The following is a 57,671-nucleotide window of genomic DNA, read 5'->3' as shown; positions in this document are numbered from 1 at the left end:
GCGGCGGGAAAAACAACGCGCCGGCGCAAGCTGTGGGAAATCCCGCACAAATTTCACTGTCCGGTGATCGGCACCTGCTTCGACGTTGCCGAACTGCGGGCATTGATGAAAAAGCTGATGCACATTCCCCACGGAACAAGCGATTTTGTCCTGCACACCACGGCCGTGGGCAACAGCGAGAGCCGGACGCCACTAGCCGAATTGCTGCAAAAACAGCTGGAAAAACGCTATCCGCAAACCGTGCGTCGCTTTGCCACCGCCCGTGACACCAACAGCCTGCGCCTCTTGTGGCGTGAAGCCACAGCAGCGGGCAGCGGCATTCCCGGTGCGCTCTGGGCAACGTGGACGCACCCGGCCTGCGATGCGCCGCTAGAGCATGAAGTCTATGCAGACATCCACATGATCCAGCACCAGATCGGCAGCGGCGCCCGTGCCGATATAAAAATGCTGAACAAGCTGCGCACAGAAAACCAAGATCTGCGCCAGCAACTCGACAAGGCCCGGCAGGAAACTTCCTCACTACGGCAGGAGCGAGCCAAAGATGAGCGGCAACTTAACCAGCACATCATCGACCTGCGGTCCGAACTAAGCGGGCGCGATGCCGCTATCGCCCATCTGCAGCAGCAGCTTGAGCAACTGCACGCACAACTACCCGAACTCAGAGAGCGCCAGCAGCTCCTGCAGCGCGCCAGTGCGGCCGAAGCCCGCAACCTGCTGCTGAGCGCACGGGCCAACAGCCTCGAAGCCGAAATCGGGCGCCAGAGCCAGCGCCTGCAACACACCGAGGAAATCCTCAATGATTACCTTATGGCCGACGCCGCAGCCACCGAGTGTTCCGTCACCAACCTGAGCAAAGGCTTGGCCGGCAAATGCGTGCTCTGTGTCGGCGGCCGGACCGGTGCGATAGACGCCTACCGGCAACGAGTCGAGCACTATGGCGGACATTTCATCCACCACGACGGTGGTGTCGAAGAAAGTCTGCACCGCATCGATGGCGCCTTGTCCGGCGCTGATCTGGTCATCTGCCAGGCTGGCTGCATCAGCCACAATGCCTACTGGCGCATCAAGGACCAGTGCAAGCGCACCGGCAAGCCTTGTCGCTTCGTCCGCAACGCCGGACTGTCCAGTTTCGAACGCGTCATCAGCGATGCCTGCGCCGAGATAACCTGATTTCCCTGAATGCCACAGCCCTTCTACCCAGAACCCCTTTCCCATTTCCCTCACACGATCCCCGGAGTAGCCACCTCATGAAATTTGCCTCAACCGCTGCACTCGCACTGACCACCCTGGCCGCCACGCTAACCCCGGCAGGCGCCGAAGAAAACGTGCTCAACATCTATTCCGCTCGCCATTACCAGACCGATGAAGCGCTCTATGCCGATTTCACCAAGCAGACCGGCATCCGGATCAAGCGCATCGAGGCCAAGGAAGACGAGTTGCTTGAGCGCATCCGCAACGAAGGCGCCAACAGCCCGGCCGACGTGCTGCTGACGGTGGATGCCTCGCGCCTGGCCAAGGCGCGCAACATGGGCCTGTTTGCACCGCTCAAGTCAGCCGTACTGGAAAAACGCATTCCGACCCACCTGCGCACTGACGAATGGGCAGCGTTCTCGTTGCGCGCCCGCGTCATCGTCTATAACAAGACGCGCATCCAGCCTGCCGATGTGCAGAACTACGCCGATCTGGCCGACCCGAAGCTGAAGGGGCAATTCTGCTCACGTTCAGGTTCCCACCCCTACAACCTGTCCCTGCTCGCCTCGGTCATTGCCCATGAGGGCGAGGCCAAAGCGGAAGCGATGGCACGCGGCATGGTCGCCAACTTCGCCCGCACCCCGAAAGGTGGCGACACCGACCAGATCCGCGCCGTGGCGGCCGGTGAATGCGGCGTCACCATTTCCAACAGCTATTACGTCGCCCGCCTGATGCGCTCGGACAAGCCGGCCGACCAGGAAACCGTGGCCCAGATCGGCATCATCTGGCCGAACCAGAAAACCACCGGCACCCACGTCAATGTCTCCGGCGGTGGCATTCTGAAACACGCCCCGAACAAGGCAGCGGCGCAGAAATTCCTGGAATACCTGGCCTCCGATTCTGCCCAGCGCTACTTTGCCGACGGCAACAATGAATGGCCGGTTGTCACCTCGGTGAAGATCGACAATCCGGCGCTCAACCGTCTCGGCAAGTTCAAGGCCGACACCCTGCCGGTGAACAGCCTGGCGATGTACCAGGCCAAGGCGCAGATGATCTTTGATCGCAACGGTTTCCGCTGATTCTCCGTCAGGCAGATAATAAAAAGCGTGTCGTCCGGACCGGGCGGCACGCTTTTTTACTGAGTAACCCCCGCCTGCTGCAGCCGAACTACTCCTGCCGGCTGAGCAACCAACGCTCAAAATCGTCCACCGGCAAAGGCGTGCTGTACAAATAGCCCTGCATCACCTGGCACCCACGCTCGGCCAGGAAACCCTTCTGCTCTACCGTTTCAACACCTTCTGCTACAACGTCCATCCCTAGTTCCCGCGCCATCGACAGGGTGGCGGTGGCAATGGCTGCATCTTCGGTGTTATGCGGCAGTTCCTGCACGAAGGCACGATCCAGCTTCAGGCGGCGGATCGGCAGACGTTTCAGATACGACAAGCTGGAGTAACCCGTGCCGAAGTCATCCAACGCCAGCAAGATGCCCATTTCCCCGAGCGCCCGCATGCGGGTCAGTAATGCGTCGTTGGGCTGCATGAGCGCACTTTCGGTCAGTTCCAGTTCCAGTGCATGCGCCTGGGCGCCACTCTCGCGCAGTGCCTGTGCCACCTGCTCGACAAAATCAGGCTGAGCAAACTGCAGGGCGGAAATATTCACGGCAATCGTCAGCTCCCACCCTCTTTCCTGCCAGCAGGCCAACTGCTGGCAGGCGGTGCGCAACACCCAGTTCCCCAACGGCACGATCAGACCATTTTCCTCGGCCAGGGGAATGAACTGGACAGGAGGCAGCAATCCCAATTCGGGGTGCTGCCAGCGGACCAGCGCCTCGCAACCCAGGACCCGACCATCCGCTGCGGCAATCTGCGGCTGATAATGCAGACGTAACTCCTCCCGTTCCAGCGCCCGGTGCAAGGCATTGCGCAGCATCAGATGTTCCAGCGCCAGCACGTCCATATCGGCCCGGAAATAGCAGTACGTGTTGCGCCCCTGGCTCTTGGCGCTGTACATCGCGGTATCGGCGTGCTTGAGCAAGGCACTGGCATCGCGGCCATCCTCGGGATAAATGGCAATACCGACGCTGGTGGACACCATCAACTCGTGACCATCGATCATGAGCGGCGCCCGTAGCAGTTCAATCAACTTGCGGGCGACGATTGCGGCATCTTCAGTACGTTCAAGATCGACCAGCAGAACGACAAACTCGTCTCCTCCCAGGCGGGCGAAGAAGTCGGATTCACGCAAGCCCTCGCGTAAAAGCCGCGCCACAGTGGCAAGCAGATGGTCGCCAACCTGATGCCCCAAAGTGTCATTGATGCTCTTGAAGTGGTCGAGGTCGAGGAACAACACCGCCAACTTACCTTGGCCACGCGAAGCCTTGCGCAGCTCACGCTGGATGCGCTCATTCCACTGGGCGCGATTGGGTAGCCCGGTAAGCACATCGTAATGTGCGAGAAAGGCAATGTGCTCTTCGGCCGCCCGCGCCGCCGTCACATCCTGCGCCGTACCACGCAAACGCAAGGTTTCACCATCGTCGGCCAACGTACTTTCCAGCCGGAAATGCAATACGGTGGATGCCACCCCGCCATAGTCCAGGCGAGCGTCGAGTGTCAACAACCCGGGTGCCTGCAACAGTTCTGCGCGCGCGCATTCCAGCGCCGTACGGTCTTCCTCTGCAAGCCGCTCAAGCAGGGAAGAAAACGGCAACACGGAGGGAGGCCCCAAGTGCATCAACTCACACAACCCCTGCGAGCAGTGACACATTTGCCCGCCTGGAGGCATTTCCCAACTCCCCATCAGGGAAATCCGCTGCGCCTGATTCAACTCTTCCTGCTGCAAGGCCATCCGCCGGCCCGCCGCCGCCAGCTGGCGGGTACGGGCGTCGACCAGGTGCTCCACCCGGAGCGCACGCGCACTCATCAACAACACGAACACCACCAGCAAACTGGTACAGAAAGCGGCCACCCAGAGAATCAACCAGCCGCCCCAATCGCGCAGGGAAAACAGATAGCTCGGGGTCGCCACAATTTGCAAGCGCGATTGTCGACCCGCAAAGTCAAGCTCTTCCTGCCAGCGCAGGGCTTTCGCCTGCCAGCCCGGGCTAGCGCAGTCCGCCGGACCATAGAGACGCTGCGGCATCGAGTCGCCCTGATCACTGAGACAGAGCAACAACCCCGACGGCAAACGCCCATCGAGTACTGCATTGATGGCATCGCCCATGCGAAACACACCGGAGATCACCCCCAGCGGCCGCACCTGATCATCCTTGAACACCGCTTGATAAACCGCAATACTGCGCTGCGCCCCGGCATCCTGCACCAAATTGAAAGGCGCCGTGGCAATCGCCCGCCGCTCGCTCTGGCTACGTCTGGCTGCCTGCCCGGTCCCGGAGTGCACCAGAATATCCAGGCCAACTACGCTCAGATTGTTTTCCCGCGGCTCGACATAGAGGATGGGCAAATACTCCGGACGCTGCGCCAGCGTGTAAGTGATCCGCCCCACCTCGTCGCGCCCCAGAATCCTGAATGCCCGCCCTGATTCAGCCGCCGCCTGTGCCTCGAAACTTGCCCGCGCCGAATCCTGCACCAATGGACTCCAACCGAAATTCTGTGTCCCGGGATGCCGCTCCAGCAAAGGCAAGGCAAATGTCCGCCACACCTGCTGCGTGAGCCGGGGATGCACACTGGCCAGACGCTCCAGGGCAAGCATCAGATCGAGCTGCGTATCCAGTCGCTTGCTCAGCAAATGGCTGATCTGCTGGGCATCGCGCTCGAGGTTACGCTGCAGTCGATCATGCTCCCAACCGCGCGCGACATAAAAAACCAGCATCAATATCAGCAGGGCAAACCCGAGCGGCAAGGCAACGCTCAAACGGCGCTTGCGCCAGGCTTCGGCCGGACGACCCAAAAAAACCAGCAGCAGCGGCGTGGCAATCAATATGCCAATAAAATCGCCGGTCCACCAGTTGATGGCGGTAAACACAAGTGTCTGCGCGGGCACAATGCCCTGCAGCAGCAGTAGCCCCACCCCCAGCATGGGGCTGAACAAACCGGCAATCGGCGCGACCAGGAACACAAAGCGCAACACGCTTTTCTGATCACGCAGCGGGTTATGCTGCCCGAGAATTTTTCTGATCAGGTAATAGCCGGCGACCGCCTGTACCACCGCCCCCGCTGCCGCAATCAGGATAAACGCCCAGACCAGTTGCTCCGAATCGCTACGCAACATTGCCGCTGCGTGCACCACCGTGGCCCCGGCAAAGATCCCCGGCAGACTGTGCAAGCCGTACCGCCACACGCCAAACAAGGCAATCCCGGCACTGGGAAAGAGCGGCGTGACATAACCGGGAGGAATTGCAAACTGCAACATCAGAACGCCGACCAGAGCGTAAGCCAGCGCAAGCTTCAGGTTGAGTCGCAATTGGAAGGACACGGCAGATGACACTCAGGAAAAACGTGCCTAATTATAAGCACCAAGCGGCACCCGCCCGCGACAATCTGTCGCACCTGACAGCCCATTCAACAGCTGTTGTTATGCAACAAATCACCGATAATCCGCGCATGCAGTTCGTCACGCCTTCTCCACAGGAATACTCGCTCCATCTTGGCCGCTTACGCTTGGCGCGTCTGATCACGCTCGCCTGTCTGGCCGTGTGTGTCCTGATCACGCCTACGCTGCTCGCCATCGAGCTACCACAGATCTATCTGCTGAGCGTCCTCTTTCTAGCCGCCAGTCTGACCCTGGTCAGCTCTCTGGCCAGCCGTCGGCAAGACGGGACAGATCGCGGCAGCAGCGCCGCTGAACTCTGCAGCCAACTGCTGTTCGATCTCGCCACCTTGAGCGCCGTGCTCTACCTTAGCGGTGGCGCCACCAACCCATTGATTTCCCTACTTTTACCACCAATTGCTTTCGCTGCCCTGGCGCTCCCCGGAATGCAGGTCGCCCTGATCGGCATCGCTGCCATCGCCGCTTATTCGCTGCTGATGCTGTTTTACCTGCCCCTGCCGATTGCCGATGTCGCACGCGCCACGCAACTGCATCTGATCGGTATGTGGCTGACCTTTGTCGTCTCGGCCGGCCTGATCGGCTGGATCGTGCTGCGGATGAGCCAGCGTATCCGCATGCGCGATGCAGAGCTGGCGGCCACCCGCGAACAGGCGCTGCGCGATGAGCGCGTCACCGCCATCGGCACACTGGCCGCCGGTGCAGCCCATGAACTCGGCACACCACTCGCCACCATGGCGCTGGTCGTCGGCGAACTTGAGCAAGATCAGCGCCTGCCCACCGAGACCCGTGCGGATGCCACGCTGCTGCGGCAGCAAATCGGGCTGTGCAAGAACATCATCAGCAATCTGTCGCGCCGCGCGGGCGCCGAGCGCCTGGAAAACATCGAGCGGCAGGCAGCGGACCGCTGGCTCGATCAGTTGCGCCAGCACTGGCACAGCCTGTGCCCACAAACCACGAGCCAGCTGAACATCATCAGTCTGGGCAACGCGCCGGAACTGGCTGCCGACCCGCGCCTGGAACAGGCGCTGCTGAACCTGCTCAATAATGCCGCCCAGGCCAGCGACACGCCGATTGAAATCCGCCTGAGTTGGGATGCCAGCCGGATCAGCATCGAAGTCCTCGACCGTGGCCCCGGTTTTCCTCCGGAAGTGCTTGATCTTTGCGGCCGTCACGCCCTGCCCGCGCACGCCAGCGGCTGTGGCATCGGGCTCTTGCTGACCTGCTCCGCCATCAACCAGCTCGGTGGTGAATTGCACCTCTCACAGCGGGACGGCGGCGGCGCTGCAGCCCGCATCGACCTTCCCCGTCTGTCTGCCTGCTGACCCCGATGAGTACTCCCATTCTCGTCATTGATGATGACCCCACCTTCAACGCCATCCTGGTGCGCACCCTGAATCGTCGTGGCCTGCATGCGCTGGGCGCCGAAACCATCGATGCCGCGGAACAGCTGATTACTGAAATCCGCCCGCAGCGCGTCATCCTCGATCTCAATCTGGCGGGCAATTCCGGCCTCAACCTGATTCCACAATTGCTTGCTGCCAATACACACTGCCGCATCGTCATCCTGACCGGTTACGGCAGCATCGCCACCGCAGTCGAAGCCATCAAGCGCGGCGCCACCCAGTACTTCACGAAACCGGTCGACCTCGATGCCATTCTGGCTGCGTTCACCAATACGCAGCCAAATGAAACCGTGACGCCGCCCGACGAACCTTTGTCGGTCGACCGACTAGAATGGGAGCATATCCAGCGTGTGCTCACCGAGAACGAAGGCAACATTTCAGCCACCGCCCGTGCCCTCAAGATGCACCGCCGCACCCTGCAGCGCAAGCTGTCCAAACACCCCGTACGGCAATAAGGGCCGGCAGCGCCGCCAGCCACACCGGAAAAATCGCGTAAAATTGCGCGTTTTCCTGCAGCACACGGCTTCATCATGTCCCCAAACACAATCCAGATGGTGGGTGCAGCGCTTTTTGCGATTGCCATCATCCACACTTTCTCCACCAAATATTTCGAGCAACTGGCGCATCGCAAGCCTGCCCATTCCGGTTTGTGGCACCTGCTGGGCGAGGTGGAAGTCGTGTTCGGCATCTGGGCCACCGTACTGATCATCGCCATGATGCTGCTGGAGGGGCGCGATTTCGCGGTGGACTACCTCGACAGCCGCAACTACACCGAACCGCTATTCGTCTTCGTCATCATGGTCATTGCCGCCAGCAAGCCGGTGCTGCGCATCAGCACCACCGTGATCGACATGATTGCCCGTTACGCACCGCTTCCCGGCGCCGTATCGACCTACTTCACCATCATGGCCGTAGTGCCGCTGGTGGGGTCGTTGATCACCGAACCCGCCGCCATGACGCTGGCTGCGCTGCTGCTGCGCGACCGTTTTTATCAGCACAACCTGTCGCGCAAGCTGATGTACGGCACACTCGGTACGTTGTTCGTCAACATCTCGATCGGCGGCACGCTGACCAATTTTGCCGCGCCGCCAGTGCTGATGGTCGCCAGCACCTGGCAATGGGACAGCTGGTTCATGCTCAGCCATTTCGGCTGGAAAGCGGCCACCGCCACGGTCATCAACGCCACCATCGTCACCCTGCTGTTCCAGAACGAGTTGCGCACCTTACCCGAGGGTGAGGTGGAAAGCGCAGACAGAATTCCGTTACTGGTGACCGGCCTGCACCTTTTGCTGCTGCTGATTGTGGTGGTATTTGCTCATCACCCCCCGATCTTCGTCGGTGCCTTCCTGTTCTTCATGGGCATTGCCTCGGCTTACCCGGGTTTCCAGGAGCGCCTGATCCTGCGGGAAGGCTTGCTGGTTGCCTTCTTCCTCGCCGGACTGGTGGTCTTGGGGGGGCAGCAGGCCTGGTGGCTGCAACCGCTGCTGCAAGACATGGATGCCACCACAGTCTATTTTGGTGCCACGGCGCTCACCGCCATTACCGACAATGCGGCCCTGACCTATCTCGGTTCTCTGGTCGAGGGCCTCTCCGACGAGTTCAAATATGCGCTCGTGGCGGGCGCAGTCACTGGCGGCGGCCTCACCGTCATTGCCAATGCCCCCAACCCGGCAGGTTTCTCCATCCTGCGCCGGCATTTCAATGACGGCGCTGTAAACCCGCTGGGCCTGCTGGTTTCCGCCCTACCCCCCACGTTGGTCGCCATTTTTGCTTTCCAGCTACTGTAATCACCCTCAACCTGGTCCGACAGTATTGACAGCAATTCTCATTTTGAAGAATAATGCGAACAGTTCGCATTTCTTCAAAATGAGTCGACCATGTACGTTTGCGTATGCCATGCCGTCACCGACCGACAAATCCGGGAAGCCGCCCAGAGCGGCGCACGTAGCCTGAAAGATCTGCGTCGCGATCTGGGCGTCACGCGCGACTGCGCCCGTTGTGCCTCATGCGCCCACAATTGCCTGAAAGAAGCACACGGCATGTCGGCCAAACCAGGGAAAGTTGCACGCCACGCAGCCTGACCGGTACCCGGTCACTAACACCACATTACAAACGCCGCAGCAGTAACACATCACCCCGCAGCATCCACGCGGCAATTACGCGATTTTTTTGAAATCCACACAGCCGGCCTGCAACAGCACGGCCAGTATTTCCGCCAGGCCTTCCCGCGTACAGCAGACCTTCAGGGCCGCCCCCTCGTGCAGGGACCCGGAACCACCTTCACTACTGCACTCCTCGGCACTGACCGTAGCGGAAAAACAACGTAGCACGCGCAGCAACAGCGCACGCTCCTCTACGCCGCCGGGGAAAGAGACGGACAACACGCAGTGCTCAGTACCGGACGTGGTGCCGCACATGGGCTGCTGCGTCCCTGGAATAAATTCAGCTGGCGTCGAAGCCAGCATCTTCGATCGCGGCGCACAACGCAGCGCGATCAATCTGTGCCGGATCGAACTCAACATCCGCACTCGCCTTCTCCAGCGACACCTCGGCAGCACACACCCCCGGCAAAGCCGCCAGGACGCTGCTGATATTTTTGACGCAGCCTTCGCAACTCATGCCCTCAATCCTGATTTCCGTCGTTTGCATCATCTACTCCTTGCGCATTCATTGTCCCGGCCGCCAGCGCCGCAGCATGAGCGAACTCGTGACCACCGACACCGAACTCAGTGCCATCGCTGCTCCGGCAAATACCGGATTAAGGTAGCCAAGGGCAGCCAGCGGAATACCAACCACATTGTAGATGAAGGCAAAGAAGAGGTTCTGCCGAATTTTCCCCAGCGTCGCTGCCGACAGGGAAATGGCATCGGCAACGCCCATCAGGTCACTACGGATCAGGGTCAGGTCGGCCGCCTCGATCGCCGCGTCCGAACCAGCGCCAATGGCAAAACTGACATCGGCGGCAGCCAGTGCCGGCGCATCGTTGATACCGTCACCCACCATCGCCACCACACTGCCCGCCGTCTTGAGCGCATTGATTGCTGCTGCCTTGCCGGCGGGCAGAATACCGGTGCGAAAATCCTCAATACCCGCTTCCCTGGCAATCACTGCGGCCGTTGCCGCGTTATCGCCCGTCAGCATGACCACCTTGATGCCCCGCTGCTGCAGCCGCTGTACCGCGGCCCGGGAACTGGCACGCAGGGTATCGGCCACTGCCAGATAAGCCAGCGGAACGACAACACCGGCCGCCTCGATCCGGGCCAGCACGATCACCGTCTTGCCTTGGCCCTGCAACGCCAGCACCTGGGGGGCCTCGGCCTGACCAAGCCAGTCTGGCGCTCCCAGGCGAAACTGCTGGTCATCAACCCACGCTTCCACACCCTGACCAGTGATGGCGTTGAACTGACTGACAGCCGGCAACTCGTGTCCTGTTGCCGCCGCGCCCGCCTGCTCCTGCCAGGCTGCCAGCACGGCACGCGCCAGCGGATGCTCGGAGTGCTGTTCCAGAGCCACCGCCAGTCGTAGTGCCTGCCGCTCGTCACCGACCAGAGCGAACAGATCGGTCAGGCGCGGTCGACCTTGGGTCAAAGTCCCCGTCTTATCCAGCGCCAGGACAGTGATTTTTTCCGCGCGTTCAAGCGCTTCGGCATTGCGCACCAGGATGCCAGCCTGCGCACCCTGCCCCGTGCCCACCATGATCGCCGTCGGCGTCGCCAGCCCAAGCGCACACGGACAGGCGATGACCAACACGGCCACAGAATTGACCAAGGCTGCGGCGAAATCGCCCCCCAGCCACCACCACAACAGAAAAGTCAGCAGGGCGATAGCACACACTGCGGGCACGAAAATGCTGGAAATTCGATCAGCCAGCCGCTGTACCGGCGCCTTCGAGCCTTGCGCCTCGCCCACCATGCGGATGATGCCGGCGAGCAAGGTCGCCTCACCCACGCCTGTCGCCCGACAACGCAGGCTGCCAGAGCCATTGCTGGTCGCCGCAAAGACCTGGTCGCCGGTACGTTTGCCGACCGGCATGCTCTCGCCCGTCAGCATGGCTTCATCCACACTGGAGTCACCCTCCTCGACCACCCCATCGACCGGCACACTTTCGCCCGGGCGCACCAGAAACACGTCGCCCGGCATCAACGCATCGACCGGCACATCGACCCAGTGGCCCGCACGCTCGATGCGCGCCACCTTCGGACGCAGCCGAATCAGGGATTCAATGGCCGCCGAGGTACGTGCCTTGGCCCGTGCTTCCAGCAATTTTCCGAGCAGGACGAGGGTGATCACCGCCGCCGCCCCCTCGAAATAGACATGTTGCTCGTGCAGACCGAACACGGTCACCACGGTGGAGAAAATCCACGCCATGCTGGTTCCCAGGGCCACCAGGACATCCATGTTCGCCCCACCGCCTCGCAGTGATTTCCAGGCGCCGTCGTAAAAGCGCGCACCGATCCAGAACTGCACCGGCGTCGCCAGCGCGAGCTGCAGCCAGCGCGGCAACTCATTGTCGTGCCCCCCCTCGCCAAACATGAAAACCATCTGCCCAACCAGGGGCAAGGTCAGCGCCAGCGCCACCCAGAAATGCCGTAACTCCTGCCGGTAGGCCTGCTGTTTGGCGATTTTTTCCCGCTCACGCGTTCCCGCATCGACCGGCACGGCAGTGAAGCCAGCTTTTGCCACTGCGGCAATCACCGCTTCAACTGCCGCCCCCTGCAGGCGCACCCGTGCCCGTTCAGCCGCCAGATTGACATTGGCCTGCATTCCCGGCTGTCGATTGAGCACTTTCTCCAGGCGTGTCGAACACGCCGCGCACGTCATGCCACCGATGGCAAACTCAACGACACTTTCCGCGCCTTCACTCACAAATTCCTGGTCCGGCAATTCAGCCTCCTTGCAATAGATGGCGTACCCCGAAGAGCCCATAGACCCCGAAACCCAGCACTAAAATCCCGGAAATACGGCGCACCCAGACATTTCTGACGAAATGATTGAAGCGCCCCAGCACCACCCCCGCCAGCAGCAAATTGGGCAAGGTTCCCAGACCAAAGGCCAGCATCAACCCGGCGCCATGCCAGGCTGAGCCTGCGGACAACGCGCTCGCCAGGGCGCCATAGACCAGACCACAGGGCAACCATCCCCATAACAGCCCAAGCGGCAAAGCCTGCGCCACCGTGCGCGCGGGCAGGAAACGGCGCGTCAGCGGCTGGATGCGGCGCCATAATTTCTGCCCGGCCTTTTCCGTCAGCGCCAGCGCCCCGGTCACACCCAGCAGGTATAACCCCAGCGCCACCAGCATCAGGTTGGCGAAGACGTACAACACAAGACGCGCTGTGGTCTGCCCTGCCAGACCCAGGCTGGCCGCGCCCAGCGCGCCAGCCAGCGCACCAGCCAGTCCATAAGAAAGAATCCGCCCCGTGTTGTAGGCCAGATGCAAGGACCAGCGCCCGCCCCCCATGGACAAGGCACCGACAATGCCACCGCACATACCGACACAATGCGTGCCGCCAAGCAGGCCAACGAGAAAGAGGGCAAAAAAACTGGTGCTCAGCATGTATTCGCCACAAACATCACGGGGGTCGATCCGCTTCTCACATGAGGGGTATCACCCGAGTCACCGGAACGGCTGCACCTCGGCTGTGTGCAGCCATAACCGAAAAAAGTTCGGCATCCAGCGCCACGGACTGCGATCATCACGCCGAACAGGATAATCCGGACAACCGGCTCAAATCACCTTGGAATAGCGTGTACGCTGGCGGTCGGCACGCAGATAGCGGTCAAATGCCATCGAAATGACACGCACCAGCATGCGCCCGGGCGGCAGGACCGTAATCCAGTCCTTCTCGATCTTGAGCAGACCGCCACGCTCCATCTCGCGCAACTCTTCCAGTTCACCAGCGAAATACTTATGGAAATCGATCAGATGGGCACTTTCGATGCTCTCAATCGACAACTCGAAATGGCACATCAAGGCCTGAATGATGGAGCGGCGCAGGATATCGTCGGCATTGAGCTCAATGCCACGATGCACCGGCAGCATGGGCGCATCCAACCGGTCGTAGTATTCGTCCAGCGTTTTGACGTTCTGGTAGTAGGTCGGGCCAACCTTACTGATCGACGAAATGCCGAAGGACAGCATGTCGCAGTCGGCATAGGTCGAGTAGCCCTGGAAATTACGGTGCAGACGTCCCTGTCGCTGAGCCACCGCCAGCTCATCATCCGGTTTGGCAAAATGATCCATGCCGATGAAGACATAACCCGCATCGGTCAGTTTCTTGATCGCCAGCGCCAGAATCTGCAGGCGCTCCTCCGGTGTTGGCAGATCGGCGTCAGCAATCCGCCGCTGTGGCTTGAACAAGCCCGGCAAGTGGGCATAGTTGTAGATCGACAGACGATCGGGGTCCATTGCCAGCACCCGTTCCAGGGTCCGGTCAAAACCGGCCACGGTCTGGTGCGGCAAGCCGTAGATAAGATCCACCGACACCGATTTGAAGCCACTGGCGCGCGCCGCGCGAATCACGTTCGCCGTTTCTTCCTCGCTCTGTACACGATTCACGGCGATCTGCACCCGCTCGTCAAAATCCTGCACGCCGACGCTCATGCGGTTGAAACCCAGCTCTCCCAGCAAGGCCACCGTCGCCGTATCAACCTTGCGCGGATCGACCTCGATCGAATACTCCCCACCATCGAGCATCTTGAAGTGCTTGCGCGTCTCCGCCATCAGCTGGCGCATTTCATCATGCGCCAGGAAGGTCGGCGTCCCCCCACCCCAATGCAACTGGATCACTTCATGCTTACCCCCCTCTCCCTCCAGGGCGGCACTTTGCAAAGCAAGCTCCTTGCCCAGGTATTTGAGGTACTTCGCGCTACGCCCGTGATCCTTGGTAATGATCTTGTTACAAGCGCAGTAATAGCAGATGGTGTTACAGAAGGGGATGTGGAAGTATAATGAAAGCGGTCGGCTGATCCCGCCAATGTTACGCTTGCCCAACCACAGCTCGGCAGCCTTGGCATCAAAAGCTTCGACAAAACGGTCGGCCGTCGGGTAAGACGTGTAGCGCGGGCCATTGACGTCAAAGCGGCGGATCAGTTGCGGATCGAAGACAAGATTTTCAGTTGAAAAATTCATTTGGGATCAAAGAGGTGACTGGTTTGATTATGTGGGCGCGGATTATATTCCCGGTTGACGTGGATCAAGCCGAAGCAGCTTGTCCCAATGCAGGTTGTACATGCCCAACACGCAACCGTTGAACCAGGATCTGTCACTGACCGTCATCAAGACGGTTTGTTCCACCTGCAACTTGCGCGAATTGTGCCTGCCCTTCGGGCTCAGCCTGGAAGAACTGGAGCGGCTGGACGATCTGATCTCGACGCGCCGCCGCATCAAGCGCGGTGACTACCTGTACCGGGTTGGCGACAGCTTTGACGCCATCTACGCCATCCGCAGCGGCTTCTTCAAAACCGACGTACTGCTCGAAGATGGCCGCGAACAGGTCACCGGCTTCCAGATGGGTGGCGAATTGCTGGGCCTGGACGGCATCAGCACCGAACATCACACCTGCAACGCCATCGCCCTCGAAGATAGCGAAATCTGCGCCATTCCCTTTGCCCGCCTGGAAAGCCTGTCGCGCGAAATTCACACCTTGCAGCGACATTTTCACAAGGTGATGAGCCGGGAAATCGTGCGCGACCATGGCGTCATGATGCTGCTTGGTACCATGCGTGCCGAAGAGCGCCTGGCGGCTTTCCTGCTCAATCTGTCACAGCGATTCACCGCGCGCGGGTTCTCCCACACCGAGTTCTACCTGCGCATGACCCGCGAAGAAATCGGCAGTTACCTCGGCCTCAAGCTGGAAACGGTGTCGCGCGCCTTCTCACGGTTCCAGGAAGAAGGCCACATTGCCGTACAGCAGAAACACGTGCGCATCCTGAACGTTGACGGTTTGAAAGCACTGCTCAATCAACGCGCCTGAGTACTGCAACCCTGGCGCTTCCGGGCAACAGCTTCAGCCATTCGGCACGCGCAAGAGCTGCCTTGCGGCATGCCCCCCGCCTGCGCCCCAGTTCAACACACAGCACAGGCCGAGCCAGCCAAGATCAACAGGAATAGGGCCGCCAGCCAGATTTTCCGGGGATTTTCTTGACGGAAAAGTATCTCGCTGTAGAATAGGCGGGTTTGACAATTTTCGAAGGACACCAGATCCTTTCCACCGCTACGTAACTGCTCTGTGAACAATCCAACCAACAACTCCCTCACCATCGGCAAGACAGACTATCTCTGTCTGATGCACCTGCGCCCACCAGAAGATCTGGCGAGCGAACTCGAGCGCGCCAGCATCGTGGCCGATGATGCCGTGCCGGCCAACGTGGTCAGCATGGGCTCGCGCGTGGCGTATGCAGAGAAGGGCACAGGCAATCGTCGCGAAGTTGAAATCGTGTATCCATCCGACGCCAATCCTGCACAGGGCAAGGTGTCGGTGTTTGCCCCAGTCGGTGCTGCGCTGATCGGTCTTGCCGTCGGCGACGAAATCGACTGGGAATTTCCTGGTGGCGCAAGCCGCCGTTTAGTCGTCGTGGAGGTCGTCCACCCCACGACCAGTCCGTCGGTGCTGCCACCGCAGCGCTGACATTTTTCCTCGGGAGAAACCTATCGTGCGCTATACCTCATTACAAGATTTTCTCAACCAAGTTAGCACACGAAACCGAGGACAACCCGAGTTCGAGCAGGCCGTCACCGAGGTGATTGAAAGCCTCTGGCCGTTCCTTGAGAAGAACCCGCGCTACACCGATCACGCTCTGCTCGACCGCCTGGTCGAACCGGAGCGCGTCATCATGTTCCGGGTTTCCTGGCTCGACGATCGCGGGCAAGTCCAGGTCAATCGTGGCTACCGTATCCAGCACTCCTCTGCCATCGGCCCCTACAAGGGCGGGATCCGCTTCCATCCTTCGGTCAATCTCTCCATCCTCAAATTCCTTGCTTTCGAGCAGACCTTCAAGAACGCGCTGACCACGTTGCCCATGGGCGGCGGCAAGGGCGGGTCGGATTTCGATCCGAAGGGTCGCAGCCCCGGCGAGGTCATGCGTTTCTGCCAGGCATTCGTCAGCGAGCTATTCCGCCATATCGGCAGTGATACTGACGTACCGGCAGGCGACATCGGCGTCGGCGGACGTGAGGTCGGGTTCATGGCCGGCATGATGAAGAAGCTGTCCAACCGCTCCGACTGCGTATTTACCGGCAAGGGCATCAGCTTCGGCGGCTCGCTCATCCGTCCGGAAGCCACCGGCTATGGCACCGTCTATTTTGCGCAGGAAATGCTCAAGCTCAAGAACAAGAGCTTTGACGGCATGCGCGTCAGCGTCTCCGGTGCCGGCAATGTCGCCCAGTACGCGGTAGAAAAAGCCATGTCCCTGGGCGCCAAGGTCGTCACGGTGTCGGATTCGTCCGGTTGCATCGTCGATGATGCCGGTTTTACGCCGGAAAAACTCGCCATCCTGATGGAAATCAAGAACGAGAAATACGGCCGCGTCAGCGATTACGCCAGCCGCGTCGGCGCACAATTCATCGCCGGTGCCACCCCATGGCACGTGCCGGTAGACATTGCCCTGCCCTGCGCCACGCAGAACGAGCTGAACCTGGAAGACGCCAAGACCCTGGTCAAGAATGCTGTCATCTGCGTTGCCGAAGGCGCCAACATGCCTTCGACAGCCGAAGCTGCCAAATTCTTCGAACAGCAAGGCGTACTCTACGCCCCGGGCAAAGCCAGCAATGCCGGCGGCGTGGCTACTTCCGGTCTGGAAATGAGCCAGAACGCCATGCGGCTGTCGTGGACCCAGGAAGAGGTGGATGACCGTCTGCACAAGATCATGTGCAGTATCCACGAAGCATGTGTACGCCACGGCACCCATGCTGACGGCAAGGTCAGCTACGTCGACGGAGCCAATATCGCAGGTTTCGTCAAAGTAGCCGACGCCATGCTCGCGCAAGGCGTCATCTAAGGGCTGTTAGAACAGTCCCAGGCTCGCTTGCCGGCTCAAGGCCACGCCTACAATGTAGGCGAAAGCCAGAGCGGCAAGCAGGCCGAATTTGAGGCGCGACACTGACGTCCGCCCCGCTTTCAAAGCCATAGCCCCCAATCCAATGTAAACCAGCAGCGCCAGTACCTTGGCGGTCAGCCAGGCGTGCACAAACGGATATTGACCACTCAACCAGACCATGGCGAGTGCGCTACAGAGCAAGGCTGTATCGATCACATGCGGCAAAATACGGGTCATACGGACACGCGCCAGACGCGACTCCGTCAGCACCCAGAAAAAGCGCACCGCGAACCCCAGTCCCGAGAGCACGACACAGGTGACATGCAGGTGCTTCAGCGCAACGTAACTCATGCTCTTTCCCCATTCACGACAGCCTGCAGGCGAAAACCCCGATAACGCCAACATGCGCGCACCAGATTGAGAAACAAACCGGCCCCGGTCAGCACGATCAGCACTCCGGCAGGTATGACCATCGCGGCAGGCCAGATCCAGGCCGCCAGCAAGCCCCCCCCGGCAAGGTAAAACAGGTAGAGCTGATATTCAGCTTCCACCTCAGCCAGCAAACGATTCATGGCCGGAGGCGGCTGGCCGATCGCAGAACGATTCTGCAAGTCAAACCAGAGCAGGAAAGGCACGATTTTGTACAGCATGCCCGTAATAAAAGCGACATCCCCCCCCAGCACAACGAGCAAACCCAGCAATAGCGGCCACGCCTTGAACTCACCCAGCGCTGGCCATACGCCTTCAGCAAGCGCCATGGTCAGCGCCGCCAGTACTGCGTACAGTGCAAACTGCCAGTAGCGAAATGTCACATCCACTCTCGCCCGGCGGCGTTTCTTCTGCAGCAACAGGGTGGCAATGACGAAGCCCCCCGTAGTCAACACCAACAGGACACGGGCAACGGTAACCAGCCACTCAACCCCCACCAGAGCACCCACACTCCACAGCAGCAACGCCAGGAAAACCAGCCGCGGGAACCACCAGGCGAGGCGTGCCGGATAACCAGGCGTCAGCTGGAACATGGGCACCACCACATAAGCCACGGCTGCCAGCAAAATCGCCGTCCAGCCCCCCAAACCCCAACCCGCGTGCAGATTGGCCACCCGATCCAGAACAAGCGGCCACCCCCCGGCCAGGGCAAGCAGCATATACACACCGCTGACCACGGTGATCAGCAGCGCCAGCAATGCAATTTTCAGGCCGCGAATACTTGGACTCGTTGAAGGTACCCGCCACAGCGCCCAGCCGCTTGCCGCAATAAAAACCCCCAAGGCAATGACCAGAAATACAGCCGCAGCATACATCCATGTACTGGCCCCCTGCAGGAAACCAAGCGCCAGAGAGAGGACGCCAAGATTGAGCGCGGGGTGCACCACTGCTGCCAGCAGACGAGGCTGTGGCAGATGGGCCCCCGCCACCACGGGCAGGATCTGGATCAGGGCACCGAGCATAATCTGCAGCATGAACCCCAGCGTCAGCAGGTGGGTCAACGCCAGCGCCGCCGGCGTCCAGCGCGAAGCAAATACAGCCTGCCCTTCAAACGCGAGCAAGACCCCTGCCAGCACCAAATACAACGGCGCCGTCAGGAAGAAACGCGCCGGTACCGCCACCGGCGGCCCTTGCTCAAAGGCGAGTAAGGCCTGCATCTAAGTGCGGCACGCGATCAGCAGGTGATACGAATGGCAAATGTGCCATCCGCGCGCAACTCACTCACCCAGTTGTGTCCATTCTTCTGCAACACACGGTACAGCGGATGCGGTTCGCGAAAAAGCAGCAGCAGCATTTCCTCGCCCGGTTGCAAGGTATCCAGCATTTCCATGGTGGCCACAAAAGGTTGGGGTGGTTCCATGAAACGCGCGTCAACGGTACGTTCGGCAGGAAAATCCATCATCCCTCCCGCAAGGCAGCCTGCAGACGCTCAAGCAAAGCAGGAGCAGCCGCCAAATGCTGGTCGCACATCGGATAAAGCACGTTTTCTTCCTTCATGTTGTGCTGTTGCATGGTAATTAGCAGACTGTCCACCTGCCCGAGAAAACCTTCGCGGTCACCCCCCGCAAGCGCCGCAGCAGCGGCATTCATCATGGCGCGCATCTGTTCGTGTTCCATGCGCATCACCTGGGTCGGCCCCATGCGCATGCCGGTAGCGTCCTCAAATGCCGGGAAAAGCATTCCCTCCTCGGCAGCAAAATGACGCAACACCGCCTGCCGAAAACGCTCGAAACCGTCCTTTGCCAGGGCCAGATCGCCACCACTGGCGGCCTGCTCGGCAACAGCAAACAAATCGTCGCAGGCGCGGTGGTCTTGCTGAAGGAACTGCTGCAGAGTCATGACGTACATCCCGGAATGATTACTGGTATACGGTTATTCTCCGGGATGCAGCGAAGACGGGCATTGATAGGCATCAAAGCCCGCCTCCAGCTACCGCCGCAACGGTCTGCGACTTATTTTTCCAGCACGTAAGTACCCGGTGCATCGGCCAAGGCTGGGAATTTACGATTCGATACCGGGTAGGCATCCACCACGGCATCAGCACGCTGGCGCAGCCAGGCCGTCCAGTCTCCCCACCAACTCCCGGGTGTTTTCTCGGTGCGCCCCTGCCAGCGTTCCCAGTGCTCGTTATGCTCCGGCTCACCCGCCCAATAGGCACGTTTGGGTGGATTCACCGGCGGATTGACGATGCCCAGGATATGCCCGGAAGTAGACAAGACGAAACGCACCGGTGCGCTCACGTTGACATATTTGCGGATGCGATAGCACTGCTTCCAGGGCGCGATGTGATCATCGAACGCAGTCACCGCATACAGCGGTTGGGTAATTCGGCCCAGGTCGATGCTTTCGCCGGCAATCGTCAGATGGTCGCGCTTGATCAGATTGTTGTGCAGATACATCTCACGCAGGTAGTAGCTGTGCATGGCCTGCGGCATGCGCGTCGAATCGACGTTCCAGAACAGCACATCGAAGGGTGGCAGCGGTTCGCCGAGAAGATAGCTATGCACCCAGTAATGCCAGATCAGGCTGTTCGAGCGCAGCAGACGGAAGGAGGATGCCATCTGCGCACCATCGAGATAGCCCTGCTCGGCCATCATCTTCTCCAGGGCTTCGATGCAGACCTCATCGATGAACACATCGATGTCACCCGGATTGGAAAAATCGACCAGGGTGGTAAACAGCGTCCAGTCAGCCACCGGCATGTCTTTTTCGGCATAGCGCTTGTTGGCCCAGGCCATATACGTACTGACCAGCGTCCCGCCGATGCAATACCCCACCAGATGCACTTGCGGCACCTGACAGAACTCCCGCGCCACCCGCACCGCCTCACTGACACCTTCGGTCAGATAATCGTCGAAGCGGATGTCGTGCATCGTTTCATCCGGGTTCTTCCAGCTGGTGATGAATACAGAAAACCCCTGATCGGTCAGGTACTTGACCAGACTTTTACGGGAATTCAAGTCCAGGATGTAGAACTTGTTGATCCACGGCGTGATGATGACGATCGGCATCGCCTGCACTTTTTCCGTCGTCGGCGTGTAGTGGATCAACTCCAGCATGCGATTGCGGAACACCACCTTGCCCGGCGTCGTCGCCAGATCCTTGCCGACGGTGAATGCGTCCGGCGGCACCATCTGAATATTCTTGGCCTTGGCATCACGCTGAAAATTCACCCAACCCTGGCGCAAGCTCTCGCCACCGCTGGTTACCGCACGCTCGATGGCCGTGGGATTGAGCCAGAAGAAATTGGTCGGCGCCACCGCATTGAGCCATTTGCGCAACCAGAACGCAGCCCGGCGCTGCTCCTTCTCCGACAACCCCGGCGTCTCGAAGGCCATGTCCTGCAAGCGGTGGGTGAAAGCGAGATACCACTCTTTGATGATGTCCCAGGTGGCAGAATCGGTCCATGCCGGATCGGCGAAACGCGCATCATCCGGATGCGGCGTGACCACATCGGTCGACGGCAGGCCGAGCGCTCGCCGCGCAACGTGCGCCTGCAAGGCGAGCAAATCCCCGCTCAGACCGTGAACGGCACGCGACAGCTCCACCGGATGCATCCACCAGGCCAGCTGGGCGCGCATGGCTGACGACACGACACCAAAAGGGTCAAGCGCATTGCTCATCGCACGCAAGGCACTTTCGACGGGACTCAAGGTGTGCAAATCAAGGGCACCACGATCGGCAACGGGGCTTTGCGGCATGGTCATCTCCTGTTAAGTGAACCATTTTCACTTTCAACTCGAGATTTTACCGTCTCGCACACGCCCCGTGACAAATTAGATCAAACGCATGCCAGCATCCTGCCCCCGGTGGCTACCGAGACGCCCCGCACACATCCAGCGGATGAGTACGGAATAACGACAGCAATACGCCATTGCGACGACATCTCAGGTCATGCACATCACCTTCCGGCCGCGCAATTTTGCTTTCCCCCCGACTTGGCGTAGCATCCCCTGGCCCGGCACAAAAGAGCGCCGGCAAGCCATTTGAGGAGTTTCTACATGTTCAAGCACATTCTCGTTCCCACCGATGGTTCCGAGCTGTCCAGCGCCACTGCCAAGCGCGCCGTGGATTACGCCCAAGAAACCGGCGCCCGCATCACCGCCTTTTATGCCAAGCCGGAATATCGCATCGCCTATTTTGGCGAAGGCGCATTGATCGATTCCACCACACCCGCCACCTTCGCCGAAATGGCCGAGAAGCAAGCTGCCGAGGTCCTGGGCAAGGTCGCCGCCTGGTGCAAGGAAGCCGGCGTCCCCTGCGACACACGCTCCACCACCAGTGACCTGCCTTACGAAGCCATCATCAATGCCGCCACCGATGCGGGCTGTGACATGATCTTCATGGCCTCGCACGGTCGCCGTGGCATCACCGGCCTGTTGCTGGGCAGCGAAACCAACAAGGTGCTCACGCATTCAAAAATCCCGGTTCTCGTCTACCGCTGACCGCACTGACGCAGGGCGGCTGCATGGCCTGGTGCCACTGCAGCCGCCCTTTTACGTACACATCGCAATGAAATAATTTCCTTACACGCGTGTGCTAATCTCCGCTTTGCCGCAACGCAACAAAAAATACTTTGCCATTCAAAAACACAAGGAAAGAACATGACTTGCCAAGCCTCATCCCCCGCTCTGCCGCTGGCCGGTAAAAAAGGTCTCATCATTGGTGTCGCCAACGACAAATCCATCGCCTATGCGGTTGCGCAGGCCATCGTCGCCCTGGGGGGCGAAGTTGCCATCACCTATCAGAATGACAAAACTGCCCGCTACACCCAACCGCTTGCCGACGCTCTTGGCGCCAAGCTGTTCCTGAAACTCGACGTCGCCGAACCGGGCAGCCTGGAAAACGTCGTCGCAGAATGCGGCAAGGCCTTCGGCCAGATCGATTTCGCCATTCACTCGATGGCCTTCTGCAACGCCGACGACCTGCACGGCCGCGTCATCGACGCCACCGAACAAGGCTTCGACTCGGCCATGAACATTTCCTGCCACAGCTTCCTGCGCATGGCGAAGGCTCTGGAACCGCTGATGACCAACGGTGGCGCCTTGATCACTATGTCCTACCTCGGCGCCGAGCGCGTGGTGCGCAACTACGGCGTCATGGGCATCATCAAGGCCGCGCTCGAATCCGCCGTGCGCTACATGGCGCACGATCTTGGCCCCAAGGGCATCCGCGTCTTTGCCGTCTCGCCTGGTCCGATCATGACGCGTGCTGCTTCCGGCATCGCCAATTTCAACAACCTCCTGGAAGCCGATGCCCAGAAAGCACCGCTTGGCCGCACTGTCACCATTGAAGAAGTCGGCGCATTGACGGCTTTCCTGTGCTCCCCGGGTTCTTCCGGCATGACCGGCCAGACCATCTACGTTGACGCCGGCGCCCATATCGTCGCCTGATTGTCGACGCGTCCCGACGGCTGCCGCCTGCCGGCAGCCGCATTGATTACCTCAGCGAAAGGCAACGCCATGGCTGACACTCCACCGCCGCTGCTGCCCGATCCCATTCCTGACCATCCCCTGCTTGCCGGCCGCAAGGAAATCGGCCGTGGTGAGAGCACCATCGTCATCGAGGCCGATTCTGTCGACGGCCAGGAGCGGGTCTACAAAGTGCTCACCTCCCCCACCGATCACGCCTATTACACGGCGCCAGATCGCCCAACCGGCCGACATTTTCCGATCGTATTCGCCGATCATGGCAGCTTTGGCCGCTCCAGCCGCGGTTTTCCCTACTATCTGGTCGAAGTCGAACGCCTCTATCCACTCCATGGGGGCGGCGAAGCAGCCGAAGCTGCAACCAAGATCTCCTCCGCCTATTTCGATGCCTGCATGATGTGGCGCAATCTCGCCCAGGACATGGGCCGCATCGCCCTGCACCACCTTACCACCACGCCCATGGGCTGGACCCAGACGGTCAATGAGTCACTCAAGGCACTGGAAGTGTTTGCCGAGGAATACGGGGCGCTGCCTGACCTGATCAAGGCTGACAACCTGATGATGCGCAAGGACGGCACCCTGGTCTTCTCGGACCCGGTTTTCATGGAATGAAGACACGCACATGAGCATTACCCAGGTTTTCTACACCTCGCGCAAACTGGCCGAAACACTGGCCGGCAATCCCTACATGGCCGTCATTTCGATCACTGATCCGACCACGCCGGCAGCCCGTCTCGATCCGCTCTTTCGCCATATCCTGCGCCTGTCATTCTTCGATGCGATACCGGCCGACCAGTTCATGCCGCCGCTCCCCGGCCTGTTCAACCGCGACATGGCACGCCAGATCGACACCTTCGTCCAGGAACTGCACGCCGCACCATTCGAACTCTCGCTCATGGTGCACTGTGAATACGGCGTCAGTCGCTCGGCTGCCATCGCCCTCTTCGCTTCGGCCACCACCGGTGCTCCGCTGGCGGCACGCGAATTCACCTACGAAGCCAACACCTGGGTGATCGAGACCCTGGAAAACCTCCATCCGGGCCTGACCATCGACATTCCGCGCCCGGAGGCCTGCACCGAGCGGCGCCTGGCGCAGCGCGCCTGACCCATTTCAATTTTTCGCAAGGAAACCGTCATGTCACCAAGCTGCCAGACCAGCGAAAGCCGCTACCTGAGCAATAAAACCTTCGACGAAATCGCTGTCGGCGATTGTGCCAGCCTGACCCGCACGCTGATGCCGGAAGACGTCAAGCTGTTTGCCATCCTGACGGGCGACATCAACCCGGCCACCATCGACCCCAAATACTCGGAAAGCGGCATGTTCCGTGAGGCCATTGCGCACGGCATGTGGAGCGGCTCCCTGGTGTCCACCGTCCTCGCCACCCAGTTTCCCGGCCCGGGCACCATCCTGGTTGACCAGTCGCTGCGCTACACCCGCCCAGTCAGCATCGGCGACCGTATCGAACTGACCTTGACCGTCAAGCAGAAATTCACCCACAACCGGCACGTGCTGTTCGATTGCGTCTGCATCAATCAGGAAGGTCTCGAGGTCGTGCACGGCACAGCCGAAGTCCTCGCTCCCAGCGAAAAAATCACCCGCCTGCTGCAGGATGGCCACGCCCCTGCCATCCGCATCGACGACAAGCACGCCCGTTTCACCGAACTACTGGCCCGCGTCAAGGGCCTGGAGCCCATCCCGACCGCCGTCGCCCACCCGTGCGATGTCGAATCGTTGAAAGGCCCGATCCAGGCGTTCCAGGCCGGCATCATCGAGCCCATCCTGGTCGGCCCGGAAAGCAAGATCCGTTCGGTCGCGGAGGAAAACGGCCTCGACCTCTCCGGCATCCGCATCGTCAATGCTGCCCACAGTCACGATTCAGCCGCACTGGCGGTGTCGCTGGTCAAGACTGGCGATGCTGAAGCCCTGATGAAAGGCAGCCTGCACACCGACGAATTGATGAGCGAAGTCATCGCCCGCGCCAACGGCCTGCGCACCAATCGCCGCATCAGCCACGTCTTCGTCATGCAGGTACCGACCTACCACCGACCGCTGCTGATTACCGACGCCGCCATCAACATCGCGCCGACGCTGGAAGAAAAAGTCGACATCATCCAGAACGCCATCGATCTCGCCCACGTCCTGGGTATCGCCGAACCCAAGGTCGCCATCCTGTCAGCCGTGGAAACGGTCAACCCCAAGATTGAATCGACACTGCACGCCGCGGCCCTGTGCAAGATGGCCGATCGCGGCCAGATCAAGGGCGGACTGCTGGACGGCCCGCTGGCCTTCGACAACGCGGTCTCCATCGTCGCCGCCAAAACCAAGGGCATTCAGTCCGCTGTGGCAGGCCAGGCGGAAATCCTGGTGGTACCGGATCTCGAATCCGGCAACATGGTGGCCAAGCAGCTCGAATATCTCGCCAACGCGCTGACCGCCGGCATCGTACTCGGCACCAAGGTACCCATCGTCCTCACCAGTCGCGCCGACACGGCCGAAACACGCACCGCCTCCTGCGTCATCGCCGCACTCATCGCCCACGCCAAACGCGCCAAGGAAAACGCATGAAACCCAGCATTCTCACCATCAACGCCGGCTCCTCTTCGATCAAGTTCGCTCTCTTTCCGCTCGCCACACCGATCTCACCAGAAGCCGAGGTCTCCGGCCAGATCGACGGCCTGGGCACCAGCACCACCCGCCTGGTCGCCAAAAACCGGGCTGGCGAACGCGTTGCCGACCAGATCATCGAAGGCGACAAGGTCGATCACCGCGCCGCCTTCGACGCCCTGCTGCAATGGTTCATCGGCAGTTACAGCGGCTGGAAGATCATCGCGGTCGGTCACCGCGTCGTTCATGGCGGCGAACGTTACGCGCAGCCGATCGTGATCGACAACACCGTTCTCGGCCACCTGGAAAGTTTCATCCCGCTCGCTCCCCTGCACCAGCCGCACAACGTCGCCGGCATCGAAGCCCTGCGCACCCTGTTGCCGGAAGTACCCCAGGTTGCCTGCTTCGATACGGCATTTCACCGCAGCCAACCCGACATCGCGCAGCAATTTGCGCTGCCGCGCAGTTTCACGGCCGAAGGCATCAAACGCTACGGCTTTCACGGCCTCTCCTACGAATACATCGCCCGGGCGCTGCCGCAGCATTCGCACCGCGCCGACGGCCGCGTCGTCGTCTGCCATCTGGGTAACGGCGCCAGCATGGCGGCCATGGTCCGCCGCAAATGCGTCGCCACCACCCTCGGCTTTTCCACCATCGACGGCCTGATGATGGGCACCCGGTGCGGCAACATCGACCCCGGCCTGATCCTGCATCTGATGGAAAGCAAACAGCTGTCGGTCAAGGACATGACCCGCATCCTCTACAAGGAATCCGGCCTGCTCGGCGTTTCCGGCATCAGCCAGGACATGCGCACCCTGCTCGCGTCCGACAAACCGGAAGCGCATGAAGCAGTGGAACTCTTCTGCTACCGCATCGCCCGCGAACTGGGCTCGCTCGCCGCTGCTGCCGGCGGCCTGGATGCCGTGGTGTTCACCGGCGGTATCGGCGAGCACGCTGCCGAAGTCCGCCGTCGTGTCTGCCTGCAGGCGGAATGGCTGGGCATCCGGGTCAATCCGGAAGCCAACGCCCGTCACGATGTTTTCATCAGTGCCGGCAACAGCAGCGTCGATGTGCTGGTCATCCCGACCAATGAAGAATGGATGATGGCGCACCATGCGCAAACACTGCTCGCGCTCTGAGTAAAAATAAAATCAGCCGCAGCCAGGGCTCCCCCGGAAACGGGCGGAGCCCTTGTTTTTTCGGCAATTTTTCCGTCATCACAGACGTTGAGCGCAGACAAACAAAACCACTGCATATAGTCAAGCCCTTGTCACACACCACTACATCTAGTAGATTACTCCCCCAGCGAAAACACACCACACGTCCACAAAACAATCGAGAGGAGCCCTGGATGAACCCGCAAGCCGAGCAGTTGTCCCTCACTGACATTCCCGCCCCGCCGCAATTCGCGCCGCTGCCGGAGCAGGAGATTTCCGGCGAGGTGCTCGTCGAAAAATACGCCAAGGGCAAGGAAACCAATGTCCATGACGTACGCAAACGGGTCGCCTGGGCGCTGGCGCAAGTCGAGCAGGAAAAAGATCGCCCGCACTGGGAAGCGCGCTTCCTGTGGGCACAAGAAAACGGCTTCATCCCCGCCGGGCGCATCAACTCCGCCGCCGGCACCGACCTGCAGGCCACCCTGATCAACTGCTTCGTGCAACCGGTTGGCGACTCCATCGTCGAAGATACCGACGGCAAACCCGGCATTTACACCGCGCTGGCGCAAGCGGCTGAAACCATGCGTCGCGGTGGCGGCGTCGGTTACGATTTCTCCTCGATCCGACCGCAAGGCGCCCGCGTCAAGGGCACCCAGTCGCGCGCCTCGGGCCCGGTGTCCTACATGCGCGTCTTCGACCGTTCCTGCGAAACCGTCGAATCTGCCGGCGCCCGCCGCGGTGCGCAGATGGGCGTGTTGCGCTGCGACCATCCGGACATCGAAGAATTCATCCACGCCAAGGACAAGGGTGACCTGACCAATTTCAACATCTCCATCGGCGTCACCGATGCCTTCATGCAGGCCGTCGATAGCGATGGCTTCGTTGAACTCACCCATCGCGCCGAACCCAATGCCGACATGCGTGCGGAAGGCGCCTACCAGCGCGACGACGGCATCTGGGTCTATCGCAAGCTGCGCGCCCGCGAACTGTGGGATCAGGTGATGAAATCCACCTACGACCACGCCGAACCGGGCATCCTGTTCCTCGACCGGATGAACAAGGACAACAACCTCAATTACTGCGAAGTCATCGAGGCCACCAACCCCTGCGCCGAACAGCCGCTGCCGCCGTACGGCTGCTGCTGCCTGGGTTCGATCAACCTCACCCTGTTCGTGCGCGACGCCTTCTCCGACAAGGCCAGCTTCGATTTCGACGCCTTCGCCGAAGTCTGCCGCGTATCCACCCGCATGCTCGACAACGTGCTCGACGCCACCCACTGGCCGCTCGAGCGTCAGCAGCAGGAAGCCGCCAACAAGCGCCGTGTCGGTCTCGGCTTCACCGGCCTCGGTGACGCCCTGGCCATGCTCCGCCTGCGTTACGACAAGCCGGAAGCCCGCGCCATGGCCGCCCGCATCAGCGAATTCATGCGCGATACGGCGTATCTGTACTCGGTCGACATGGCCAAGGAACGCGGCGCCTTCCCGCTGTTCAACGCCGAACTCTATCTGTCCGGCGGCAACTTCGCCTCGCGCTTGCCGGCCGACATCAAGAATGAAATCCGCCAGCACGGCCTGCGCAACTCGCACCTGCTGTCGATCGCCCCCACCGGCACCATCTCGCTGGCCTTCGCCGACAACGCCTCGAACGGCATCGAGCCGCCCTTCTCCTGGACCTACAACCGTAAAAAGCGGATGCAGGACGGCACGATCAAGGAATACTCGGTCGAAGACTACGCCTGGCGCCTGTACAAGCATCAGGGCGGCGACGTCAGCAAGCTGCCGGATTATTTCGTCACGGCGCTGGAAATCTCGGCCAAGGCGCACGCCGACATGGTGGCTGCGGTGGCCCCCTTCATCGACACCTCCATCTCGAAAACGGTCAACGTGCCGGCCGATTACCCCTACGAAGACTTCCAGGATCTCTACCTGCAAGCCTGGAAATCCGGCCTGAAGGGCCTCGCCACCTATCGCCCGAACAGCGTACTGGGTTCGGTGCTGTCGGTCGAACCCAGCGCACCGGCCAAGGAAGACAGCGACGCCAAGGCACCACAGGATTTCGTTTCCGATGCCAACCGTCGCCTGTCGATCAAGAACCTGCCGGCCCCGGTGCTCGCCAGCCTGCGCTGGCCGGGGCGCCCCAGCCTGCCGGAAGGCAACCTGTGCTGGACCTACATGGTCGACTCGCCGCTCGGCAAATTCGCCCTCTTCGTCGGCCACGTCGAACCGGAAACCGAAGGCCGTGCCTGGCCGTTCGAAGTCTGGGCCAACGGCCCGGCCGAACCGCGTGGTCTGGGCGCCATTGCCAAAACCCTGTCGATGGACATGCGCGCCAAGGATCACGCCTGGCTGGAAATGAAACTCGACGCGCTGGCCAAGACCCCGGGCGACGCTTTCGACATGCCGATGCCACCGCACGGCGAGCGCAAACGCATGCCGTCCGTGGTTTCCGCCATGGCGCAAGTCATCCGCTGGCGCGTGGAACAACTCGGCGCCCTCAACCATGATGGCCCGACCCTGGTGAAGGATGCCCTGTTCAGCACCAAGGAACCCAAAACCGGCACCGACGGCACCCTGTCGTGGACGGTGGACGTCAGCAACCCTTCCACCGGCGAGGATTTCGTCCTTGGCCTGAAGGAAATCACCCTGCCCGACGGCGTCACCCGCCCCTACTCGATGTGGCTCTCCGGTAACTACCCGCGCGCCCTCGACGGCCTGTGCAAGCTGCTCTCGCTCGACATGCGCGTCATCGACCCGGCCTGGATCGGCATGAAGCTGCGCAAACTGCTGGATTATTCCGAGCCACTCGGCGACTTCATGGCCTTCGTTCCCGGCTCGCGCAAACAGCAGACCTGGCCATCGACCGTCGCCTACATCGCCCAGCTGATCATCCACCGCTACGCCATGCTCGGCATCCTCGACGAGGAAGGTTTCCCGCTGCAGCAGATGGGCATCCTCGAAGCCCCGGAAGACACCACCAGCAACAAGGTGCTGCCCACCGTCGGCAAGCTGTGCAGCGAATGCGGCAACCACACCATGATCCGCAAGGACGGCTGTGACTTCTGTACCGCCTGCGGCGCAGTGGGAACCTGCGGCTAAAGCAGCACCAGGGGTCACACTCCCGCAGGATCAAGACAATGGCCCGGATTTCCGGGCCATTGTCAATTTCAGGCCAAGCGAAAAAGCGCACGCGCTCCAGGCCAAATCCTGTGATGGCGCATCAGCCTTCTGTCAGCCTCGCCACAGAAAGACTTCAAAACCCACTTTCCCGTACCAACGTTGCCAGAGCCCCCTTGAGGCTTTCCCAGACCAGACTACGTGGCTTGCCGGCAATACGCACACTGCCGCGCATTTCACGGATTTCTGCGGGCACATCGTGCAACCGGATGCGCACACGGTAGAGCGCCTCGCGTGGCGTCGCTTCGCGACCATCGGGCTGGGTAGTGAAGCCGCCGCCATGGCGGCTGTCCAGCATCGGGTGCGGTAGCCGCGGGCTACCTGTACTGTCGACCGCGACAACTTCGCCAGCCAGCGCCCACACACCGTTCTGCGGCAAAAAACTGACGCGGGCGCCGGCTTCGATACGATCAACCAGGCGCTGTTCGACATAGGCATCAACCACCCAGCTGTGCGGATCAATCAGCACCCCCAGTGCCTCACGCACACCAAGCCAGGTTCCAGGGCGCAGCAGCGGCGACACATCGCGCCACTGCCCGGCGAATTCAGCCTGCACCGCAAGCCGCCCGGTTTCCTCGGCGATGCCGCGCAACTCGGCGTGCTGCTCGTCGAGGCGCTGCGTAAGCGCCCGTTGTTTGTTGACGCCTCCGTCAAGCTCAAGCAACCCCGCCAGGCGGCGCTCCAGCGCCTGGGTGCCGGCCAGCACCTGTGCCTGCCGGGCAAGCAGATCAGGGGTCGAGAATGCGGCCAGCGTCGCCCCTGCCGCCACCACCCCACCGGCGTGCAACTCGACCAATTCGGCCGGAAAGGGCGCAAAGACCAGTTGCTGCCGCTCGGCGCGCGCCAGACCGTGGGTGTCGACACTGAACGGCCAGGGAATCAGCGCCAGCAGAAAGAGTCCGGCCAGGACCCCATGAAGCAACTGCCGGCGCCGCAAATGCACCTCCGGCCAACGTTTTTTCCACACAGCAACCTCCATCCACACCGGGCGGCCGATAAACCAGACCAATTCGACCAGCATCAAAAAAATCCCCAGCGCCTTGAAGAAAAAGAAATACACCATCAGGGCAATGCCCAGGAAAACGATCAGGCGGTACACCCAGGTCGTGAAAGCAAAAACGATCAGGGTGCGGCGCGTTTTACTGGGCAGGGTTTCCGGCCACGCATCCGGCAAGCCGAGCAGGCTGCGGCGCAGCCAGATGCGTGCCAGGGCGCCGGAACGCTCATGCAGATTGGGAAAATCGAGCAGGTCAGAAAGAATGAAATAGCCGTCGAAACGCATGAAGGGGCTGATATTCAGCGCCAGCGACACGACCCAGCCCGTGGTGGCCAGATACAGTGCGGCCTGTCGCAAGGCCCCCTCATCCAGCAATGCCCAGGCCAGCGTTGCCAAGCCGGCCAGGATGATTTCAACACTGACGCCCGCCAGCGAAATCGCCAGCCGCTGCCGATGTGAACGCAGCCGCCAGGATTCGCCGGTATCGGTGTAGAGCATGGGCCACATCACCAGAAAGGCCACCCCCATGTGCGCCACCCGCACCCCGAGACGAGTCGCCACCACCGCATGCCCAAGTTCATGCAAGGTTTTGGAGACGATCAGGGCCAGCACGAAACCGAGCATCCCGGTGGGTGTCAGGCTGTCGAGCACGCTGTGTGTGAAGTGTTCCCATTGCCGCACCACCAGCACCAGACCCAGCAAGGTCGCGGCGAACACCAGCCAGAAGGCCAGTGGCGTAAACAAGGGCGCCAGCGCCGGCGTCAATTTGTCGAGAAAACGCTGCGGCCGGACCAACGGAACACGAATGAACAGATAATTGTGCAGCCACCAGCGCCAATGGCGCCAGCCCGGCTCACGTGCATGGCGCAGCAGACGCTGGCGTGTGTCGCCGGACGGCAACGTCAGTTGATGCAAATCGAGAAAGCGGGCGAAATCAGCCACCTGCTCAGCCTCCACCGCCAATGGCGTGCTGGCCTCGATCGCGGCAGCAATCTCGTCCGGCTTGCCCGGCCAGCGCAGCAGGCATTCATATTCCAGCCAGCCGATACGGAAAAAACGGTTGCTGACCGGGTCCTGAATCGCCCAGGTCGGTCCGCCATCGGCACCGGGACCGGACGCGTACAAGCGCAAATCCTGCCGCAGCGCCTGGGGTAAAGGCGCTTCGTTCATGCGGCTGTCCTCACCAGCCACTCCATTCGCGCAGCTTCGCCAGTGGCCGGCGCAGGATGTAGTAACCCAAGGTCACCCAGCCGCCATAGACCTTGGCCGTGCCGCGCAGGCCAATGCGGACATCCTTTTCTGCCAGGCTGGCCCGCAGACGATAACTGGCCACGCCATCGCCTTCGACGCTGGCCTGATAGCTGGTTTCAGTGATAACTCCCGACACTGGCGAGAGCGGGCGCACCGTAAGAAAGAACTTGAGCGGCGCCCCCACTTCCAGACTGATCGCATCAGCCACCGGCAGATGCACCAGCAAGGCCGGTTTGGCTGGATTGGCGAGCAGCATGATGCGCTCGCCGGTGACCACCGGCCGCCCCTGCCAGTTATCGGGATCGGGGAACACGGCGATACCGTCGTACGGCGCCAGCGCATCGACCCGCGCCAACTGCGCCTCAACTGCCGCCAGTTCGGCGCGTTTCTCCTGCGCACGGCCGGTCAGGGCGGCCAGCTCCGACTTGCTGCGGCTATCGTCGAACGCCATCTGCGTTGCGGCCTGCAGTTCAGCATCGGCCACCGCCACCGATTTACGGGCCACTTCAAGGCGGTTGCGCAAGGTCGTGTCGTCCAGCGAGAACAGCGGCTCACCGGCCTTAACCAGCTGATTGGGGCGCACGTGAATGTTCTTGATCACCCCGTCGATGGCCGCAGTAATCGCCATGGCATCTTCCGCCACCACTTCTGCCGGTGCCAACGCACTTTGCCGCACCGGCAGGAAGCACAGCGCCAGCAAAACCGTCAGTGCGATCCGCCGCTGCCATTGCCCCGCCGCCTGCCAACGTGCCCGCAGACCCCGGCGCGGCGTGCCGGCCAGCATCTCCCAGCAATAAGACCAGCTCTCTCCAAGCCGTCCGAGCAGATGAATCAGTTCCTCTGCGGGCGGCTGATCGAGTAGAAACGCCGCCCAGCCGAGCAGCTCACCATCGCGCCGGCGCAAGGGCAAGGCCAGCACGCCCGCCGGCCACCACTCCGCCCAGCCATCCGCCACATCCTCCGGTGCGGCCGCCAGTTGCGCAGGCGTCGGCGCCAACCAGCCGCCGTGCTTGCCAGCCTCGGGCAACTGGCCCACCACCCACGGCCAGGCGCGCTTCAACCACAGCGTATAGGGGCTGTCCTCGGCGAGTTTCACCAGCCCGGAAACGGTCATGACCTGGTCACGAGCGTCGAAGACCAGCGCCTGCCGGAAATTCAGCACCGCATGCACGTCATTGGCGATGGAAAATCCGAGTTCGGTCAAATTCACCGCCGCCCGCGCCCGTGCTTCGAGGTGGGCGGCGAATGCTTCGACACTCACCGGCGCCGGTGTGCTCAAGGCGCCACCTTGAAGCGCGCGATGCCGCTCATGCCGGCCAGGAGCTCCGGCTCAGCCTTGTCCATGCGCGCCTCCAGTTCGATGGTTTGCGCCACGGCGTCGACACGGGCGTTGATCAAAGTCACCTTGGCTTGATAGGTGCGCCCGGTTTCGTTGATATCCACTTCGAACGGCGTGCCCACACTGACCTGGCGCAGCCAGCGCGAAGGAATGTTCAGCCGCAGTTTCAGCGGCCCGTCGCTGATCATCTCGAGCAGAGGCGCGCCGACATTCACGCCCTGGTGCGGCTTCACATGCACCTTCACCACCCGTCCGGTAAACGGCGCCACCACCGTGCATTGCGCCAGTTGCGCGCGGCTCATCGCAATCGCCGCCTTCGCCTTGTCAGCCCCGGCAGCGGCTAGCGTGACTTCCATGTCGCCCGCCGCGTCGAGTTTGCGCAGGCGCTCCTTGGCATTCAGCGTTTCCCGGGCCGAGTTGTACTCCGCCTGCGCCATGTTCAGCCGCGCCGCTGCCTCGCCACAGTCGAAACCGATCACCGCCTTGCCTTTCTGCACCTTGCCGCCCAATTCCGCCTTCAGGCTGGAAATGCGCCCCACCATCTGGGCCACCAGCGTGGTTTCCAGCTCCGGGGTCAGCAGCACGCGGATCGTATCCGGATTTTCCGCCGGGGCTGCCGCCTTCGCCACCGGCGCAGCGGGTTTGGCCGCGGACTGCGCGGCGGGCTTGACCCCCGCCGGCGGCACGGGCGATTGCGCCAGCGCCGCCGCGCTCAAGGAAAACACTGCCAGCGCGGCAGCCTTACGCCAGGGATGAATCATGTTCCACCTCATTCACTCGACAGCCGGGGAATTTGCTACAGCCATCGCAAAAATATTTACCCACCACGGCGGTCGCGCCCCACGGCCTGAAACAACGTGGGCGGAGTCCGCGAACACCGCCCACGCTCAAAAGCACAGCCCGCTTATTTCGCAGCGCTCTTGAACACCAGGCTCTGCCATTCCTGCATGGTGCTTGCCATGGCGCCCGCCAGGGTTTTCACGTCATTGCTGTCGATGGTTTCCGGCAGCACATCCAGACCCACCGAGTTGTACACCCGTCCCCAGGCCGCCTGCGCATTGCCGTAGGAGGCATAGCGCTGGTATTCAGCCAGCAGGGCGCGCGCTTCGGCACGGATCAGTTCAAGCTCGGAATCGGCCTGGCTGCTGGCGCTGGCACTGGCGAAGTTGTGCAAGCGCTGGTCAACGCGCAGGCTTTCTTCGGCAAACTTCAATTCCGACAATGCCAGGCTGTAACGCTGCACGCCCACACGAATCTGCGTCAGCACCGCCATCGACAAGGCCATCCGGCGCATGTCATCGGTCTTGTTCTGATGCTCGTGCGCAGCCTTCAACGCCGGGTATTGCGCCAGCTTCAGGATGTTCCACGACAGACGCATACCCAGATCCGACCAGTGGCTGTTGTAGTTGTATTTGTTGGAATCGTATTGCAGGCCCGCATCCAGGCTCAGATTCGGCCACAGCAAGAGTTTTGCCGCCTTGATGTCATTCTCGGTGACGCGCTTGCGGTACCACTCTTCCATGATTTCCGGACGCTTTTCCAGAGCCATCTGCTCAAGATCCTCCAGATTGCCCGGCACCGCCGGCAAACCCAGTTCCTTTTCTTCCGCCAGCGTATAACGCGTCCCCGGCGGAATCGACATCAGCGCGGACAGCTCGGCCCGGGCCAGTTCGAGATCCTGACGACGCAGGGTGAGCAGATTCACCGCATCGAGCAAGGCGCGCTGGTAGGCCAGCACCTGCGGCTGCGGCATCAGACCATCCTTCTCGACCTGCCGGGCCCGATCCAGCGCTGTATTGACCCGTGCCAGCAGGGCATCGACGCGACCAATCAAACGCTGCGCCCCGAGGGCGCGCCAGTAACTGTTACGCACATCCTGCAACACGTTCTGCGCCACCTTGCGCCGACGCTCTTCCGCCATCAGCACCTGGTCAGCCTTCTGCTGCGCACGGTAGTAGGAGACGCCGAAATCGAGCACGCTCCACGAAAAGGTCAGGTTGGACAGGGTCCGCTCACGCTCCTGCGAGGTGGAAGGCCGCAGGGAAACCTGGCCATCCTCGATCCCGACCGAGGTGCCGCCCGAATCGTTATTGCGCCAGGCATAACCTGCCCCCGCCACCACGCGCGGCAGCATTTCATAGGTCGAAACGTCATGCAGGCTGCGCGACAGCGCGCTTTCCATCAGCTTGAGCTTGTAATCGAGGTTGTATTTCAGGGCCCGCGCCGCCGCCTCGTGGAAGGTGATGGCCCCCGTCACCGGTTCCTGTTCGGCGTACATCTGAACACGATCCTGCGTCACCCGCGCCTTGATCTCCTGCTGCTCGAACGGTACCGGCGCCAGCGAACCACAGCCGCTCAGGGCCACAGTGAAACAGGCCGCCACCAGCAGCGCCGGGCGGGTGAAACAGGTCTTCATGTAGTTGCTTTGCATTGTCTTCTCTCGATCCATTGTTGAATTATTGAATTCCAAACATCACACCTTGCGCGCTGCCATCGGCAAACGAGCGGCGCCACTGCGCAACTGCTCGTTGAACGAGGGGGCGGCAACACCGCCGCTTGCCCGCGCCGCCGCCCTGTCAGGCTGGCCTGCCGCTCTGGCAATCTGCGGCTGCGTGGCCGGCGCATCGCCCTGCCCGTTCTCGGCCACCGCTGCAGACGCTTCCCCTGCGGCCTTCTTCAGCTTCTTGCGCTGCTCTTTCAACAGTTCGGAAATCTCGGTCGCCGGCTGACTGAACAGGCCGGGCGACGCCAGATAACCATCGCTACCCAGGCCCAGGCGGCTGTAGCGGCCTTCGACCGTGCTGCGCAGGAAGCTCGCCACGCTTTGCGAATCACGGATGGCATGGCTCACGAACAGATTGGGGTCCTGGCCCAGGCCAGCGCCCAGCGACACCGGCGGACGCTCACCCGGCACCGCTGCCGACGGATCGCTGAACCCACGCGGATCGTCCTGATCACGCTGCGCCTGCGAGCTCGCCACCTCGCGGTTGACATAGACGATGGGGTGGAAGGGCAAGGGCATGCGCTGGACATTGTCATGCCGCTCGTTAGCGAAATACACGCTCGGATCGGTAATCACCGGCCCATTCAGAATGGAAATCGGCGTCTGCGAACCCGCCGGCCCATCCAGCGGCGACGGCGGCACGGAGTCGGTCGGCGGCGGAGCAACCACGGCCCCTGGAGCTTCCGGATTGATCGTGATGGTCAGCACTGCGGTACTGGTATCGCCATCTTCATCAGTGATGGTGTAAGTCACGTGATCCTGCAGTTTGAAGCCGTCGGTCAGCGTGGCGACGCGCGGATCGGCGCGGTCCAATTCATACACATAGCTGCCGTCCGGCTGCACGGTAATCCAGCCGTATTCGGTCTTGATGCGCGTATTCACATTCCCCGAAACGTCCGCCGTGCCGCTGCCCGCCTGGATGCCGGTTACCTGGCTGGTATCGCCGCCGTGATAGTCGTTGTCCATCACGTTACCGCTGACCGAAGGGGTCACCTGGAGCAGGTTGTTTTCGTCGTTACGCGCCAGCGGCTCGTCGTCGAGAATACGCACGATCACTGACCCAGTGTTGTTGCCGCCGTCGGTATCAGTCACGGTGATGTCGATCTGGTCGGTCACCTGCTGCTCGCCCGGGCCCGGAGCGTGCACCTGCGGCGTATGCAGTTCATACTCGTAAGTCAGGGTATAGGTACCATCCCCATGGTCCTCGAAGCCGGTCACCCGGACATAACCCTTGTTGGTATCCACGGGTTGCGAAGGATGGTCGGGGGTGAAGGTTTGCAGTTCGGTGAGAGTGAACCTGTCGTTGTCGCCAATATCCACCGTGTCAATCGGCTCATCCGACGTGATCGTCACGGTGCCCGTCGCCTTGCCGGGTTTTGCCGGGTCCTTGCCGACCAGACCGCCTTCATGGACGGTGATGTCGCCATCGGCAGGCCCGTTTTTGTCATCCACCGCAATGAGGGGACCGGCGCTCTTGTCGGCAATGGTGCCGACACCGGTGGCGCTCTTGCTGGCATTGCTGGCGTAATGGGCCGTCAATTTGAAGGTTTCATTACCTTCCGTGTAAACCTCGTCGTCCTCGCTGCTGATATCCACCCGCACCAGAATCTCGCCGTTTGCCGGAGCAACGGGGCGGCTGCCGGTACTGCCGTTCCAGGTGTAGCGCGTCCAGGTGGCGCCGCCGTCGGTGGAGTAATCCATGACGAAGCCGCCCGTGGTGGCGGAATGGCTATCGCCGTTGGCCAGCCCGAGGTTCACCAGTTCACCCGGTTCGACGTCGCTCACATTGAAGAACACATGGTTGGCGTCTTCCTTGACGCTGCCTTCATTGACGTTGCCGCCGGAGAGCTTGCCGCCGTTGGTGATCTGGATGCTGCGATCGTCGTCGAAGCTCAGGTTGGGCACTGCCGGGCCAGTCGGCACCTTGGGAATCAGCGTGTCATTGACCGTGCCTGGGTCAGCCGGATCGCCAGGGTTCTTGGGCTGACCGGGACTGCCGGAATTTTCAGGAATCCAGATCGTGCCGGTGCCGTCGTCCTTGATGGTACCAATGCCGGTGGATTGCTTACCGCCCTGGGTTTTGGCGGTCAGGGTGAAGGTTTCGCTCTTTTCAAACTCAGCATCATTGACGATGGTCGTGCGCACCAGGAAGGTGCCGCCAGCCGGAATCGCGGTCGTGGTCGTGCCTTCGATCCAGTCCGTCCACTGGCCGCTTGATGTATCGAAATACTGCAACTGGGTGCCGTAATCCGCCCCGGCAGTAGCCTGTTTCGCGCCTGGCGAACCGTCATCGCCCAGCAGCAGACTGGTGATCGGCGTGCCGGTGATGCCGCCGACTTCAAAGACGATCCAGCCGGAGCCTTCATTCACCGTCGGGCTGTTGACGCTGACCGGGCGGTCGTCGTCGAACTTGACCACAGCCGGATCGACTGTGCCGGGAATACTGCCGGAGGGTGTTTCCGGGGTAATCGGAGTGAGCTTGCCGTTGGGCTGATCCTTATCCTCAGGCACCCAGATCGTGCCCCGCCCGTCGTCCAGAATGGTGCCCACGCCCGTGGCGCTGTTACCCGTAGGCAGGCTCGTGTTGATGTCGTTGAGGGTGACGGTGAGGCGGAAGTTCTCGCTGACTTCGTAGTCGTTGTCGTTAACCACGGTGGTGCGCACCAGAACCTTGCCGTCGGTCGGGGCGGTAATGCTGCCACCCGAGTAATCCGCCCAGGTCACGCCACCGTCGGTCGAATATTGCAGCGCGGTGCTGCCGTAATCGACGCTGCCGTCGGTGGGGCTGGTGGTGCCGCCCTTGGCCGTGCCGTCGTTGAGCACCAGGCTGCCGATGACCGCCTTGGGCGTGGTGGTGACTTCAAAGACGATGTAGGGCGAGCCTTCGTTGACGATGGGGTTGTTCACCACCGGGGTGCGGTCGTCGTCGCGGGGCTTGTAGTTGCCGTCATCGGGATCGTTCGTGACGGTTTTGCCCGGATCGGAAGGATCGGTCGGGTCGAAAATATCACCGGTGCCGTCGTCGAGGATGGTGGCGGTGCCGGTGACGGCAGAGGCGCTCTGGGGCGTGACCACCAGATCGAAGGTTTCCGCGCCTTCGTAGGTGGTGTCGTTGTAGATGGCGACGCGGACGTAGAGCGTGCCGCTGGCGACGATGGGGACGTCGGCGGTCGTACCGGGGATGTACTCCTTCCAGCTATTGTCACTCGAATCCCAATACTCGAAGCTGTCGTTCTTGTAGTCCTTGCTGCCTTGTTCGACCGCGCCGCTGGGGCCGTTCGGCGAGCCAATGGCGCTGCTACCCATGCCATTGTTCAAGGCCAGCGCGACATTCACAGGACTGCTGCTGTTTTCGTTTTTTACCTCGAACACCACGTAGCCCGAGGCTTCGTTCACCACCGGGTTGTTGACCTTGACATCCACCGCGCCACGGTCGTCATTCGTGCCGCCGGTGCCGGTGCCGTCATCCTTGATGGTGGCCGTGCCGGTCGCCTTGCCGCCGGTGATGGTTTCGGCGGTGAGGGTGAAGGTTTCGCTCTGCTCGTAGCTGCTGTCGTTAACGATGGTGGTGCGTACCAGCACCTTGCCATCCGACGGGGAGGTAATGTTCAGCGCAGTTCCCGGCGTGAAGGGGGTCCAACTCGAACCACCGTCGGTGGAGTACTCGAAAGCGTCCATCAGGTAATCGACGCTGCCATCCGTCGTGCCATGCCCCGTAGCGCCACCCGTAGCCGTGCCATTGGCAACATCCAGCTTGGTAATCTTGTCGCCCGGCTGAGTGGTGACGGTAAAGACCACATGACCGGACGCCTCGTTCACCACCGGGTTATCCACCTGCGGGAAGCGGTCGTGGTCGTGGGGAACGTAGGCCGGATCGCCCGGGTCGGAAGGCGTTTTGCTGCCATCGGTCGGGTCGTAAATATCGCCCGTGCCGTCGTCGAGGATGGTGGCGGTGCCGGTGGTGGAACTGCCGGGGGTGACGCCATCGGTTTTGTAGGGCGTGACCTTGAGCTGGTAGGTTTCCGCGCCTTCAAAGACCGAATCATTGATGATGGGGTTACGCACCAGCAGGGTGCCGTCGGCATTAGTGATGGCCACCTTGTCGCCGGGGGTGTAAGCCACCCAGTTCGTGCCGTTGTAATACTCCAGGCTGTTGGTGTAGTCCACATTGCTATCGGCGGTGCCGGGTACCAATTCGAGCGAGACGATCTGACCTTGCACGCCCTGCACGGTAAAGACGCCGTGCGGCGAGGCTTCGTTCACCAGGATGTCGTTGACGCTGATACCGGAGTCTTCGACGGTGGCGGTCTTGACGTTGTTGTTGATGCCGCCGTTCTGGTAATCGCCGTTGATACCGGGGTTGGTGGGGTTGTCGATACCGTTGCTGGGGTCAGCGGGATTGCCACTGAACGGATCGGTGTATTCCACCCTGATCTCATCGCCACGCTTGAGCTTGAAGCTGCCGTCGTGATCGGAATCGCTGGCGTTGCCGGTGCCCCTGACGGTGTTGACCTTGCCTTCGAAGATGCCGGTATTGACGCCGGTTTCGGTGAGGGTGACGGTTTCCTTCTCGCCGGTGGTGGCGTTGGTGAGGATGACGGTCAGGGTCTGGGCCGTGGCGGCATCCTTGTTCTGGTCGTTATCCACGACACGCAGCCATATTTCATTGCCGGGTTCGTAGCCGCTGACCGGGGTGCCGCCTGGACCGGAGATGAAGAAAACCTCACCGTCGGTGATGGTGCCGCGGAGGTCGATTTTGCTGATCTTGTCTTTGGTCACGCCATCGGCTTCCAGCTTGACGCTGTTGCTGACGATGAAATTGGCGTCGGCCAGGGTTTTGTCGATGCTCTCGTTGATCGTCACCTTGTAGGTGAACTGGATGTAGCCGCCGATTTGCAGGCCGGTTTTGCCGTTGCGGTCGATGGCATCGGTGATGGTGTAGCCGGCCACCAGCGCCAGGGCATTGCCATCGAAATCGGTGAAGGTGTCAACGCCGTTGCTCCCCTTGCTGGTGTCGACCGTGACGCCATCGGCCAGATAGTAGGTTTTGGTGCCGCCGCTTCCATCGCTGACGATTTCCCAGACCTTCTTGCCGTTTTCATCGAAGGAGGTGAGCGTCAGGCTGTTGGGGACGTATTCGGCGCTGCCGGCGGGTTCGATCGTGTCGGTGATCTTGATGTTGAGCAGTTCGATGACGGCGCGGTTGGTCAGGGTGATGGTATATCTGACTTCGTCACCGGCCTCGATCACGCCATTTTCACGGCCATGGTTGACGATTTCGGCGGCCTTCTTTTCCAGCACGTAATCCGGGTAGGGGCTGATCGTGGTGCCCATGTCGAGATAGGGGCTGCCGGTATCGGCCACGCTGGCATCTTCACCCCAGGCGGCAGTGATCAGGGTGCCGTCCAGGGTGTAGACGACCAGGCCGGTCTGGTTGTTGTCCGAGGTGTCGCGCAGGCGGTAGGACTGCAGGCGGTCGATCTTGTAGACGCTGACCGAGCCCGTCGACAGGCTCGCATCCTTGGCGACGGTATTGCCCTGGGCGTCCTTGAGTTCGGTGGTGGCGCTGTCGATGTAGAGCCAAGTGTCATCCACCGCCGTAACCCACACCGGGCTGCCGTTCTTGCCGGAAATAACGCCGTTGGAATCCGCGGTATTGCCGTTACCCGGCCCCCAGGCGACGACGAAACGGTCGGTCAGGGTGCGTTCGGCCACCAGCGAATAGCTCCAGTCGCGGCTGGTGGTGGGGTCGACGGTGGCGACGGCGTAGAAGTTCTTGCCGTCGGCTGTCCAGAAATGCGCCGCCGAGGCGGGCATGGCCACTACCCTGGCCGAGTTGGCGGCAATGGTCACCGTGTTGGTCGTGACGGTTCCGCCGGCACCGCGCGTCTCATAACTGACCGTAATGGCATCGCTGTTGTTGTTGTAGAGGTAGATATGGGAGGTGGCCCCGCCGACGGTCGCCACCGGGGCGTAGTAGCTGTTGCCCCAGCTTTCGGTCGGCGCGATGCTGTACCAGCGGTTTTGCGAGGTGTTGCTGCCGGAGAGCATATTGACGCCAATGGCTTTGTTGGCAGTCACCGTGGTGCCGTCGTTGATGACGGCTTCGGCATCGTTCAGCCCGGTACCAGCCTTGAAGGTGCCGCCGGTGACCAGACCCTTGATGTAAAGACTCTGCCCTTGCTGCAAAGTACGAGTGATGGACTTGCCGCCGCCCAGATCGACGGTGACTGTCGTGTTGTCCTCGTAGGCCATGATGTAGAGGGAGTTTTTCTGGAAGATCGAGTTACCGCTGATCTTGGGTGCTTCCGTGGTATCCGAGCCGACGGGAATGACGAATTCCTTGCCGGCATTGCCGACGTCGATCACGTTCACCGCACCGCCGACGATGGTGCCGATCTTGGTATCCCAACCGGCACGGGTAACGGAAATGGCCTTGGTGGAACCGATCTTGTCGCGGCCATCGAAATCGACGGTTGCAAGCGAGTTTTTGTTCACCTGGTTGCGCAGGATGAGGGACTGGCCCTGGGCGGTGACGCCATTGACCGTCTGGCCATCGGTGAGCGTCACCCCTGTCTTGACGTCCGTCCAGACGCCATTGTTGTAATACCAGATTCTGGTCGTGGCGGACTGCGGATTCTTGATGTCGGCCTCGTAACCGTCTTCCCAGTGGTCATACACCACATAGGTGTCGTTGCTGGTGGCGGTAATGGCGATGATGCTTTCGATCTTGTTGTCGCTGCTGCTGCTGTAAATATTCTGGATGCCCGACCAGATCTGGTCTTCCGGCATGGGCACGAAATGCACCTGGGCGATGTTGTAGGGGCTGGCGCTTTCCACTGCGAGCGGCACGCCATCGATCGCCAGGGTGTGATGATCGCCACGAATCTGGTTGGCGGCGAGATCGGCGTTGCCGGTGGTGAGCAGGGCGGCAAAGGCATGACCTTCGTCGCCCTCGCTGTCCAGACCGCCGTTCAGGCGCTGGTCGATGTCGTGGCCGATTTCCTCGATCAGCAATTGCTGCACCTGTTCGGCATTGGCGCCGGCAAGGTAGCCGGCATTGAGGTAGATCGTCGGCTGCCCGGTGCTTCCCGTGGCGCTGTAGGCGGCGTACAAGCCCTGCAGTTCGGCATTGCTGCGCGTTTCGACGCGGATGCTGTAGCTGCCGTTGAGGACGTCGTTGCGCAGGGCATCGAGCTGGGCCTCCCATTCGGCGCTGCCGGCGTCGGCACTGAAGATTTTGGCGGCCTGGGCGCGGAAGGCGTCGCTGCCCACCCATTCGACCAGCTTTTGCTGCGCCAGGCTGGCGGCATCGCCGAGCAGAAGCTGGTAGTCACTGGCATTGGCGGCGAGGTCAAGCAGCGGCAGGCTGGCCGCCGGTTTTTCCGCCACCTCGCTCGGGCGCGCATCCGCCGCCGGCTGGGCTGCCTGCGGCTGGGTTTCGGCTTGATGCTCACCGGCCGTGTCGAAGTGATCTACCGCTGCAACGGCGCCGGCACCGTCGAACAGCAGGCGCGGTTCAAGTGCGAGGGCGCGGCTGGAGGAGCGGAAAGAGGTGCGGTTTTTCTTCTGCATGGCCAGATCTTTCAAAAAGGAGGCTATTGTGAAAATTTCAGAACTTTTCTTTTATAAGAGAGACATTCCAGTAAGTGAAATTCACAAACTGACACTTTCTTACTTTCGTAGGGGTTTACCAGTACTCCACCCCTCACGCTTCTTTACAAAACCCGGGGTCAACGCTCGCGAGAACGTTGCGAATGCGTCAAAAACATGTAGCCCTGCCCGCGCACGGTGCGTAGTGGCAGGGACACACCTGCCTTGTCGAGCTTGCGGCGCAGGCGTGACAGCATGGTGTCCATGCTCTGCTGATCGTAGTCGTAGGCGTCTTCATTCAAGGCTTCAACCATCTCGTCGCGTGACACGACCTCGTCCGGTGAACGCATCACACGCAGCATGAACAGCCGCTCCTTGGCGGTCAGCTGGAACACATTGCCGCACGGGCCGACAAGCGACCAGCCATCGTTATGGATGCGCCAGGCCGTGTTTTCTTCCCGCATACCTTGCCCCGCAACATAGATGCGTTCGATCAGATTGGGCAGGATGCACAACACCTCACTTGCCGGCGCAGGTTGCTCAACACAGACATCACTGCCCCAGGCATAGCACTGCAGACGCTGGTCGAGGCAGTCTGGCTCGACCAGCGTAATGATGCCCAGCGGTCGGCTGGAACGTCGCAGCGCCGGGATGGCGCCGGCATCTTCCCGCGCCAGCTGCGACGCGTTGATCAGCACCGCATCGCAGCGGCCCTGCAGCAGGTGGAGATAGAGGTGCTTGATATCGGCAAAACACTCGACGTCATAGCCTGCAGCAGATATCTGCTGCGCTAGTTGGTGCTCGGGATGCAGATTTTGGTCAACCAGACAAATATGAAACATAAGTATTCACACCGACAAAAAGGTATTGGAATTAGAAATTCAGTCTGAATATACGGAGGAACGATTTACGCTTCGGTGAAGTAATGTAAAAACAGAGAACCTGAAATTTCTCCCATTGGGGACATAAAAACCCGGCTGCCCCCCACTTTTCACGATCCCCCTCATGCCCGCCGGCCGGTAAATTCACGCACACAGCTGCGCGCAGACCCGCGTACAAATCGGTTAACATCGCCCCCGCCCGAATCACCTCACCCGATCCATGAGCAATCAGCCCGACCTCTTCTTGTCCGCACCGACGGATACACCGCAGCCGCCAGCCCCTCCCCTGCCGCCTGCGGCGCTGGCGGCGGCTGCAGACATCCCGTCGCCAGCCGATTACGCCGCCCGCCGTTATCTTGAATACGCCATGAGTGTGGTCACCGGGCGTGCCCTGCCGGCCAATGCCGACGGACAGAAACCGGTACAGCGGCGCATCCTGTACGCCATGCACCGGATGGGCCTGTACAAAAGCCCCAAGCATGTGAAATCGGCACGCGTGGTCGGCGATGTCATCGGTAAATACCACCCGCACGGCGACTCCTCGGTGTACGACGCCATGGTCCGCATGGCGCAGGACTGGAGCCTGCGCTACCCGGTGGTCGATGGCCAGGGCAACTTCGGCTCGCGCGATGGCGACAACGCCGCCGCCATGCGCTACACCGAAGCGCGGCTGACGCCCATCGCCGAACTGCTGCTCAGCGAACTCGACGAAGGCACAGTGGAGTGGAAGCCCAATTACGACGGCGTCAACGACGAACCCTGCCTGCTCCCCGCCCGCCTGCCCTTCTGCCTGCTCAACGGCGCCTCCGGCATCGCGGTTGGCATGGCCACCGAGATTCCGGCGCACAATCTGCGCGAAATTGCTGCTGCGGCCGTTGCCCTGATCCGCGATCCCCTGACGCCTGAGGATGAGATCCTGCGCCAGGTGCCCGGGCCGGATTACCCGGGCGGCGCACAGATCATTTCCAGCCCGGAAGACATCGCCAGCACTTACAAAACCGGACGGGGCAGCCTGCGCGTGCGGGCGCGCTGGAAGATCGAAGCCCTGGCGCGTGGCCAGTGGCGGCTGGCCATCACTGAATTACCCCCCGGCGTATCGGCCGCCACGGTGATGTCGGAAATCGAAGCCTGCTCGAATCCGCTGGCCAAGGAAAAAGCCGGCAAAAAAGTATTCACGCCGGAACAGCTGAATCTGAAGGCCGCCTTCCTGGCCGCCATTTCCGAAAGCGGTGTACGCGATGAATCGGGCAAGGCGCACGCCGTCCGCCTGGTGATCGAACCGGCCAGCTCACGCCAGGACCAGCAGGACCTGATCCGCCTGCTGCTCGCCCATACCAGCCTGGAAACCAATGCCCCGATCAACCTGACCCTGCTCGGCCTCACGGGGGCTCCCCGCCAGGGCACGCTGTACGACATGCTCTCCGAATGGTGCCGCTTCCGCCTGCAAACGGTCGAACGGCGCACCCGCCACCGCCTGACAGCAGCAGAAAAACGCATCCACATCCTCGAAGGCCGGCAGGCCATCCTGCTCGACATCGATCGCGTCATCCGCGTCATCCGCGAATCCGACGAGCCCAAGGCCGATCTGATGGCGCATTTCAAGCTGACTGAAATCCAGGCCGAGGACATCCTGGAAATCCGGCTGCGCCAGCTGGCCCGCCTCGAAGGCCTCAAGATCGGCGAAGAACTGGCCCGTCTGCGCGAAGAAGCCGCCGGCCTGAACACCCTGCTTGCTTCCGAAGCGGCTCTACGCGCCTGTGTCGCAAGCGAAATCGAAGCCGACGCCAGCAAATATGGCGACGACCGCCGCACCCTGATCGAAGCCGCCGAACGCGTCACGCTGTCGGATGCCAAGAACGTCTCCATTCCCGACGAGCCGACCACACTGATTGTCTCCCGGCACGGCTGGCTGCGTTCGCGCAGCGGCCACAACGTCGATCCGGCGCAACTCAACTTCCGTTCCGGTGACGCCCTGCTCGCCTGCCTGCCCTGCCGCACCATCGATCACCTCGTCCTGCTGGATGACAACGGCCGCGCCTATTCCATTCCGGCTGCCGACCTCCCCGGCGGCAAGGGCGATGGTGTGCCGGCCACCTCGCTGGTCGATTTTCAGGACGGTGGCAAACTGCTGCTGGCGCTGGCCGTCAGCGCGGACAAACACTATCTGGTCGCCGGTCAGGGCGGTTATGGTTTCCTGGTCAAGGGCGAAGATCTGCTGTCGCGTGGCAAGTCAGGCAAGGCTTTTCTCAGCCTCGACGCCGGCGAAAAACCCGCTGTTTTCCAGCCCGCACCCAGTGCCGATGAAATTGCCGTCTTCACCCAGGACGGCCGGGCTCTGGTCTTTCCGCTCACCGAAATCCGTCCGCTCGCCAAGGGACGCGGCCTGAAGCTGATTGCTGCCCAGCCGGGCAAGGAAGCACTGACCGCCATCGAACCAGTGATCGACGGCAGCGCCGGGAAACTCAAGGGCGAACGATTGGCGCTGTGTCGTGGCAATCGCGGCGGCAAAGGCAAGCCCGTGAAAGCCCCTCGCAAGTGAGCGAAACACCCACCCCAGCCACCACGGTACGCGTTGTCGCCCTGACCCCGGACCATGCTGAAGCAGCCCGTGCACTGGCGCTCGAACTCGGCCTGCCAGTGGTCGATAGCGCCGCGACGGGGGAAAACAGCGGTTTCATTCTCGAGCTCGGGCCAGCCGGCCTGCACTTGCGCGAACTGGCCGCCGACGCGCCCGGCCCGCTGCATGTCGACTTCATCGGCGGCGCTGCCGGTCATCGGCGTCAGTTCGGCGGCGGCAGCGGCCAGATGATCGCCCGTGCCGCCGGCCTCCAGCCCGGCATGCGGCCCAGCATTCTTGATGCCACCGCCGGCCTGGGCGGCGACGCCTTCGTGCTGGCGCAACTCGGCTGCCAGCTCACCCTGATCGAACGCCATCCCGTCATCGCCGCACTTCTCGCCGACGGCCTGCGCCGTGCCGCGGAACATGCCGACACCGCCGCCACCGTGGCCCGCATGCGTCTGCTGAACGGCGACGCCTGCTCACTTCTGCGCCAGTGGACAGAAACCGTCCCGCAGGTGATCTACCTCGATCCGATGTTTCCCCACCGCGACAAAAGCGCACTGGTCAAAAAGGAAATGCGCCTGGTCCGCCCGTTGGTCGGCAACGATACCGACGCCCCCGAGTTGCTGGCCGCCGCCCTGGCGCTCGCCAGCCACCGCGTGGTCGTCAAGCGGCCACGCAAGGCACCGCTGATCGATGGCCCGCCACCCAGCCATACTCTGGAAGGCAAATCCAGCCGCTACGACATCTACGCAAAAAAAAGCCTGCGCACAGCTGGCCAGTGAAAGACGAGCAGCCGGAATGCCCCGGCGGACTCAGGCCCCGCCCCCCATGGTCCGCCCCGCTGCCACCCGCTGCCGACGGACGAGCTTTGGATCGGCAGTCAGCGGACGGTAGATTTCCACGCGATCATGTTCGCGCAGCACAGTCTGCAGGCTGACCACCTTGTTCCAGATGCCGACCTTGTGCTGATTGAGGTCGATTGCGGCATGCTGCGCCAGCAATCCCGAGGCGTGCACAGCCTCTTCGAGCGTGCTGCCGGACGGCAGTTGCAGGGTACGGCAATCCTGAATTCCGGGAGCGAGATAGCAGACTTCGACCTGCATGTTCACTGTCCCCCTGCCGGACCATACACCTGTGCAGCACGGCGCACGAAGGCGTCCACGAAGGTGTTGGCGATGTGATTGAAAACCGGGCCAATCACCTTCTCGAACAATTTGCTGGAAAATTCGTAACGCAGCCGAAATTCGATCTTGCACGCCGTTTCACCCAGCGGCTTGAAGGCCCATGAACCTTCCAGCTTGCGGAAGGGGCCATCGAGCAGACGGATGATCATCAGTGTCGGAAAGGTCTTGTCGTTTTCCGTCGTAAAGCTGGATTTCACTGCGTGGTAGTTGATGTGCAGCGTGGCGACGGTTTTCTGTGCATCACGCTGCTTCAGTTCGCCCCGACTGCACCAGGGCAGGAAGGCCGGGTAGTCCTCACAGCGATCGACCAGCTCGAACATCTGGGCCGCGCTGTGTTCGATGAGAAGCGTTTTTTCAACCGATGCCATGCCGCAGAAAACCCTTGTAAACCTGTAGAATCGGCCATTTTAAGGGAACTGCGCGCCGGCATGAGTATCACCGTCAACAAAAAAGCCTTTCACGATTACTTCATCGAGGAAAAATACGAGGCCGGCATCGTCCTCGAAGGCTGGGAAGTCAAGGCCATCCGCGCCGGGCGGATGAACATCAAGGAATCCTACGTCATCATCAAGGGCGGCGAGCTGTTCCTCATCGGCATGCACATCTCCCCCTTGACCTCCGCATCCACCCACAACACGCACGACCCGGTCCGCACCCGCAAGCTGCTGTTGCATGAGCGCGAAATCAGCCGGCTGATCGGCAAGGTGGAGCGCGCCGGTTATGCCCTGGTGCCGATCGACCTGCATTTCCTGCGCGGACGGATCAAACTGGAAATCGGCCTGGCCAAGGGCAAAAAACAGCACGACAAGCGGGCTGACCAGCTGGAAAAGGAAGGCAAACGCGAGGCGCAACGGGCGATCAAGGAAAGAATGCGCTGAGTCCGGTCAGTCGATCAAACACTGCAAAACCTTCAAGTGCGGGGAAACCGCCTCAATTCAGCCCGTTTTTGCACGCCAGGCGCGGCGGGCCCGCAATAAATCCTCCCAGGCCTTGGCTTTGTCCGGCAGGTTGCGCAGCAGGTAGGCGGGATGGTAGGTCACCACCACTGGAATCCCTGAATATTCAAATACCTGCCCGCGCATGGCAGCCAGTTTATCCTGCTTGCCCAGCAAGGATTGGGCGGCCGTCTTGCCCAGCAGGACGATCACCTTCGGTTGCAGCAAGGCAACCTGCCGCTGTAACCAGGGACGGCAGGCTTCGATCTCCGCCGGCTCCGGCGTACGGTTATCGGGTGGGCGGCATTTCACCGCATTGGCGATATACACCGCCTTCTGCCGCGTCAGATCGAGCGCCGCCAGCATGGCATCAAGCAATTGCCCGGCCGCACCGACAAACGGTTCGCCCTGCGCATCCTCCTCACTCCCCGGCCCTTCGCCGATGAACAGCCATTCCGCCCTGACATCGCCGACGCCCGGCACGGCCTGCCGGCGCCGCTGGCCGAGCACACAGGCGCGACAGGCCTGCATTGCGGGCCCCAGTTCATCCCAGGCCAGCTCTGCCGGTAGCGGCGCCGATTTTTCTGGCGCAACCATGGCCGGTGGACAGTCCGCCACAACGGCTGCTGCCTCTGCTGCCGTGGCTGTTGCGGACGCCTCTTCACCCGGTACTGGCAAGGCGTCGCGCAGGGTCCACAGAGGGCGGATGCCCATTTCGAGCAGCATCTGTTCCCGGTTAAGTGTCATGCGAGTTCTTTCTGAAACACCAGGCCATCCTCACGCCCCTCGGTCGCAGGGTAGTAGCCCTTGCGCACACCAATCTGCTGAAAACCGAAATTACGGTACAACGCTACGGCCCGGGCATTGCTGGGCCGCACTTCGAGCAACAGGCGTCGCGCCCCATGCGTCGTGACCTGGTGCATGGCGTGCTGCAGCAGGCGCGCACCATAACCCTGTCCCTGCAATGAACTGCTGATGCCGATGGTCAGGATATGCGCCTCATCCAGCACCTGCATGACCACCGAAAACCCGATCAGCCGATCCGGCAAACGCGCCACCCAGGCACTGTAGCCGGCATGCAGGGAATCTGCGAAATTGCCACGACTCCAGGGGAAAGCCTGAATTCCGGCCTCGATCTGCGCGACCGCATCGAGGTCAGCCGCCTGCATGGGATAAAACTCAAGCGAATGGGGCAATACGGCCTTCATGCCTTGCCGCCTTCACGCAGGCGCTCGGCCACCGTTTTCGCCACTTTGTCGCGAACGTAGAGCGGCGCCGCGTCAGCGGCATCAATACCCGCCCCGGCGCGCAGACGCGGCGCGGCCAGATGGGCCAGCCAGCGGGCCTCCGGCAGGATATCCGGCTGCATGGCCCAGCCCTGTTGCGCAATGCGCTGCTGCAATTCGGGATAGGCCCGCAAGGCGTTACCACAGGCAGCCCCCGTACCGGCCGGCAAACCAACTGCCTGCGGCGGCAGCACATGAATATCACCAATCAGTTGATAGTCATCCGCGGCAACGCGCCGGTAGTGCGCGCAATACACTTCGTGCATGCGGGCATCGAGCAGACTCAGGACGCTTTCTGCGCCGCTGGCCGCTGCCATGGCTTCCAGACTGACCACCGGCAGCAGTGGCAGGTCCGCCGCCACCGCCAGCCCCTGCGCCACACCGCAGGCGACGCGCAGGCCGGTGAAGGCTCCAGGACCACAGCCAAAGGCAATGGCGTCGATCTGTGGCAGGCTCAGCTGCCCTTCTGCCAGCAATTCTGCCAGCAACGGCAACAAGGTTTCAGAATGCGCCTGCCCCGCAGGGCAGGCACGCTGCAACACCTCACCGGCGCACCAGAGGGCGCAGCTGCCGTGTTCAGTCGAAGTTTCGAGGGCCAGAATCCGCATGCCCGCCATTTTACCGGATTCGCAGCCGCCACCGGCTGTCTAGCGCCGATCCGTACCTGGCCGCCGCGCCCGTCAGTCGCGCCGATGCCGCCGCTCTCGCTCCGGATACAGCCGCTGCTGCTGGCGCATTTCATCGCGCAGACGCTGCCGCTCTTCCGGCGGCAGGGCCTCGCCGTGCCCACGGTAGGGGCGCTCCAGCGCGCGCTCACGCCTGTTCTGCCACTGTTCGCGCATCTGTTCGCGCAACTCCTGCCGCTCTTCCGGCGGCAAATCGCGCCAGCGCCCGTCAGCGTGCACGCTGCCGGCCAGAACGAGCAGCAACAGGGCACAGGGGAAGGAAAAGATGCGATACCTCATGGCGAGGCATTTTAACGTCTTTGCCAGTGACTGAAACGGCACAGCGCGTACCCGCAGTGTGACAGTTGTAATGCTTTGTTTCGTACCGGCACAGCCGAGACGCCTTGTTACCATTTGTCGCACAGCCCCGATAGCGTGGGGTTATCCTTGCCGCATGAACGAGAACACACACCAGCACATCCTCATCGTCGATGACGACGCCCGCCTGCGCGATCTGCTCACTCGCTATCTCGGCGAACAAGGTTTCACCGTCCGCGCCGTTGCCGATGCGGCACAAATGGACAAGGTCCGCAACCGCGAACACTACCATCTGATCGTGCTCGATCTGATGCTGCCCGGCGAGGACGGTCTGTCCATCTGCCGCCGCCTGCGCGGCCAGGGCGACCGTACGCCCATCGTCATGCTCACCGCCAAGGGGGACGAGATCGACCGCATCCTCGGGCTGGAAATGGGCGCTGACGACTACCTGCCCAAACCGTTCAATCCGCGTGAACTGCTGGCCCGCATCAATGCCGTGCTACGCCGGCAGAGCAGCCTGCCACCGGGCGCCCCGGAAGACCTGCCGGAAATCACCCGTTTCGGCCACATCGAGGTTGATTACGCCGCCCGCACCCTCAAGCGCGGCGACGAAGTGCTCTCCCTCACCACCGGCGAATTTGCCGTTCTCAAGGTGCTGCTGCAGCATCCCGGCCAACCATTGTCGCGCGACAAGCTGATGACCTTGGCCCGGGGCCGCGAGCAAGGGCCATTCGACCGGGCCATCGACGTGCAGATGTCGCGGTTGCGCAAGCTGATCGAAGCCGACCCGGCACAACCCCGCTACCTGCAGACCGTCTGGGGCTTTGGCTACGTCTTCGTGCCGGACGGTGCCCGCCGGGAAAACTGATGCCGCGTTCGCTGCTGGCCCGCACCTTTCTGTTGCTGGCGCTGCTGGTGCTGACCAGCACTGCCGGCTGGCTGGCCTTGTTCAGCCACATCGACGTCGAACCACGGGCGCGGGAAGCAGCCACCACGGCAAGTTCTGCCGTCAACCTGATCCGCGCCTCGATTTTTGCCGCTTCACCGCGGAAACGACCGCAATTACTGGCTGAATTTTCCTCCACTGAAGGCATCCGTCTGCTGCCGGCCGAAGAAAACGACGTCATCCTGCCCATGCCGGAATCGCGCTTTCACCAGCTGCTGCGGGAAAATCTCATGACACGCCTGGGCGAACAGACACGCATCGCTGCCGAGGTCAATGGCGAACCCGGCTTCTGGGTCAGCTTCCGCCTCAACCCCCGCGATGCCGACGAATACTGGCTGGTGTTGCCGCGCGAGCGGGCCAGCCGCAACTTTGCCGCCCGCTGGCTGAGCTGGGTGGTTCTGGCCGTCGGACTGGCGCTGGTCGTTGCCTGGTTGATCGCCTCACGCATCAGCCGCCCGCTGAAAGCCTTTGCCCGTTCGGCGCAAGCCCTTGGCCGCGGTCAGACGCCGACGCCACTACCGGAAGAAGGCACAGAAGAAATACGCGCCCTGGCCACGGCATTCAACACCATGGCGCACGATCTGGCGCGGCACGAAAAAGACCGCTCCGAAGTCCTGGCCGGCATCTCGCACGATCTGCGCACCCCGCTCACCCGGCTGCGCCTGGAAATCGAAATGAGCGTCAGCGACACCGCGGCACAACAGGGGATGAGCGCCGATATTGAGCAGATGGAAGCCGTGATCTCGCAATTCATGGATTACGCCCGCACCGAATCGGGCGAACCGCCCAGCCGTACCGACCTTGCTGCCTTGCTAAGTACCCTGCACGAACGCCAGCACGCGATTGGCCGCACGTTCGCCCTGAGCCTGGCCCCAGGCCTGGAAGCGGTGCTGCTGCGGCCCAAAGCCATCAACCGTGCGGTGGTGAATCTGCTCGACAACGCCTGGAAATACGGCGGTGGCGCGAGCAGCCTGGAGGCTGTACACCACGGCAATGAAATCCATATCACCATCACTGACCGCGGCCCAGGCATTCCAGAAAGCGAGCAGGAGCGCCTGAAACGCCCCTTCACCCGTCTGAACACCGCCCGCACCGACGTCACCGGCACAGGCCTCGGCCTGGCCATCGTCGAACGCATCGCCCGCCTGCACGACGGCCGCCTCGAATTATTGCCCAATCCCGGCGGCGGCCTGATTGCCCGCCTGATACTCCGGCGGGAAGTCGCCTAAGCGTTCACAGCGTTGCCATATCGATCACGAAACGGTATTTGACATCGCTCTTCAACATGCGCTCGTAGGCAGTATTGATCTCATCCATGCGGATCGTTTCGATATCGGAAACAATCCCGTGCTGGGCGCAGAAATCGAGCATTTCCTGGGTTTCACGAATGCCGCCGATGAGGGAACCCGCAAGCTGCCGGCGCCCCGTGATCAAGGTGCCGATAGACCAGGTCGGATGCGGCTCCGCCGGCAGACCGACCAACGTCATAGTGCCATCGCGTTTAAGCAGGCGCAGGTAAGCATCGAGTTTATGCGGCGCGGCGACCGTATTGAGGATGAAATCAAGGCTGCCGACGTGCGCCTTCATCTGCTCACGGTCCGTCGACAGGCAGACCGCGTGCGCCCCCAGACGTAATCCGTCGGCAGCCTTGCCGGGCGAAGTGGTGAACAAGGTCACCGTTGCGCCCATGGCGCGGGCAATCTTGACGCCCATGTGCCCCAGGCCACCGAGACCGACAATGCCGACCTTGCTCCCCGGGCCGACCTGCCAGTGGCGAAGCGGTGAATAGGTGGTGATACCAGCGCACAGCAGGGGCGCGACTGCCGCCAGCTGCGCCTCCGGATGGCGGACATGCAGGACGAAGCCCGCCTTGACCACGATATCCTGGGAATAGCCGCCGAAGGTATTGCCGCCATCCGGACGGGACGGGCCATTGTAGGTGCCGGTGAAGGTTTCGGCGCAGTATTGCTCCTCACCCTCGGCACAAGCGGGGCAATGGCCGCAACTATCGACCATGCAGCCCACCCCCACCAGATCACCCACCTTGAAATCCTGAACCGCAGCGCCCACTGCCCGCACCCGGCCAACAATTTCATGCCCGGGCACGCAGGGATAAAGCGTATTGCGCCATTCGTTGCGCGCGGTATGCAGATCGGAATGGCACACCCCGCAGTACAGAATGTCGATGTGCACGTCATCTGCCGCCAGCGACCGGCGCGTCAGGCTGAAAGGTGCCAGCGGACTGTCCGCCGCGATTGCAGCATAGGCTTTTGTTGTCATCGTCTTTTCCTCATGTTCCAGATTCATCGTTTACCGCAGCCACAAAACAACAACTACGATGGCCAGGGCAAGATTACCCAGCGCCAGCAAGAGCAGGCGGCGGCGGGTTTTTTCCACCCGCGCAATGAGTTGTGCATTCTGCTCCGCCAACGATTGCATCACCTCACCCGCCGTGCGCATCTCCACCTGCAAGGCCGTGACCTGCTGCTGCAGGGCATGTACCGCAGTGGGCGCATCCGCATCCTCAGGCAGATCTGCCGCATCCGTGGACGCCGGCGTGCGGGTTTTGTTCCAGAATTTGCGTGCAGCCTCAGCCACCGCAGGCGCGTTTTTCAGCACTTCAGTCCATGGCACTTTAGCCAGCAAACTAACCCAGGCCATCAGCCCTTCCTCGTCCGGCTACGGTTCTTGGCAGTGGCGCCGGCACGCCTGGCAGCCACTTTTTTGCCGGAGGCCTTTTTACCTGCCGCCTCAGGCGCCGCTTTATCAGCCGCTTTGCCAGCCGTCTTGGCAACCGGTTTGGCTACACGTTTCTTTGCAGCCGCCGGCTTAGCAGCTTTCCCTGCGCTGACCGGCGCAGCAGCCTCGGCGCCACCCGCAGTCCTGGCGCGCGGTGCCGGCGTTGTCCCCCGCGTTACCGCTTTACCGCCCTCGCGCACCAACGCGAAATCGATCTTGTTGCTTTCCAGATCAGCCCGCACCAGTTTGACCCGCACTCGGTCGCCGAGCCGGAAACGTTCGCCGGTACGCTCGCCCAGCATCTGGTGGCGGACATTGTCGAACTGGAAGTAATCCTGGCCAAGCTCGGAGACATGGACCAGACCTTCGATATACACGGCATCAAGCGCCACGAAGATACCAAAGGGAGTAACCGACGAAATCGTGCCGTCGAACACTTCGCCGATACGGTCCTGCATGTAATAGGTTTTCAGCCAGTTTTCAACATCGCGCGTTGCCTCGTCGGCGCGCCGTTCGGTCGCTGAACACTGCAGGCCAATATCGTCCCAGGCCTGCTCCGGCGTATATTTTCCGCCCGCCAGCACCGCCTTGATCGCCCGATGCACGAGCAGATCGGGATAACGGCGGATCGGCGAGGTGAAGTGGGTGTAGTGCTCATAGGCCAGGCCGAAGTGGCCAACGTTGTCCGGGCTGTACATGGCCTGACGCAGGGAACGCAGCATCACCGTCTGCAGCAGCTGAAAATCCGGCCGTGGCTTGATCTTCTCCAGCAGCTCGGCGTAATCCCTGGCTTTCGGATCGTCACCACCATTCAAACCCAACCCGAATTCGCCAAGGAAACTGCGCAGATTGCGCAACTTTTCCTCATTCGGCCCCTCATGCACACGGTAGAGGCAAGGCTGGTCGTGACTTGCAAGAAAATCGGAGGCGCAGACGTTGGCTGCCAGCATGCACTCCTCAATGATGCGGTGGGCGTCATTGCGCACAACCGGCACGATGTTGTCGATCTTGCCCTGATCGTTGAACAGCATCATCGTTTCTGTCGTTTCAAAATCGATCGCGCCACGCTGTCCGCGTGCTTTGTGCAACACCTGATACAGCGTGTACAACTGCGCAACATGCGGCTGCACAGCCTGCTCGGCAGCCGTTGTCGGCGCCAGCTCGCCGCTCAGCCAACCCCACACCTGGGTATAAGTCAGGCGGGCATGCGAGCGGAACACGGCCGGGTAAAACCGGTATTTGCCGATCTTGCCGCTGGCATTGATCGTCATGTCACAGACCATGGCCAGACGATCCACTTCCGGATTGAGCGAACAAATCCCATTGGACAGTTTTTCCGGCAACATCGGAATCACCCGGCGCGGGAAATAAACCGAATTGCCGCGCAGAGCCGCCTCCCTATCGAGGGCCATACCGGGTTGCACGTAATGCGACACATCGGCAATCGCCACCACCAATCGCCAACCACGTCCCTGCTTCGCGCAGAACACCGCGTCGTCAAAATCACGCGCCGTTTCGCCGTCAATCGTCACCAGCGGCAACTGGCGCAGATCCTCACGCCCGGCCAGATCCGATTTACGTACCTTGTCGGGCATTTTCTTATTTTCTTCGCGCGCTCCGGGCGAAAACTCGAAGGGCAGATCGTGCTTGCGCAGAGCAATCTCGATTTCCATTCCCGGATCGGCATAATTGCCCAGCACTTCGACGATGCGCCCGATCGGCTGCGAGTACTTGCTCGGCTGCTCGATGATTTCCACCATCACCACCTGCCCGGATTGCGGCTTCAGCTTGCTCTTCTTGTCCGCCGGCACCAGGATGTCGTGCGACAGGCGGCGGTTCTCCGGCACCACGACCACCACCCCGTGCTCGACGAACACCCGGCCGATCACCCGCGTATTGGCGCGCTCGGTGACCTCGACGATATTGCCTTCCGGGCGTCCCCGTCGATCAACGCCGATGACGCGCGCCAGCACACGGTCACCGTGCATGACCTTGCCCATCTGCCGCTGATCGAGGAACAGGTCGGCACTGCCATCATCCGGCAGCAGGAAACCATAGCCATCCGGATGCCCTTGCACCTTGCCGGCGATCAGACTGGCTTTTTCAGGCAGGATGTAATCGCCCTTGCGGTTACGCAGGATCTGGCCCTCGCGCTCCATGGCACCAAGCCGGCGCAGGAAGACATCCCGCTCGTCCTTGCTGATGTCGAGCGCACTGACGAGCTGTTCAAAGCCGAGCGGCCGCCCCTCATCGCCCAGCAACTGGATGACGTACTCGCGCGAAGGCAGGGGGAATTCATAGCGGGCGAGTTCGCGCTCAAGGAATGGATCGGCGCGACGAATTTTCGATAGTTTTTTTCTTGACATGGAAACGGCTTTCTCTATAATGGCGGCTCTTCGCACCTGTGCCCAGGTGGCGGAATTGGTAGACGCACTAGTTTCAGGTACTAGCGCTGCAAGGCGTGGAAGTTCGAGTCTTCTCCT

47 protein-coding genes and 1 tRNA gene (2 of these 48 cut by a window edge) are annotated in these 57,671 nt (G+C 61.5%); 22 read left to right on the top strand and 26 right to left on the bottom strand.

Annotated features, from left to right (window positions below):
• Both JYJ39_RS04330 and JYJ39_RS04325 read left to right on the top strand, forming a co-directional pair.
• On the top strand, positions 1-1,170 hold the 3' portion of the coding sequence (locus JYJ39_RS04330; protein ID WP_205202346.1) for a DUF2325 domain-containing protein. It extends 78 nt beyond the left edge of the window; 1,170 of the gene's 1,248 nt are visible here — the last part of the coding sequence; its start codon lies beyond the left edge, outside the window; its stop codon occupies positions 1,168-1,170.
• 77 nt (positions 1,171-1,247) lie between these two features.
• Positions 1,248-2,270: a Fe(3+) ABC transporter substrate-binding protein gene (locus JYJ39_RS04325; RefSeq protein WP_205202343.1), complete on the top strand. Its 1,023-nt coding sequence runs from the start codon at positions 1,248-1,250 to the stop codon at positions 2,268-2,270.
• Between the two features lie 88 nt (positions 2,271-2,358).
• Here JYJ39_RS04325 and JYJ39_RS04320 read toward each other — a convergent pair whose 3' ends face one another.
• Positions 2,359-5,622 carry an EAL domain-containing protein gene (locus JYJ39_RS04320; protein WP_205202341.1) on the bottom strand — a complete coding sequence of 1,088 codons (3,264 nt, stop codon included), beginning with the start codon at positions 5,620-5,622 and terminating at the stop codon, positions 2,359-2,361.
• A 101-nt stretch (positions 5,623-5,723) separates the two neighbouring features.
• Here JYJ39_RS04320 and JYJ39_RS04315 point away from each other — a divergent pair, with 101 nt between their 5' ends.
• The 4 genes from JYJ39_RS04315 (at position 5,724) to JYJ39_RS04300 (ending at position 9,181) form a co-directional block, all read left to right on the top strand.
• Positions 5,724-7,019 (top strand): ATP-binding protein, encoded by a 1,296-nt coding sequence (locus tag JYJ39_RS04315; RefSeq protein ID WP_205202339.1) that lies wholly within the window; start codon positions 5,724-5,726, stop codon positions 7,017-7,019.
• 5 nt (positions 7,020-7,024) lie between these two features.
• Positions 7,025-7,555 carry a response regulator transcription factor gene (locus JYJ39_RS04310; protein ID WP_205202337.1) on the top strand — a complete coding sequence of 177 codons (531 nt, stop codon included), beginning with the start codon at positions 7,025-7,027 and terminating at the stop codon, positions 7,553-7,555.
• A gap of 75 nt (positions 7,556-7,630) precedes the next feature.
• Complete coding sequence (locus JYJ39_RS04305; RefSeq protein WP_205202335.1) at positions 7,631-8,887, top strand: putative Na+/H+ antiporter; 1,257 nt, start codon at positions 7,631-7,633, stop codon at positions 8,885-8,887.
• Positions 8,888-8,977: 90 nt separating this feature from the next.
• The gene (locus JYJ39_RS04300) at positions 8,978-9,181 is read left to right on the top strand and encodes a (2Fe-2S)-binding protein (protein ID WP_205202333.1); all 204 of its coding nucleotides are present in this window, start codon (positions 8,978-8,980) and stop codon (positions 9,179-9,181) included.
• Positions 9,182-9,256: 75 nt separating this feature from the next.
• Here JYJ39_RS04300 and JYJ39_RS04295 read toward each other — a convergent pair whose 3' ends face one another.
• The 5 genes from JYJ39_RS04295 to hemN form a co-directional block, all read right to left on the bottom strand.
• Positions 9,257-9,517, bottom strand: a complete 261-nt coding sequence (locus tag JYJ39_RS04295; protein WP_205202331.1) for a hypothetical protein — start codon at positions 9,515-9,517, stop codon at positions 9,257-9,259.
• 25 nt (positions 9,518-9,542) lie between these two features.
• A complete protein-coding gene (locus JYJ39_RS04290) occupies positions 9,543-9,749 on the bottom strand; it encodes a heavy-metal-associated domain-containing protein (RefSeq protein WP_205202495.1) in 207 nt (68 codons plus the stop codon).
• Between the two features lie 18 nt (positions 9,750-9,767).
• Complete coding sequence (locus JYJ39_RS04285) at positions 9,768-11,984, bottom strand: heavy metal translocating P-type ATPase (protein WP_275887958.1); 2,217 nt, start codon at positions 11,982-11,984, stop codon at positions 9,768-9,770.
• A 1-nt stretch (position 11,985) separates the two neighbouring features.
• Positions 11,986-12,654 (bottom strand): sulfite exporter TauE/SafE family protein, encoded by a 669-nt coding sequence (locus JYJ39_RS04280; RefSeq protein WP_205202327.1) that lies wholly within the window; start codon positions 12,652-12,654, stop codon positions 11,986-11,988.
• A gap of 171 nt (positions 12,655-12,825) precedes the next feature.
• Entirely contained in the window at positions 12,826-14,229 is a 1,404-nt protein-coding gene (hemN, locus tag JYJ39_RS04275; RefSeq protein ID WP_205202325.1) for an oxygen-independent coproporphyrinogen III oxidase, read from the bottom strand.
• A gap of 100 nt (positions 14,230-14,329) precedes the next feature.
• On the opposite strand from hemN, the gene fnr reads away from it, so the two are divergent.
• The 3 genes from fnr to gdhA all read left to right on the top strand — a co-directional run bounded on the left by fnr (position 14,330) and on the right by gdhA (position 17,096).
• Positions 14,330-15,073: a fumarate/nitrate reduction transcriptional regulator Fnr gene (fnr, locus tag JYJ39_RS04270; RefSeq protein WP_205202323.1), complete on the top strand. Its 744-nt coding sequence runs from the start codon at positions 14,330-14,332 to the stop codon at positions 15,071-15,073.
• A 255-nt stretch (positions 15,074-15,328) separates the two neighbouring features.
• On the top strand, positions 15,329-15,727 hold the full coding sequence (gene rnk / locus JYJ39_RS04265) for a nucleoside diphosphate kinase regulator (protein ID WP_240189537.1): 399 nt from the start codon (positions 15,329-15,331) through the stop codon (positions 15,725-15,727).
• 25 nt (positions 15,728-15,752) lie between these two features.
• The gene (gene gdhA / locus JYJ39_RS04260; RefSeq protein ID WP_205202321.1) at positions 15,753-17,096 is read left to right on the top strand and encodes an NADP-specific glutamate dehydrogenase; all 1,344 of its coding nucleotides are present in this window, start codon (positions 15,753-15,755) and stop codon (positions 17,094-17,096) included.
• Between the two features lie 6 nt (positions 17,097-17,102).
• Here the strand turns inward: gdhA and JYJ39_RS04255 are convergent, their stop codons facing one another.
• From JYJ39_RS04255 to JYJ39_RS04235, 5 genes are all read right to left on the bottom strand, one after another.
• A complete protein-coding gene (locus tag JYJ39_RS04255; protein WP_205202318.1) occupies positions 17,103-17,486 on the bottom strand; it encodes a SirB2 family protein in 384 nt (127 codons plus the stop codon).
• A complete protein-coding gene (locus JYJ39_RS04250; RefSeq protein ID WP_205202316.1) occupies positions 17,483-18,781 on the bottom strand; it encodes a hypothetical protein in 1,299 nt (432 codons plus the stop codon). Before JYJ39_RS04250 ends, JYJ39_RS04255 begins: the two co-directional genes overlap by 4 nt.
• Before the next feature lie 17 nt (positions 18,782-18,798).
• Positions 18,799-19,023: a DUF2249 domain-containing protein gene (locus JYJ39_RS04245; protein WP_205202314.1), complete on the bottom strand. Its 225-nt coding sequence runs from the start codon at positions 19,021-19,023 to the stop codon at positions 18,799-18,801.
• A complete protein-coding gene (locus JYJ39_RS04240) occupies positions 19,023-19,463 on the bottom strand; it encodes a hemerythrin domain-containing protein (protein ID WP_240189535.1) in 441 nt (146 codons plus the stop codon). The genes JYJ39_RS04245 and JYJ39_RS04240 overlap by 1 nt, the downstream gene beginning before the upstream one ends.
• 113 nt (positions 19,464-19,576) lie before the next feature.
• Complete coding sequence (locus JYJ39_RS04235; protein ID WP_240189545.1) at positions 19,577-21,247, bottom strand: PHA/PHB synthase family protein; 1,671 nt, start codon at positions 21,245-21,247, stop codon at positions 19,577-19,579.
• A gap of 378 nt (positions 21,248-21,625) precedes the next feature.
• Between JYJ39_RS04235 and JYJ39_RS04230 the strand changes: the two genes are divergently transcribed.
• The 7 genes from JYJ39_RS04230 (at position 21,626) to JYJ39_RS04200 (ending at position 29,910) form a co-directional block, all read left to right on the top strand.
• Positions 21,626-22,069, top strand: coding sequence for a universal stress protein (locus JYJ39_RS04230; protein WP_205202309.1), 444 nt, complete (start codon positions 21,626-21,628; stop codon positions 22,067-22,069).
• Between the two features lie 159 nt (positions 22,070-22,228).
• Positions 22,229-23,017 carry an enoyl-ACP reductase FabI gene (gene fabI / locus JYJ39_RS04225; RefSeq protein WP_205202308.1) on the top strand — a complete coding sequence of 263 codons (789 nt, stop codon included), beginning with the start codon at positions 22,229-22,231 and terminating at the stop codon, positions 23,015-23,017.
• Positions 23,018-23,086: 69 nt separating this feature from the next.
• Positions 23,087-23,665, top strand: a complete 579-nt coding sequence (locus JYJ39_RS04220) for a hypothetical protein (protein ID WP_205202307.1) — start codon at positions 23,087-23,089, stop codon at positions 23,663-23,665.
• A 10-nt stretch (positions 23,666-23,675) separates the two neighbouring features.
• On the top strand, positions 23,676-24,158 hold the full coding sequence (locus JYJ39_RS04215; RefSeq protein ID WP_205202306.1) for a hypothetical protein: 483 nt from the start codon (positions 23,676-23,678) through the stop codon (positions 24,156-24,158).
• A 30-nt stretch (positions 24,159-24,188) separates the two neighbouring features.
• Positions 24,189-25,619 (top strand): bifunctional enoyl-CoA hydratase/phosphate acetyltransferase, encoded by a 1,431-nt coding sequence (locus JYJ39_RS04210; RefSeq protein ID WP_205202305.1) that lies wholly within the window; start codon positions 24,189-24,191, stop codon positions 25,617-25,619.
• Positions 25,616-26,797 carry an acetate/propionate family kinase gene (locus JYJ39_RS04205; protein WP_205202304.1) on the top strand — a complete coding sequence of 394 codons (1,182 nt, stop codon included), beginning with the start codon at positions 25,616-25,618 and terminating at the stop codon, positions 26,795-26,797. The genes JYJ39_RS04210 and JYJ39_RS04205 overlap by 4 nt, the downstream gene beginning before the upstream one ends.
• A gap of 212 nt (positions 26,798-27,009) precedes the next feature.
• On the top strand, positions 27,010-29,910 hold the full coding sequence (locus JYJ39_RS04200) for an adenosylcobalamin-dependent ribonucleoside-diphosphate reductase (protein ID WP_205202302.1): 2,901 nt from the start codon (positions 27,010-27,012) through the stop codon (positions 29,908-29,910).
• Positions 29,911-30,064: 154 nt separating this feature from the next.
• Here JYJ39_RS04200 and JYJ39_RS04195 read toward each other — a convergent pair whose 3' ends face one another.
• The 6 genes from JYJ39_RS04195 to JYJ39_RS04170 form a co-directional block, all read right to left on the bottom strand.
• A complete protein-coding gene (locus JYJ39_RS04195; RefSeq protein WP_205202300.1) occupies positions 30,065-32,155 on the bottom strand; it encodes a site-2 protease family protein in 2,091 nt (696 codons plus the stop codon).
• A gap of 10 nt (positions 32,156-32,165) precedes the next feature.
• Positions 32,166-33,515: an efflux RND transporter periplasmic adaptor subunit gene (locus JYJ39_RS04190; RefSeq protein WP_205202298.1), complete on the bottom strand. Its 1,350-nt coding sequence runs from the start codon at positions 33,513-33,515 to the stop codon at positions 32,166-32,168.
• Positions 33,512-34,336 carry an efflux RND transporter periplasmic adaptor subunit gene (locus JYJ39_RS04185; protein ID WP_205202297.1) on the bottom strand — a complete coding sequence of 275 codons (825 nt, stop codon included), beginning with the start codon at positions 34,334-34,336 and terminating at the stop codon, positions 33,512-33,514. Before JYJ39_RS04185 ends, JYJ39_RS04190 begins: the two co-directional genes overlap by 4 nt.
• Positions 34,337-34,479: 143 nt before the next feature.
• Complete coding sequence (locus tag JYJ39_RS04180; RefSeq protein WP_205202296.1) at positions 34,480-36,006, bottom strand: TolC family protein; 1,527 nt, start codon at positions 36,004-36,006, stop codon at positions 34,480-34,482.
• A 42-nt stretch (positions 36,007-36,048) separates the two neighbouring features.
• Positions 36,049-43,653, bottom strand: a complete 7,605-nt coding sequence (locus JYJ39_RS04175) for a Calx-beta domain-containing protein (protein ID WP_205202295.1) — start codon at positions 43,651-43,653, stop codon at positions 36,049-36,051.
• Between the two features lie 158 nt (positions 43,654-43,811).
• Positions 43,812-44,513 carry a winged helix-turn-helix domain-containing protein gene (locus JYJ39_RS04170; RefSeq protein ID WP_205202294.1) on the bottom strand — a complete coding sequence of 234 codons (702 nt, stop codon included), beginning with the start codon at positions 44,511-44,513 and terminating at the stop codon, positions 43,812-43,814.
• Between the two features lie 259 nt (positions 44,514-44,772).
• On the opposite strand from JYJ39_RS04170, the gene parC reads away from it, so the two are divergent.
• Both parC and JYJ39_RS04160 read left to right on the top strand, forming a co-directional pair.
• Positions 44,773-47,091, top strand: coding sequence for a DNA topoisomerase IV subunit A (parC, locus tag JYJ39_RS04165; protein WP_205202293.1), 2,319 nt, complete (start codon positions 44,773-44,775; stop codon positions 47,089-47,091).
• Positions 47,088-47,897, top strand: a complete 810-nt coding sequence (locus tag JYJ39_RS04160) for a class I SAM-dependent methyltransferase (protein WP_240189534.1) — start codon at positions 47,088-47,090, stop codon at positions 47,895-47,897. Before parC ends, JYJ39_RS04160 begins: the two co-directional genes overlap by 4 nt.
• Positions 47,898-47,927: 30 nt before the next feature.
• Here JYJ39_RS04160 and JYJ39_RS04155 read toward each other — a convergent pair whose 3' ends face one another.
• A complete protein-coding gene (locus JYJ39_RS04155; protein ID WP_205202292.1) occupies positions 47,928-48,218 on the bottom strand; it encodes an RnfH family protein in 291 nt (96 codons plus the stop codon).
• Between the two features lie 2 nt (positions 48,219-48,220).
• Complete coding sequence (locus JYJ39_RS04150) at positions 48,221-48,667, bottom strand: type II toxin-antitoxin system RatA family toxin (protein WP_205202291.1); 447 nt, start codon at positions 48,665-48,667, stop codon at positions 48,221-48,223.
• 60 nt (positions 48,668-48,727) lie between these two features.
• Here JYJ39_RS04150 and smpB point away from each other — a divergent pair, with 60 nt between their 5' ends.
• Complete coding sequence (gene smpB, locus JYJ39_RS04145; protein WP_205202290.1) at positions 48,728-49,177, top strand: SsrA-binding protein SmpB; 450 nt, start codon at positions 48,728-48,730, stop codon at positions 49,175-49,177.
• Positions 49,178-49,234: 57 nt separating this feature from the next.
• Here smpB and JYJ39_RS04140 read toward each other — a convergent pair whose 3' ends face one another.
• The 4 genes from JYJ39_RS04140 to JYJ39_RS04125 all read right to left on the bottom strand — a co-directional run bounded on the left by JYJ39_RS04140 (position 49,235) and on the right by JYJ39_RS04125 (position 51,485).
• On the bottom strand, positions 49,235-49,981 hold the full coding sequence (locus tag JYJ39_RS04140; protein WP_205202281.1) for a uracil-DNA glycosylase: 747 nt from the start codon (positions 49,979-49,981) through the stop codon (positions 49,235-49,237).
• A complete protein-coding gene (rimI, locus tag JYJ39_RS04135; protein WP_240189533.1) occupies positions 49,978-50,442 on the bottom strand; it encodes a ribosomal protein S18-alanine N-acetyltransferase in 465 nt (154 codons plus the stop codon). The genes JYJ39_RS04140 and rimI overlap by 4 nt, the downstream gene beginning before the upstream one ends.
• Positions 50,439-51,128 (bottom strand): tRNA (adenosine(37)-N6)-threonylcarbamoyltransferase complex dimerization subunit type 1 TsaB, encoded by a 690-nt coding sequence (tsaB, locus tag JYJ39_RS04130; RefSeq protein ID WP_205202279.1) that lies wholly within the window; start codon positions 51,126-51,128, stop codon positions 50,439-50,441. Before tsaB ends, rimI begins: the two co-directional genes overlap by 4 nt.
• A 72-nt stretch (positions 51,129-51,200) precedes the next feature.
• Entirely contained in the window at positions 51,201-51,485 is a 285-nt protein-coding gene (locus JYJ39_RS04125) for a hypothetical protein (RefSeq protein ID WP_205202277.1), read from the bottom strand.
• 154 nt (positions 51,486-51,639) lie between these two features.
• Here JYJ39_RS04125 and ompR point away from each other — a divergent pair, with 154 nt between their 5' ends.
• Together ompR and JYJ39_RS04115 are read left to right on the top strand one after the other, a co-directional pair.
• Positions 51,640-52,371: a two-component system response regulator OmpR gene (gene ompR, locus JYJ39_RS04120; RefSeq protein ID WP_205202275.1), complete on the top strand. Its 732-nt coding sequence runs from the start codon at positions 51,640-51,642 to the stop codon at positions 52,369-52,371.
• On the top strand, positions 52,371-53,678 hold the full coding sequence (locus JYJ39_RS04115) for an ATP-binding protein (protein WP_205202268.1): 1,308 nt from the start codon (positions 52,371-52,373) through the stop codon (positions 53,676-53,678). Before ompR ends, JYJ39_RS04115 begins: the two co-directional genes overlap by 1 nt.
• Before the next feature lie 4 nt (positions 53,679-53,682).
• On the opposite strand, the gene JYJ39_RS04110 is transcribed toward JYJ39_RS04115, so the two are convergent.
• The 3 genes from JYJ39_RS04110 to rnr are packed head-to-tail and all read right to left on the bottom strand — an operon-like array spanning position 53,683 to position 57,554.
• Complete coding sequence (locus tag JYJ39_RS04110) at positions 53,683-54,729, bottom strand: NAD(P)-dependent alcohol dehydrogenase (RefSeq protein WP_205202267.1); 1,047 nt, start codon at positions 54,727-54,729, stop codon at positions 53,683-53,685.
• A 30-nt stretch (positions 54,730-54,759) separates the two neighbouring features.
• On the bottom strand, positions 54,760-55,110 hold the full coding sequence (locus tag JYJ39_RS04105) for a hypothetical protein (protein WP_205202266.1): 351 nt from the start codon (positions 55,108-55,110) through the stop codon (positions 54,760-54,762).
• The gene (gene rnr, locus JYJ39_RS04100) at positions 55,110-57,554 is read right to left on the bottom strand and encodes a ribonuclease R (protein WP_205202265.1); all 2,445 of its coding nucleotides are present in this window, start codon (positions 57,552-57,554) and stop codon (positions 55,110-55,112) included. The genes JYJ39_RS04105 and rnr overlap by 1 nt, the downstream gene beginning before the upstream one ends.
• A gap of 40 nt (positions 57,555-57,594) precedes the next feature.
• On the opposite strand from rnr, the gene JYJ39_RS04095 reads away from it, so the two are divergent.
• A tRNA-Leu gene (locus tag JYJ39_RS04095) sits at positions 57,595-57,671 on the top strand; it runs 8 nt beyond the window's last position.

This window comes from Azonexus hydrophilus (genome assembly GCF_905120355.1).
In the GTDB taxonomy this organism is placed as follows: Bacteria; Pseudomonadota; Gammaproteobacteria; order Burkholderiales; family Rhodocyclaceae; genus Azonexus.
The sequence above is the reverse complement of the archived record's forward strand: the minus strand, read 5'-3'. Positions and strand labels throughout refer to the sequence as shown.

Coding starts and splice junctions, on each gene's coding strand:
- JYJ39_RS04200 (WP_205202302.1), top strand. CDS start 27,010: ATGAACCCGCAAGCCGAGCAGTTGTCCCTCACTGACATTCCCGCCCCG.
- ompR (WP_205202275.1), top strand. CDS start 51,640: ATGAACGAGAACACACACCAGCACATCCTCATCGTCGATGACGACGCC.
- JYJ39_RS04220 (WP_205202307.1), top strand. CDS start 23,087: ATGGCTGACACTCCACCGCCGCTGCTGCCCGATCCCATTCCTGACCAT.
- JYJ39_RS04245 (WP_205202314.1), bottom strand. CDS start 19,023: ATGGATTTTCCTGCCGAACGTACCGTTGACGCGCGTTTCATGGAACCA.
- smpB (WP_205202290.1), top strand. CDS start 48,728: ATGAGTATCACCGTCAACAAAAAAGCCTTTCACGATTACTTCATCGAG.
- JYJ39_RS04250 (WP_205202316.1), bottom strand. CDS start 18,781: ATGCAGGCCTTACTCGCCTTTGAGCAAGGGCCGCCGGTGGCGGTACCG.
- JYJ39_RS04290 (WP_205202495.1), bottom strand. CDS start 9,749: ATGCAAACGACGGAAATCAGGATTGAGGGCATGAGTTGCGAAGGCTGC.
- JYJ39_RS04230 (WP_205202309.1), top strand. CDS start 21,626: ATGTTCAAGCACATTCTCGTTCCCACCGATGGTTCCGAGCTGTCCAGC.
- fnr (WP_205202323.1), top strand. CDS start 14,330: ATGCCCAACACGCAACCGTTGAACCAGGATCTGTCACTGACCGTCATC.
- JYJ39_RS04115 (WP_205202268.1), top strand. CDS start 52,371: ATGCCGCGTTCGCTGCTGGCCCGCACCTTTCTGTTGCTGGCGCTGCTG.
- parC (WP_205202293.1), top strand. CDS start 44,773: ATGAGCAATCAGCCCGACCTCTTCTTGTCCGCACCGACGGATACACCG.
- JYJ39_RS04325 (WP_205202343.1), top strand. CDS start 1,248: ATGAAATTTGCCTCAACCGCTGCACTCGCACTGACCACCCTGGCCGCC.
- JYJ39_RS04175 (WP_205202295.1), bottom strand. CDS start 43,653: ATGCAGAAGAAAAACCGCACCTCTTTCCGCTCCTCCAGCCGCGCCCTC.
- rimI (WP_240189533.1), bottom strand. CDS start 50,442: ATGAAGGCCGTATTGCCCCATTCGCTTGAGTTTTATCCCATGCAGGCG.
- JYJ39_RS04170 (WP_205202294.1), bottom strand. CDS start 44,513: ATGTTTCATATTTGTCTGGTTGACCAAAATCTGCATCCCGAGCACCAA.
- rnr (WP_205202265.1), bottom strand. CDS start 57,554: ATGTCAAGAAAAAAACTATCGAAAATTCGTCGCGCCGATCCATTCCTT.
- hemN (WP_205202325.1), bottom strand. CDS start 14,229: ATGAATTTTTCAACTGAAAATCTTGTCTTCGATCCGCAACTGATCCGC.
- JYJ39_RS04125 (WP_205202277.1), bottom strand. CDS start 51,485: ATGAGGTATCGCATCTTTTCCTTCCCCTGTGCCCTGTTGCTGCTCGTT.
- JYJ39_RS04235 (WP_240189545.1), bottom strand. CDS start 21,247: ATGAGCAATGCGCTTGACCCTTTTGGTGTCGTGTCGTCAGCCATGCGC.
- JYJ39_RS04110 (WP_205202267.1), bottom strand. CDS start 54,729: ATGACAACAAAAGCCTATGCTGCAATCGCGGCGGACAGTCCGCTGGCA.
- JYJ39_RS04155 (WP_205202292.1), bottom strand. CDS start 48,218: ATGCAGGTCGAAGTCTGCTATCTCGCTCCCGGAATTCAGGATTGCCGT.
- JYJ39_RS04240 (WP_240189535.1), bottom strand. CDS start 19,463: ATGACTCTGCAGCAGTTCCTTCAGCAAGACCACCGCGCCTGCGACGAT.
- JYJ39_RS04295 (WP_205202331.1), bottom strand. CDS start 9,517: ATGTGCGGCACCACGTCCGGTACTGAGCACTGCGTGTTGTCCGTCTCT.
- JYJ39_RS04150 (WP_205202291.1), bottom strand. CDS start 48,667: ATGGCATCGGTTGAAAAAACGCTTCTCATCGAACACAGCGCGGCCCAG.
- JYJ39_RS04195 (WP_205202300.1), bottom strand. CDS start 32,155: ATGAACGAAGCGCCTTTACCCCAGGCGCTGCGGCAGGATTTGCGCTTG.
- JYJ39_RS04210 (WP_205202305.1), top strand. CDS start 24,189: ATGTCACCAAGCTGCCAGACCAGCGAAAGCCGCTACCTGAGCAATAAA.
- JYJ39_RS04215 (WP_205202306.1), top strand. CDS start 23,676: ATGAGCATTACCCAGGTTTTCTACACCTCGCGCAAACTGGCCGAAACA.
- JYJ39_RS04305 (WP_205202335.1), top strand. CDS start 7,631: ATGTCCCCAAACACAATCCAGATGGTGGGTGCAGCGCTTTTTGCGATT.
- JYJ39_RS04300 (WP_205202333.1), top strand. CDS start 8,978: ATGTACGTTTGCGTATGCCATGCCGTCACCGACCGACAAATCCGGGAA.
- JYJ39_RS04105 (WP_205202266.1), bottom strand. CDS start 55,110: ATGGCCTGGGTTAGTTTGCTGGCTAAAGTGCCATGGACTGAAGTGCTG.
- tsaB (WP_205202279.1), bottom strand. CDS start 51,128: ATGCGGATTCTGGCCCTCGAAACTTCGACTGAACACGGCAGCTGCGCC.
- JYJ39_RS04315 (WP_205202339.1), top strand. CDS start 5,724: ATGCAACAAATCACCGATAATCCGCGCATGCAGTTCGTCACGCCTTCT.
- JYJ39_RS04280 (WP_205202327.1), bottom strand. CDS start 12,654: ATGCTGAGCACCAGTTTTTTTGCCCTCTTTCTCGTTGGCCTGCTTGGC.
- JYJ39_RS04310 (WP_205202337.1), top strand. CDS start 7,025: ATGAGTACTCCCATTCTCGTCATTGATGATGACCCCACCTTCAACGCC.
- fabI (WP_205202308.1), top strand. CDS start 22,229: ATGACTTGCCAAGCCTCATCCCCCGCTCTGCCGCTGGCCGGTAAAAAA.
- JYJ39_RS04180 (WP_205202296.1), bottom strand. CDS start 36,006: ATGCAAAGCAACTACATGAAGACCTGTTTCACCCGCCCGGCGCTGCTG.
- JYJ39_RS04205 (WP_205202304.1), top strand. CDS start 25,616: ATGAAACCCAGCATTCTCACCATCAACGCCGGCTCCTCTTCGATCAAG.
- JYJ39_RS04255 (WP_205202318.1), bottom strand. CDS start 17,486: ATGAGTTACGTTGCGCTGAAGCACCTGCATGTCACCTGTGTCGTGCTC.
- JYJ39_RS04185 (WP_205202297.1), bottom strand. CDS start 34,336: ATGATTCATCCCTGGCGTAAGGCTGCCGCGCTGGCAGTGTTTTCCTTG.
- JYJ39_RS04140 (WP_205202281.1), bottom strand. CDS start 49,981: ATGACACTTAACCGGGAACAGATGCTGCTCGAAATGGGCATCCGCCCT.